This is a genomic window from Stenotrophomonas sp. AGC87 (assembly GCF_057333975.1).
Genome location: NZ_JBHFHW010000021.1, coordinates 7,283 through 55,150 on the forward strand (window position 1 = coordinate 7,283; position 47,868 = coordinate 55,150).

46 protein-coding genes, 1 tRNA gene and 2 pseudogenes are annotated in these 47,868 nt (G+C 66.0%); 11 read left to right on the forward strand and 38 right to left on the reverse strand.

Features of this window, described 5'->3' with window-relative positions; all coding sequences use genetic code 11:
• Window positions 1-27 precede the first annotated feature (27 nt).
• The 6 genes from ACE026_RS07635 to ACE026_RS07660 form a co-directional block, all read right to left on the reverse strand.
• Window positions 28-1,011, reverse strand: a complete 984-nt coding sequence (locus tag ACE026_RS07635) for an aldo/keto reductase (protein ID WP_486038581.1) — start codon at window positions 1,009-1,011, stop codon at window positions 28-30.
• Between the two features lie 136 nt (window positions 1,012-1,147).
• Entirely contained in the window at window positions 1,148-1,879 is a 732-nt protein-coding gene (locus ACE026_RS07640) for a PIN domain-containing protein (RefSeq protein ID WP_486038582.1), read from the reverse strand.
• A gap of 19 nt (window positions 1,880-1,898) precedes the next feature.
• The gene (locus ACE026_RS07645; RefSeq protein ID WP_486038583.1) at window positions 1,899-2,360 is read right to left on the reverse strand and encodes a hypothetical protein; all 462 of its coding nucleotides are present in this window, start codon (window positions 2,358-2,360) and stop codon (window positions 1,899-1,901) included.
• Window positions 2,361-2,599: 239 nt separating this feature from the next.
• Entirely contained in the window at window positions 2,600-3,235 is a 636-nt protein-coding gene (locus ACE026_RS07650; protein WP_486038584.1) for a hypothetical protein, read from the reverse strand.
• 1 nt (window position 3,236) lies between these two features.
• Entirely contained in the window at window positions 3,237-4,373 is a 1,137-nt protein-coding gene (locus ACE026_RS07655) for a PilT/PilU family type 4a pilus ATPase (protein ID WP_486038585.1), read from the reverse strand.
• A 51-nt stretch (window positions 4,374-4,424) separates the two neighbouring features.
• Entirely contained in the window at window positions 4,425-5,462 is a 1,038-nt protein-coding gene (locus tag ACE026_RS07660; protein ID WP_019185385.1) for a type IV pilus twitching motility protein PilT, read from the reverse strand.
• A 108-nt stretch (window positions 5,463-5,570) separates the two neighbouring features.
• On the opposite strand from ACE026_RS07660, the gene ACE026_RS07665 reads away from it, so the two are divergent.
• The 3 genes from ACE026_RS07665 to ACE026_RS07675 all read left to right on the forward strand — a co-directional run bounded on the left by ACE026_RS07665 (window position 5,571) and on the right by ACE026_RS07675 (window position 7,853).
• Window positions 5,571-6,251 (forward strand): YggS family pyridoxal phosphate-dependent enzyme, encoded by a 681-nt coding sequence (locus tag ACE026_RS07665; RefSeq protein WP_486038586.1) that lies wholly within the window; start codon window positions 5,571-5,573, stop codon window positions 6,249-6,251.
• A gap of 28 nt (window positions 6,252-6,279) precedes the next feature.
• The gene (gene proC / locus ACE026_RS07670) at window positions 6,280-7,101 is read left to right on the forward strand and encodes a pyrroline-5-carboxylate reductase (protein ID WP_486038587.1); all 822 of its coding nucleotides are present in this window, start codon (window positions 6,280-6,282) and stop codon (window positions 7,099-7,101) included.
• Between the two features lie 149 nt (window positions 7,102-7,250).
• Entirely contained in the window at window positions 7,251-7,853 is a 603-nt protein-coding gene (locus ACE026_RS07675) for a short chain dehydrogenase (RefSeq protein WP_313212132.1), read from the forward strand.
• A 25-nt stretch (window positions 7,854-7,878) separates the two neighbouring features.
• Here the strand turns inward: ACE026_RS07675 and soxR are convergent, their stop codons facing one another.
• Window positions 7,879-8,313, reverse strand: a complete 435-nt coding sequence (soxR, locus tag ACE026_RS07680; RefSeq protein WP_183073810.1) for a redox-sensitive transcriptional activator SoxR — start codon at window positions 8,311-8,313, stop codon at window positions 7,879-7,881.
• Between the two features lie 91 nt (window positions 8,314-8,404).
• On the opposite strand from soxR, the gene ACE026_RS07685 reads away from it, so the two are divergent.
• Complete coding sequence (locus ACE026_RS07685; protein WP_486038588.1) at window positions 8,405-9,778, forward strand: MFS transporter; 1,374 nt, start codon at window positions 8,405-8,407, stop codon at window positions 9,776-9,778.
• Between the two features lie 25 nt (window positions 9,779-9,803).
• Here ACE026_RS07685 and ACE026_RS07690 read toward each other — a convergent pair whose 3' ends face one another.
• Together ACE026_RS07690 and ACE026_RS07695 are read right to left on the reverse strand one after the other, a co-directional pair.
• A complete protein-coding gene (locus tag ACE026_RS07690) occupies window positions 9,804-11,753 on the reverse strand; it encodes an esterase/lipase family protein (RefSeq protein ID WP_486038589.1) in 1,950 nt (649 codons plus the stop codon).
• Window positions 11,750-12,727 (reverse strand): Lnb N-terminal periplasmic domain-containing protein, encoded by a 978-nt coding sequence (locus ACE026_RS07695; RefSeq protein WP_486038669.1) that lies wholly within the window; start codon window positions 12,725-12,727, stop codon window positions 11,750-11,752. Before ACE026_RS07695 ends, ACE026_RS07690 begins: the two co-directional genes overlap by 4 nt.
• Before the next feature lie 209 nt (window positions 12,728-12,936).
• On the opposite strand from ACE026_RS07695, the gene ACE026_RS07700 reads away from it, so the two are divergent.
• Window positions 12,937-13,347 carry a GFA family protein gene (locus tag ACE026_RS07700; RefSeq protein WP_486038590.1) on the forward strand — a complete coding sequence of 137 codons (411 nt, stop codon included), beginning with the start codon at window positions 12,937-12,939 and terminating at the stop codon, window positions 13,345-13,347.
• Here the strand turns inward: ACE026_RS07700 and ACE026_RS07705 are convergent.
• The 3 genes from ACE026_RS07705 to ACE026_RS07715 form a co-directional block, all read right to left on the reverse strand.
• Window positions 13,344-13,562: a hypothetical protein gene (locus tag ACE026_RS07705; protein ID WP_265309492.1), complete on the reverse strand. Its 219-nt coding sequence runs from the start codon at window positions 13,560-13,562 to the stop codon at window positions 13,344-13,346. The two genes, ACE026_RS07700 and ACE026_RS07705, sit on opposite strands and share 4 nt — an antisense overlap.
• Window positions 13,563-13,674: 112 nt before the next feature.
• The gene (locus ACE026_RS07710; RefSeq protein ID WP_486038591.1) at window positions 13,675-16,788 is read right to left on the reverse strand and encodes an efflux RND transporter permease subunit; all 3,114 of its coding nucleotides are present in this window, start codon (window positions 16,786-16,788) and stop codon (window positions 13,675-13,677) included.
• Between the two features lie 7 nt (window positions 16,789-16,795).
• Window positions 16,796-18,001: an efflux RND transporter periplasmic adaptor subunit gene (locus tag ACE026_RS07715; protein WP_486038592.1), complete on the reverse strand. Its 1,206-nt coding sequence runs from the start codon at window positions 17,999-18,001 to the stop codon at window positions 16,796-16,798.
• A 178-nt stretch (window positions 18,002-18,179) separates the two neighbouring features.
• Between ACE026_RS07715 and ACE026_RS07720 the strand changes: the two genes are divergently transcribed.
• Entirely contained in the window at window positions 18,180-18,863 is a 684-nt protein-coding gene (locus ACE026_RS07720) for a response regulator transcription factor (RefSeq protein WP_486038593.1), read from the forward strand.
• On the forward strand, window positions 18,856-20,226 hold the full coding sequence (locus ACE026_RS07725; protein WP_486038594.1) for a sensor histidine kinase: 1,371 nt from the start codon (window positions 18,856-18,858) through the stop codon (window positions 20,224-20,226). The genes ACE026_RS07720 and ACE026_RS07725 overlap by 8 nt, the downstream gene beginning before the upstream one ends.
• Before the next feature lie 59 nt (window positions 20,227-20,285).
• On the opposite strand, the gene ACE026_RS07730 is transcribed toward ACE026_RS07725, so the two are convergent.
• The 4 genes from ACE026_RS07730 to ACE026_RS07745 form a co-directional block, all read right to left on the reverse strand.
• Window positions 20,286-21,164: an SDR family NAD(P)-dependent oxidoreductase gene (locus tag ACE026_RS07730; protein ID WP_486038595.1), complete on the reverse strand. Its 879-nt coding sequence runs from the start codon at window positions 21,162-21,164 to the stop codon at window positions 20,286-20,288.
• A gap of 86 nt (window positions 21,165-21,250) precedes the next feature.
• A complete protein-coding gene (locus tag ACE026_RS07735) occupies window positions 21,251-21,634 on the reverse strand; it encodes a YbjQ family protein (protein ID WP_088432854.1) in 384 nt (127 codons plus the stop codon).
• Window positions 21,635-21,756: 122 nt separating this feature from the next.
• Window positions 21,757-22,053: a hypothetical protein gene (locus ACE026_RS07740; RefSeq protein ID WP_486038596.1), complete on the reverse strand. Its 297-nt coding sequence runs from the start codon at window positions 22,051-22,053 to the stop codon at window positions 21,757-21,759.
• 98 nt (window positions 22,054-22,151) lie between these two features.
• The gene (locus tag ACE026_RS07745; RefSeq protein ID WP_486038597.1) at window positions 22,152-23,669 is read right to left on the reverse strand and encodes an alpha/beta hydrolase; all 1,518 of its coding nucleotides are present in this window, start codon (window positions 23,667-23,669) and stop codon (window positions 22,152-22,154) included.
• 160 nt (window positions 23,670-23,829) lie between these two features.
• On the opposite strand from ACE026_RS07745, the gene ACE026_RS07750 reads away from it, so the two are divergent.
• Both ACE026_RS07750 and ACE026_RS07755 read left to right on the forward strand, forming a co-directional pair.
• Window positions 23,830-25,539 carry a histidine kinase gene (locus ACE026_RS07750; protein ID WP_486038598.1) on the forward strand — a complete coding sequence of 570 codons (1,710 nt, stop codon included), beginning with the start codon at window positions 23,830-23,832 and terminating at the stop codon, window positions 25,537-25,539.
• Window positions 25,527-26,228 carry a LytR/AlgR family response regulator transcription factor gene (locus ACE026_RS07755; RefSeq protein WP_486038599.1) on the forward strand — a complete coding sequence of 234 codons (702 nt, stop codon included), beginning with the start codon at window positions 25,527-25,529 and terminating at the stop codon, window positions 26,226-26,228. The genes ACE026_RS07750 and ACE026_RS07755 overlap by 13 nt, the downstream gene beginning before the upstream one ends.
• 20 nt (window positions 26,229-26,248) lie before the next feature.
• Here the strand turns inward: ACE026_RS07755 and ACE026_RS07760 are convergent, their stop codons facing one another.
• Both ACE026_RS07760 and ACE026_RS07765 read right to left on the reverse strand, forming a co-directional pair.
• Complete coding sequence (locus tag ACE026_RS07760; RefSeq protein ID WP_486038600.1) at window positions 26,249-27,241, reverse strand: aldo/keto reductase; 993 nt, start codon at window positions 27,239-27,241, stop codon at window positions 26,249-26,251.
• Window positions 27,242-27,251: 10 nt separating this feature from the next.
• Window positions 27,252-27,848: a flavodoxin gene (locus ACE026_RS07765; protein WP_115676984.1), complete on the reverse strand. Its 597-nt coding sequence runs from the start codon at window positions 27,846-27,848 to the stop codon at window positions 27,252-27,254.
• A 74-nt stretch (window positions 27,849-27,922) separates the two neighbouring features.
• On the opposite strand from ACE026_RS07765, the gene ACE026_RS07770 reads away from it, so the two are divergent.
• A complete protein-coding gene (locus tag ACE026_RS07770) occupies window positions 27,923-28,816 on the forward strand; it encodes a LysR family transcriptional regulator (protein ID WP_115676985.1) in 894 nt (297 codons plus the stop codon).
• A gap of 3 nt (window positions 28,817-28,819) precedes the next feature.
• On the opposite strand, the gene ACE026_RS07775 is transcribed toward ACE026_RS07770, so the two are convergent.
• The 6 genes and pseudogenes from ACE026_RS07775 to ACE026_RS07800 form a co-directional block, all read right to left on the reverse strand.
• Window positions 28,820-29,830, reverse strand: a complete 1,011-nt coding sequence (locus ACE026_RS07775; protein WP_455899584.1) for an aldo/keto reductase — start codon at window positions 29,828-29,830, stop codon at window positions 28,820-28,822.
• 155 nt (window positions 29,831-29,985) lie between these two features.
• On the reverse strand, window positions 29,986-30,426 hold the full coding sequence (locus ACE026_RS07780; protein WP_462091109.1) for a carboxymuconolactone decarboxylase family protein: 441 nt from the start codon (window positions 30,424-30,426) through the stop codon (window positions 29,986-29,988).
• Window positions 30,427-30,444: 18 nt separating this feature from the next.
• A pseudogene (locus tag ACE026_RS07785) lies at window positions 30,445-31,140 on the reverse strand ((R)-mandelonitrile lyase); the annotation flags it as partial.
• Window positions 31,137-32,195 (reverse strand): alpha/beta hydrolase, encoded by a 1,059-nt coding sequence (locus ACE026_RS07790; protein WP_486038601.1) that lies wholly within the window; start codon window positions 32,193-32,195, stop codon window positions 31,137-31,139. The pseudogene ACE026_RS07785 and the gene ACE026_RS07790, both read right to left, overlap by 4 nt.
• Before the next feature lie 214 nt (window positions 32,196-32,409).
• Entirely contained in the window at window positions 32,410-33,504 is a 1,095-nt protein-coding gene (locus ACE026_RS07795; protein WP_486038602.1) for an alpha/beta hydrolase, read from the reverse strand.
• A 493-nt stretch (window positions 33,505-33,997) separates the two neighbouring features.
• Entirely contained in the window at window positions 33,998-34,909 is a 912-nt protein-coding gene (locus tag ACE026_RS07800; protein ID WP_486038603.1) for a CPBP family intramembrane glutamic endopeptidase, read from the reverse strand.
• Window positions 34,910-35,092: 183 nt separating this feature from the next.
• Between ACE026_RS07800 and ACE026_RS07805 the strand changes: the two are divergent.
• Window positions 35,093-35,315: pseudogene (locus tag ACE026_RS07805) on the forward strand (hypothetical protein); the annotation flags it as partial.
• 87 nt (window positions 35,316-35,402) lie between these two features.
• On the opposite strand, the gene ACE026_RS07810 reads toward ACE026_RS07805, so the two are convergent.
• From ACE026_RS07810 to ACE026_RS07875, 14 genes are all read right to left on the reverse strand, one after another.
• The gene (locus ACE026_RS07810; RefSeq protein ID WP_486038604.1) at window positions 35,403-35,921 is read right to left on the reverse strand and encodes a hypothetical protein; all 519 of its coding nucleotides are present in this window, start codon (window positions 35,919-35,921) and stop codon (window positions 35,403-35,405) included.
• A gap of 206 nt (window positions 35,922-36,127) precedes the next feature.
• Complete coding sequence (locus ACE026_RS07815) at window positions 36,128-36,550, reverse strand: hypothetical protein (RefSeq protein WP_486038605.1); 423 nt, start codon at window positions 36,548-36,550, stop codon at window positions 36,128-36,130.
• A 1,080-nt stretch (window positions 36,551-37,630) separates the two neighbouring features.
• Window positions 37,631-37,705, reverse strand: a tRNA-Val gene (locus tag ACE026_RS07820).
• A gap of 65 nt (window positions 37,706-37,770) precedes the next feature.
• Entirely contained in the window at window positions 37,771-38,124 is a 354-nt protein-coding gene (locus tag ACE026_RS07825; RefSeq protein WP_088432861.1) for a PilZ domain-containing protein, read from the reverse strand.
• Window positions 38,121-39,080: a DNA polymerase III subunit delta' gene (locus tag ACE026_RS07830; RefSeq protein WP_486038606.1), complete on the reverse strand. Its 960-nt coding sequence runs from the start codon at window positions 39,078-39,080 to the stop codon at window positions 38,121-38,123. Before ACE026_RS07830 ends, ACE026_RS07825 begins: the two co-directional genes overlap by 4 nt.
• Entirely contained in the window at window positions 39,073-39,741 is a 669-nt protein-coding gene (gene tmk, locus ACE026_RS07835) for a dTMP kinase (RefSeq protein WP_486038607.1), read from the reverse strand. Before tmk ends, ACE026_RS07830 begins: the two co-directional genes overlap by 8 nt.
• A complete protein-coding gene (gene mltG / locus ACE026_RS07840; RefSeq protein ID WP_486038608.1) occupies window positions 39,738-40,799 on the reverse strand; it encodes an endolytic transglycosylase MltG in 1,062 nt (353 codons plus the stop codon). Before mltG ends, tmk begins: the two co-directional genes overlap by 4 nt.
• A gap of 66 nt (window positions 40,800-40,865) precedes the next feature.
• Complete coding sequence (locus ACE026_RS07845; RefSeq protein WP_486038609.1) at window positions 40,866-42,221, reverse strand: aminodeoxychorismate synthase component I; 1,356 nt, start codon at window positions 42,219-42,221, stop codon at window positions 40,866-40,868.
• 96 nt (window positions 42,222-42,317) lie between these two features.
• Entirely contained in the window at window positions 42,318-43,580 is a 1,263-nt protein-coding gene (gene fabF, locus ACE026_RS07850; RefSeq protein WP_123728516.1) for a beta-ketoacyl-ACP synthase II, read from the reverse strand.
• A gap of 136 nt (window positions 43,581-43,716) precedes the next feature.
• Window positions 43,717-43,956 (reverse strand): acyl carrier protein, encoded by a 240-nt coding sequence (gene acpP, locus ACE026_RS07855; protein ID WP_017357544.1) that lies wholly within the window; start codon window positions 43,954-43,956, stop codon window positions 43,717-43,719.
• Window positions 43,957-44,109: 153 nt separating this feature from the next.
• Window positions 44,110-44,853 carry a 3-oxoacyl-ACP reductase FabG gene (fabG, locus tag ACE026_RS07860; RefSeq protein ID WP_486038610.1) on the reverse strand — a complete coding sequence of 248 codons (744 nt, stop codon included), beginning with the start codon at window positions 44,851-44,853 and terminating at the stop codon, window positions 44,110-44,112.
• Between the two features lie 74 nt (window positions 44,854-44,927).
• The gene (fabD, locus tag ACE026_RS07865; RefSeq protein ID WP_123729676.1) at window positions 44,928-45,872 is read right to left on the reverse strand and encodes an ACP S-malonyltransferase; all 945 of its coding nucleotides are present in this window, start codon (window positions 45,870-45,872) and stop codon (window positions 44,928-44,930) included.
• Window positions 45,873-45,960: 88 nt separating this feature from the next.
• Window positions 45,961-46,743, reverse strand: coding sequence for a BUD32 family EKC/KEOPS complex subunit (locus ACE026_RS07870; RefSeq protein ID WP_313212229.1), 783 nt, complete (start codon window positions 46,741-46,743; stop codon window positions 45,961-45,963).
• A 75-nt stretch (window positions 46,744-46,818) separates the two neighbouring features.
• A complete protein-coding gene (locus ACE026_RS07875) occupies window positions 46,819-47,796 on the reverse strand; it encodes a beta-ketoacyl-ACP synthase III (protein ID WP_313212230.1) in 978 nt (325 codons plus the stop codon).
• Window positions 47,797-47,868: the final 72 nt, after the last annotated feature.

A 47,868-nucleotide genomic window follows, 5' to 3' on the forward strand; every position in this document is an offset into this window, starting at 1 on the left:
AGCGTCCCCCCCCCCCCCCCGCCTCGCTCAACGCGCGACCAGCTTCTGCCGCTCGGCGTTGTAGCGATCCCCAACGATGGCGACGCTGTTCAGCGCCGCAGCGATCTGCTGCAGGTCCGCATCGCTCAATACCACTGCCACCGCGCCCAGGTTCTCCGTCAGGCGGTGCAGCTTGGTCGTGCCGGGAATCGGCACGATCCACGGCTTGCGCGCCAGCAGCCAGGCCAATGCGACCTGCGCCGGCGTTGCCCCCTTGTCGGCGGCAATCGCGCTGATACGATCCACCAGCGCCTGATTGGCCTGGCGCGCTTCGGCTGCAAACCGCGGCACGCTGTTGCGGAAGTCATCGGCCGCGAACTGCGTATCCACGCTGATCGCACCGGTCAGGAAGCCCTTGCCGAGCGGGCTGAACGGCACGAAGCCGATCCCCAGCTCTTCCAGCACCGGCAGCACCGCCTGTTCCGGCTCTCGCCACCACAGGGAGTACTCGCTCTGCAGCGCCGTCACCGGCTGCACGGCGTGCGCACGGCGAATGGCATCGACACCGGCTTCGGACAAGCCGAAGTGCTTCACCTTGCCCTCGCCGATCAGGTCCTTGACCGTGCCGGCCACGTCCTCGATCGGCACGTTCGGATCCACCCGGTGCTGATAGAACAGATCGATGCGGTCGGTCTTCAGGCGCGACAGGCTGGCCTCGGCCACCGCGCGGATACGCTCGGGGCGACTGTCCAGGCCCGCATCGGCATGGCCATCCTTGAAGCCGAACTTGGTGGCGATCACGAGTTGGTCGCGGAACGGGGCCAGCGCCTCGCCGAGCAGTTCCTCGTTGAGGAACGGCCCATAGGCTTCGGCGGTATCGAAGAAGGTCACGCCCTGCTCGACCGCGGCGCGCAGCAGCGCGATCGCCTCGCTGCGGTCGGTCGCCGGACCATAGCCATAGCTCAACCCCATGCAGCCCAACCCGAGGGCGGAAACCCGCAGGCCGCTGCGGCCCAGTTCACGTGTCTGCATGGGGGTGCTCCTGCCGGTGGGACCGGCGTCATGGGGGACAGCCACGATAGCCCTGCCGGCTATGGAGATTGGATAGTGCGAAGTGCTGTCGGTGATGAGCGTGGCTCATCAATCGAAGAAGACCGCAGGCAGTGCATCAGCCTGGCAGCGCGTAGGTGACCTTTTTGTCCTTGATCGATACCCATTTGCGCTGCTGCAGTTGCTGGATCAAGGCCGTGCGCTCGCCCGCCTTCAGGGTGTTCTGGAACATCGCACTGATGGCGTTTTCCAGTGTCTTCGACGTTCTGGGTCTTGCCGCTCCCTGTTTCCCCAAGAGCACAACAATGCGCTCGATACGCTTGGCAGACTCACCGGAAGCTGGCTTTGGCTTCGGCGTGGGCGTGGTTTGGGAAGCACTCACGGCCGGCGCTTGCTTCGCCAGCATAGGAAGTACTGCTGGATGTGTAGCCGACACCGATGCGGACTGCGCACACGGCATGTCGCCACTGGGGGTATGCACATCGCCCGCCAATGACAGGTCTTCGATGGACGCTGCGCGGGAGACTCTCAGCCCTCGCGCGCGCAGATGCTTGACCAGCGGATCGAAGCCCGTATCTCTGGAGATGATATGAAAACTGCAGTGAGGCGCCGCAGCCGCCAGCTCACCGATATAGAACGCAATGTGGAAATCCAACGCATTGGAGCCACCGCCATTGCAGCGGATGTAGCGTGTACCCGTTCCCAGCGCCTGAAGTGCGGCAGCGACATCGATACTGATCTTCGCCTGTGCCACACCGACGAACACCAGCACATGAAAGTCAGGCCCCTCCAACGCCGCCAGGGTTTTCGGCTGCACGTTCTCGTAGTCGATCAGGACGTAGTTGCGCACTGCCACCATTATCCAGCCCTCAGGAAGCGCCACCGCCGCGCAGCGTACCGATCAACGCGAGCAGCAGGAAGAATCCACCAAAGATCACCACCAGGATGTGCCACACCCCAAAGCGGTCGTACACACGCATGTCCATGCCCTCGTCGTGATGGTAGCGACGCAGCAGGCTGTTGACCGGCAGCAGCGGAACGAAGCTGAACAATGCGAACAGCCACAAGCCGTTGGGAAGGCGGCTGGAGAAATTCAGCAGAAAGTAGGCGACTGCCAGCAGGCCCGGTGCGAACGCCAGCGGACGGCGGTGATTGCTTGTGGCATCGCGAAGATTGGCGAAGCACAGAAACGCCCAGAGCGGCGAGAAAAGGGCGCGCGCCCACGGCCATTGGTCCCCACCGGTTTCATGCTTGATCGCCCGCCAGTTTCGCCAGAACCAGTACACCGGATAGATACCCAGCGTGGTCAGCGACAATGCGGCGATCTTCAACGCGGGTGGCGAGTAGTACGTTGCGAGGTCAGTGGCGGCGAAGGTCGCCTCTGGCAGTACGGGAGAAGCCATTGGCGCGGTCGCCGGCGCCCGATACGGGTCGTGCATGTCCATATGCCCATCACCTGATACGTTGATACCGGCGAGGTGCCGGCGCCCCCTGCGTCCCGGTTGGCCGGTACGGCGCGACTATCGCAGAGCCCCAGCGTCTTTTCCAGATGCGCCACTGAAGCGTGTCCTCAATCCCGTACAGGGGGCGCATCACACCCCGCCAACCTCAACATCGCGCGGCCCGCCTGGCGCAACGAGAGCGCCTTCGGCTGCCAGCGGTACACCCAGTGCTGCCGGCCCTGGCGCAATGATTCGAAGTACCAGCCCTCCCCATCCAGACCGAACCGGGCCGGGACGTCAGGCTGCAGGCCATCAAAGGCATCCACCATCGACGCCCACTCCGTTGCGGTCAGCTCCCGGTCGGCCGCACATGGCCACGCCGCTTTCTTCGTGTACCCCGGCGCTGACAGTTCAGGAATGCTCCGTGAAGTCATCCACATATGTCCGGCTGCATCACGCTGCGCCCGCACCGCAATACCCGGCGAAAACGGCGGCTCCCAGATGAACCGATACGCCTCCGCAGGCGGCGTGCCACAACGGAACGATGGCTCCTTGATGCCTCGCAGCGCGCCGGCGTAAGCCCAGGCAACCGAGTCCACCATCCCCGCCTCGTCCGAAGGGTCAAGCGAGTCGACGTCCCCCAGATACCACTCCGGTGCATCCGGATCGGTACAGCCGGGGAGACCCACCGCCTGAGCGGCGGGAGCCGCACACAGCATGCTCGCTGCCAACAGCATCCCGCCCCAGCGTGCGTTCGATGCCATCTCAGCGGACTTCCGAAATCTCCACCCCATCCAGCCCCTGCGACAGCGTGCGTGCATCGCCACCCTGCGAGAGCTTGATGCGCAGGCGCACTTCGTTCTGCGAATCGGCATAACGCAGCGCGTCTTCGTAACTGATCTCACCGGCCTGGTAGAGCTCGAACAGACTTTGATCGAAGGTCTTCATGCCCAGCTGGACCGAGTCCTTCATCACTTCCTTGAGCTTGTGGATTTCACCATCACGGATGTAATCCTGCACCAGCGGCGTACCCAGCATGATCTCCATCGCAACCTTGCGCGATTTGCCATCCGGCGAGGGAATCAGCTGCTGGGCGACCACGCCCTTGAGGTTCAGCGACAGATCCATCAGCAGCTGGTTGCGGCGGTCTTCCGGGAAGAAGTTGATGATGCGGTCCATCGCCTGGTTGGCGTTGTTGGCGTGCAGCGTGCACAGCACCAGGTGGCCGGTTTCGGCGAAGGCGATGGCGTGGTCCATGCCCTCGCGGGTGCGTACCTCGCCGATCATGATCACGTCCGGCGCCTGGCGCAGGGTGTTCTTCAGCGCCGCTTCCCAGCTATCGGTATCGATGCCCACTTCGCGCTGGGTGATGATGCAGCCCTCGTGCTTGTGGACGAATTCGATCGGGTCTTCGATGGTGATGATGTGCCCGGTCGAGTTGTGGTTGCGGTAGCCGATCATCGCCGCCAGCGAGGTCGATTTACCGGTACCGGTGGCGCCGACGAACAGGATGATGCCGCGCTTGGTCATCGCCAGCGTCTTGATGATCGGCGGCAGGTTGAGCTCTTCCACGGTCGGAATGCGCGTCTCGATCCGGCGCAACACCATGCCGACCTGGTTGCGCTGGTAGAAGCAGCTCACGCGGAAGCGGCCGACACCGGACAGGCCGATGGCGAAGTTGCATTCGTGGGTCTTCTCGAACTCTTCGCGCTGCGCCGGCGTCATCACGTTCAGCACCAGGTCGCGGCTCTGCTGCGGCGTCAACGGGATCTGGGTGATGGGCGAGATCTTGCCGTTGACCTTGATCGCCGGCGGCATGCCTGCGGTGATGAACAGGTCCGACGCCTTCTGGTGCGCCATCAGCTTGAGGAACGAGGTGAAGTCGATGGTGGTGGTGCTCATCGCGGTGTACTCCGAAGGTTTTCAGGAGCCGGCCAGCGGCCGGCACTACCACTATTCGAAAATCCGCTTGTCCTTGGCGTACTCGCGCGCCTGGTTGCGGGTGATCAGGCTGCGCTTGACCAGATCCTGCAGGTGCTGGTCCAGGGTCATCATGCCCATCTGCTGGCCGGTCTGGATCGCCGAGTACATCTGCGCGACCTTGTCTTCGCGGATCAGGTTGCGGATGGCCGGGGTGCCCACCATGATTTCCCAAGCGGCCGTACGCCCACCCCCCACCTTCTTCAGCAGCGCCTGCGAGATCACCGCGCGCAGCGACTCGGACAGCATCGAGCGCACCATCGGCTTTTCGCCGGCGGGGAACACGTCGATGATGCGGTCGATGGTCTTGGCGGCCGAGCTGGTGTGCAGCGTGCCGAACACCAGGTGGCCGGTTTCCGCGGCGGTCAGCGCCAGACGGATCGTTTCCAGATCGCGGAGTTCGCCGACCAGGATGATGTCCGGATCCTCACGCAGGGCCGAACGCAGCGCTTCGTTGAAGCCGTGCGTATCGCGATGCACTTCGCGCTGGTTGATCAGGCACTTCTGCGAGGTGTGCACGAATTCGATCGGATCCTCGACGGTGAGGATGTGGCCGTATTCGTTCTTGTTGATGTGATCGATCATCGCCGCCAGCGTGGTCGACTTGCCCGAACCGGTCGGCCCGGTGACCAGGATCAGGCCCTGCGGCTGATCGATCAGCTCGCGGAAGATCGGCGGGCAGGCCAGGTCTTCCAGCGTGAGCACTTCCGACGGAATGGTACGGAACACCGCACCCGCGCCACGGTTCTGGTTGAAGGCGTTGACTCGGAAGCGCGCCAGCGAGGGAATCTCGAACGAGAAATCGACCTCGAGGAATTCTTCGTAATCGCGACGCTGCTTGTCCGACATGATGTCGTACACCAGCGCGTGGACCTGCTTGTGGTCCAAGGCCGGAATATTGATGCGGCGGACATCGCCGTCAACGCGGATCATCGGCGGCAGGCCGGCCGACAGATGAAGATCCGACGCTTTGTTCTTTACAGAAAACGCCAACAGCTCGGCGATATCCATGCGCTGCTACTCCCCATGACTGCTGCGACTGGAAGGTTCTTTCCCCGGGCGGCAGTATAGAGCGAGATGTGCACAATACGCTCCAGCCCCTGATCCACCGGACCCGCCGTGACCACCCAGCCCCTGCCCGCCATCCTGACGAACCTGCACAACGCGGCGGTGGCCGCCGGGCGGCCAGATCCGGTCCTGCTGGCGGTCTCCAAGACGCAGCCGGCCGAGGCCGTGCAGGCCCTGGCGGCGCAGGGACAGCGCGCCTTCGGGGAGAACTATGTGCAGGAAGCGCTGGCCAAGATCGAGGCCTTGGCGGCGCTGGGCCTGGAATGGCACCTGATCGGTCACCTGCAGTCCAACAAGGCCGAGCTGGCCGCCCGCCATTTCGACTGGGTGCAGAGCGTGGACCGGCCCAAGCTGGTCACCGCGCTGGCTGCGCACCGCCCACCCGACCAGCCGCCGCTGAACGTGCTGATCCAGGTCAACATCGATGACGAGGACAGCAAACACGGCTGCGCGCCGGAAGACATCGATACCCTCGCCGCCGCCATCGCTGCGGCGCCGCAGCTGCGACTGCGCGGGCTGATGGCGATCCCGGCGCCCTGGCCGGAGGCCGAACGGCGCCAGGCCGCCTTCACCCGCATGGCCGCGTTGTTCGCCACACTGGCCGCAGCGCATCCGCAGGTGGATACGCTGTCGATGGGCATGAGCAGCGATTACCCTGACGCCATCGCCCATGGCGCCAGCATGGTCCGCATCGGCACCGCGCTGTTCGGCGCCCGCCCGCGACCGGCCTGAGCGCCCCGCCCGTTCCAAAGGAGAGTTCATGAGCACGTCCCCCATCACCTTCATCGGCGGCGGCAACATGGCCCGCAGCCTGGTCGCCGGCCTGGTCCGCCAGGGCGTGGCCCCGGCCAGCATCCACGTCGCCGAGCCGGTGACCGAACTGCGTGAGCAGCTGACCGCCGAGTTCGGCATCAAGACCTACGCCAGCGCGACCGAAGCCGCCGCGCAGGGCACGGTCTGGGTGCTGGCGGTGAAGCCGCAGGTGCTGCGCGATGTCTGCGCCTCGCTGACCGATATCGCCCAAGGCAAACAGCCGCTGGTGGTCTCCATCGCCGCCGGTATCACCAGCGGCCAGCTGGACCGGTGGCTGGGCGGTGGCATGGCGGTGGTCCGCGCGATGCCCAACACGCCGGCCTTGCTCGGGGCCGGCGTCACCGGCCTGTTCGCCACCGCCGCGGTGAGCGACGCGCAGCGCGCGCAGGCCGACACCGTGCTGGCCAGCGCCGGGCGCACCGTGTGGATCGATGACGAAGCGCGCATGGATGCCGTCACCGCCGTCTCCGGCAGTGGCCCGGCCTATGTGTTCCTGTTGGCCGAAGCGATGGAAGCGGCCGGCATCGCTCAAGGTCTGCCGGCCGAAGCGGCCCGCACGCTGGTGGTACAGACGCTGCTCGGTGCCTCGCGCATGCTCGATGAATCCGGTGAAGCCCCGGCCGAACTGCGTCGCCGCGTGACCTCGCCGAACGGCACCACGCAGGCGGCGATCGAGAGCTTCCAGGCCGACGGCTTTGAAGCCATGGTCGCGCGCGCGATCGACGCGGCGACGACGCGCGGGCAGGCATTGTCGGCGGCGAATGATTGACGACCAGGCGCAGCCACGCATGGCGTGGCGCTACCTTGGCCGCCCCCTGACCGGGTAGCCACCCCCATGGGTGGCTGGCCCGCGATGCGGGAACGAGAAGCAGCCACGCAGGGCGTGGCGCTACCCCTACGTTTACGGGAGACATGCACATGAAGATCCTGCTTGTCGGTGCCAGCGGAACCCTTGGCCAGGCGGTCGCCAGCACGCTTGGCGCCCACCATGAGGTTATCCGCGCCGGCCGTCATGGCGGCGATGCGCAGGTCGATCTCACCGACGATGCGAGCGTGCAGGCGCTGTTCGCGAAGGTAGGCAAGGTCGATGCCGTGATCGCGACCACCGGCCGGGTCCACTTCGGTCCGCTGGCCCAGATGCGGCCGGCCGACTTCAACCTCGGCCTGCAGGACAAGCTGCTCGGCCAGGTGCGGCTGAGCCTGGCTGCCCAGCATCACCTGAACACCGGCGGCTCGATCACCCTGACCAGCGGCATCATCAGCGCCCAGCCGATCCGCGATGGCGCCAACGCCACGGCGGCCAACGCCGCGCTGGAAGGTTTCGTGCGCGCCGCCGCCTGCGAGTTGCTGCCGCGGGGGCTGCGCATCAATGCCGTGAGCCCGAACGTGCTGGCCGAATCGATGGATGACTACGGCGCGTACTTCCCGGGCTTTGAACCGGTGACCGCGCAGCGCGCGTCGCTGGCCTACCAGCGCAGCGTGGAAGGGATCCAGAGCGGACAGGTATTCACTGTCTGGTGAGGCCGACGCCGGCCAGTGGCCGGCACTACTCCCAGCGGCGCGGGCCGTCGCCCTGATCGCCGAGCGCATCACCGGGGTTGGTCAGGCGGCAGCGCTTCAACGACAGGCACCCGCAGCCGATGCAGTCGGTGAGCTGGTCACGCAGCAGCAGCAACTGCTCGATGCGCTGGTCCAGTTCGCTGCGCCACAGTGCCGACATCTTCGCCCACTCGGCCTTGGTCGGCGTCTTGTTCTCCGGCAGCGCCGCAAATGCGGTCGCGACCGCCTCCAGCGGCATCCCGACCCGTTGGGCGACGCGGATCACCGCCAGCCGGCGCAGCACGTCGCGGGCGAAGCGGCGCTGGTTGCCGGCGGTGCGCAGGCTGCGGATCAGACCCTTGCGCTCATAGAAATGCAACGCCGATACGGCCACCCCGCTCCGTTTGGCGACCTCGCCTACACTCAGTTCCTGCGCGATCACTGCTTGACCTCAACCATGGTTCAGGTGGCATCCTGCGCGCCGCTGGGGGTGCACTGCAAGCCCGGCCCTCTTCCCGATGTCTGGAACCCGCATGTCCGCTGACGTTTCCTCTCCGCCCGCCACCGCTCCGGTGGAGAACACGCCGATCCCCTCGATCCTGTCGCCGGCCTACCGGGCGACCACGATCGGCATGGTTGCGCTGGTCTCGCTGCATGGCTTCGAGGCGTTGGCCGTGGCCGCAGCGATGCCCACCGTGGCCCATGACCTGGACGGGCTGCGCCTGTACGCGCTCGCGTTCGGCGGCACCTTGGCCACCAGCGTGATCGGGATGACGCTGTCCGGGCGCTGGAGCGACCAGCAGGGCCCGGCGCGGCCGCTGTGGATGGGCCTGGCGTGCTTCATCGCCGGCCTGCTGGTGGCCGGCTTCGCCCAGCAAATGCCGGTGCTGGTGCTTGGGCGCCTGATGCAGGGGCTGGGGGCCGGCGCGATTTCCGTGGCGCTGTACGTGCTGGTCGGGCGCTCGTTCCCCGAGCCGATGCGGCCGCGCGTGTTCGCCGCATTCTCCGCCGGTTGGGTGGTGCCTTCGCTGATCGGCCCCAGCATCAGCGGCCTGATCGTGCAGCACCTGGGCTGGCGCTGGGTGTTTCTGATCGTGCCGCTGCTGGCGATCCCGGCGGCGTTGCTGCTGCGCCCCGCCCTGCGCCAGGTCGGCGTGGTGGCCGCGGGCAGCACCGGCCGCAACGTCGTGCCCTGGGCCGTGGGTGCCTCCCTCGGCGCGCTCACGCTGTATATCGGCGGCCAGCAGAAGGGATGGCTCGCGCCAGCGCTGCTGGTACCGGCCCTGGCCGTGCTGGCACTGTGCAGTTGGAAGCTCCTGCCTACCGGCACGTTGACCCTGCGCCGCGGCCTGCCCAGCGTGATCGCGCTGCGTGGGATCGCCGCTTCCGCGTTCTTCGGTTGCGAAGCCTTCCTGCCCTTGCTGCTGCAGCGCGAACGCGGCTTGACCCCGCTGTTGGCAGGCGTGGCACTGAGCCTGGGTGCGTTGGGTTGGTTTGCCGGCTCATGGCTGCAGGGCCACCAGCAGCGCGGCTGGTCACGCCGGCAGTTGCTGCAGTCCGGTGCGCTGTTGATGTGCGTGGGCATCGTGGCCACGTCGCTGGCGATCCAGCCGGGCATGCCGCTGTGGTCGGCGATGGTGGGCTGGGTGCTGACGGGGCTGGGCATGGGGCTGATCTATCCCAGCCTTTCGGTGCTCACGTTGTCGCTGTCAGCGCCGGCACACCAAGGCGCGAACACCTCCGCCCTGCAGCTCAGCGAGGCCCTGGGCGTGGCGACCACGCTGGCCGTGTCCGGCTCGTTGTTCGCGCTGTTCCTGGAGGGCCGGGAAGCCCTGGGCTACCTGCTGACCTTTGCGATCATGCTGGTGCTGGCGATGCTCAGCGTGGCGGTGGCGCGGCGGATCTGAGCGCGGTGGCGTGGCGCGCGCATCCTCACGGATGCGTGTCGCCGACCTCTTTCAGATCCTCACGCAGGATGCGGCGGATCTCCAGCACGGCCTGCGGGGTCTCCTGCACGCTGTGCCCGGAGATGATCACCTTCTCCGATACCGCCCCCTCCAGATGCGCGCTCCAGTACGGCACCAGGCCATCATCGGACTGCAGCAACGGCACCTCCGGTTTGCGCTGGGCGATGATCGAGTGGTACTTCAGCCCCGGTGTGATCGGCAGCGCACCAGCGGCCTTCACGAACGGATCGCTGGCCTTGAGGTTGTCGATGCTGTTGGGAATCTGCAGCTTGGTGGTGCTGTTGGCCGATTCGGATTCCTGCAGGGTCAGGAACACATCCTCGAACTTGCCCAGGATGGTGATCGGCAACCGCACCAGCCGGCCGATCAGGCGCCCCAGCCGGTTGCCCGCGATGTCCGTGCCTTTGTGCGGCGCGGCGATGAAAATCACCCGCTCCACGTTCGGCTCGGCGGTGAAGTGCAGCAGCGGGCCGAGCTTGGCTTCGACGCGCTTCAGGCGCTCGCCCTTGAGATCGTAGTTGGCCAGCAGATCGTTCCACAGCACATCGCCGGAGGAGGTCACCAGCAGGCGTGCAAGCACGCCGCCCATGCTGTGCCCGATGAATACCATGTCCTTGGCCGCCGGCGTGCTGCCGGTCGGGTCGAAGTGCTTGAGCGTATTGTTGAAGGCCTGGTTGATCTCGTAGCGGTTCAGCGCGATCGGGGCGTTGGTCGGGTAGTACACCTGCCAGACCTGGAAATGCCGGCGCAGCTCGGGATCGCCCATGATCTCGTTGGCCACGTTGACCCAGGCTTCCGGGCTGCTGCCCAGGCCGTGCAGCATGAAGATGATGCGGCGGTTGGGGTCCCACGGCTGCATCAGGTACATGTGCGGCGCGCCGATGCCTTCGCTCAGGCCGAACAGCGTGCGCAGCGACTGCGTGGCAAAGCCCGACTGGGCCAGCCACAAGCCGTAGGCCGCGGTGAAATTGCCGGCCAGCGGTACCTTCTCACCGTGCAGGTCCACGCTCTCGGTGGACTCGGGCGAGTACACATCGAACAGCACCTGGGTGGTATCGAGCACCTGCTGCAGATTGTCGCCCTTGAAGCGCAGCAGGGCGGTAGCGTTGATCGCCGACATCTCGCTGTACTGCGGAATCTCCGCCTTCCCGCCGTCGGCCGGTGCGACCAGCTTGGGTGGGTCCATGATCACCACCAGCTCGGCACCGAAGCCATCGCGGCGATAGGTGCTGCGCAGCCCGGCAAAACTCACCGCCGAGGCGGACACCATCCGGGTCGGGATGCTCTGCATGCGCAGCTCATCGAAATCGGCGGTCAGCGTCCAGCGCTCCCCGGCCACGGCAGCGTTGTAATCCTCGCCTTCCAGCGCGCTCTCGCGGCTGCGCTTGAACACCACCGAGGCGGTCTGCTCGGCGGCGTAGTTGTAGTAATCGCGCACCTGCGTCTGGCGATCTTCGAAGGCGCGGTCCGAAGGCGTGCGCCCGCTGAAGAACAGGTAGGCATACGCATACCGCGCCGCTTCCAGCCACGCATCCAAGGCCGCGTCGGACATCGGCGTCTTTTCGCGGTCCTTGGGCTTGGGGGTCAGCGCCAACGCGGTCTTCACCCACAGCTCGGCCTGCGCTGAAAGGCGCTGTTCCTCGGGCAGGACATCGGTCTCTTCCAGCGTCTTCTGGCAGCTGGCCACGTCCTTTTCGCACTGCGCCACGTCTATGCCGATCACGCTCAGCGTTTCCTGCGAGGCGGCGCTGAGCTTGCCCGAGGTCAGCACGTCGCCGCGCTTGTTGGCGAGGTAGTCGGTCGGGGCCACCTGCTTCATGGTGACCATCGCACAGCCACTGGACAGCAGCAGAGAAAGCACCACGGCCAGCATCGGCAACGCGCGGTGCGGCAACAGCTTCAATGCGGAACTCATGGAACGCTTCCCTGCTCTGCCCCCGGGACGTCCCGGCGGATCACCTGTGAAAAATCATCGGTCTCGCTGCTTGCCCGCGCACGGTCGGTAATCCGCCCGCGTGCCTTCAGCGTCTCGAACGGTACCCCCGGCGTGAGCACCCCCAGATCGCGCGCGTATTCGGCGAAGTAGCCCGAGGCCAGCAGCCGGTAGTCCATCGGCAGGCCAGGCGCGATCTGCTTGGCCAGTTCGTACACGATGGTGGTGCAGTTGCTGGTCAACGTGTTGTAGAACGCCGGGGCGGCATCGAGCTTGCGGGCCTCGCCGAGGTAGGACACGAACAGCGCTTTGAGCTGCTCCTGGGTCATGCCGTGCAGGCGGTACAGATAGACATCTTCGCCCCGCGCATTGGTGCGGGTGCGCACGATGTCGGTTTCCTCCGAGGCGACCAGGGTCATCTCGAACTTGCGGAAGAACCCGCCCAGCGCGGAGAACGACTCGCCGCGCTCCTTGCGGATCTCCAGCGAGAACACCAGGTAGCGACCGTCGTCGAAACCGAAGGAAATCAGCGTGTGCGCGATCGCCGGGCCCATCCAGTAGGACATGATCAGATCGGCCGAGCGCAGCTGATCCAGGTTGTACTCGCGGCGTACCCAGCGCGCGTCGTAGTCGGTCTCGCTGCGCCAGGTGAAATCACGCACGTTGTCGAGCACCACACGCGGGCCATCGACCTCGACCACCTTCAGGCGCTGGGCGACATCATCGGCCCAGACGCGATCCTGACGTGGGGTGAGCAGCAGCCACCAGACGCCCGAGAGCACCAGTGCCACGCCGTACAGCACGCCTGGCCAGCGCCCGGCGCGCGCACGCGCCACCCCGATCGCCCCGGTGACGGCAAATACCGCCCACAGGCCGACCAGCACATACCGCACCCAGCCCGGACCCGGCAGCTGGTAGGCCAGCAAACCGGTGATCCACAGCGCCGCCAGCAGCATCAGCAGCGTCAGCCCCCATCGTCCTGCCTTCTTCACGCATCGATCCGTCGTCTATCCGGGGCGCTAGTTAGCCATAACCCCTGTGTGCGCTGCATGTCGAGCCTGTTCAGCTTCGAGCCGGCGTTCACCCCGGACCCGGCACCACATGGCGTCGCCTGCCCACCCGATCGCATACTTGGGCACCAATGGCTACCCGGGAAGCGCCCCTCATGCAGGGATTGACCACCATCGGCGGCGTGCCGATCCAGCGCCACCATCTGCTGCGCTGCCATTGCGGCGCCGTCGTCCTGCGTCTGCACCTGCCCGACGGCGTGGTCTCGCCGCGGCGTTGCGACTGCTCCATGTGCCGCCGCCGCGGCGCGATCGTGGCCTCGGTGAAGCTGGCGGATCTGGAGATCGTGCAGGGCCATGACGAACTGCGGCTGTATCAGTTCAACACGCACGTCGCCCGCCACCACTTCTGCAGCGTGTGCGGCATCTACACGCACCATCAGCGACGTTCTTCACCGGATGAATATGGCTACAACGTCGGCTGCCTGGACGGGGTCAATCCCTTCGATATCGGCGAGGTGCCGGTGAATGACGGGGTCAACCACCCCGCCGATGCCAACCGCGCTTAGCGCCGGCCCGGGCCGACCTTCTGCCACGGGGCCATGCCCTTGCGCCCATGCAGCAGCGGGCGTTTGAGCGGCATCCGGCGCGGCATCGGGATGCCCACCCCGGGCGCGGCGGTATCGTCCTGGCGCAGTGACTCGGCGCGCTGGCCGACCAGCAGGGCCGCCACTTCTTCCAACCCGTTTCGCATGGTCCGAGCGACCGTCTGCAGGGGATTCATGGCGTGTCTCCAAGCGGTGTGGGGACGCTCTACGCTAATGGCCCAGCGGCATCGAAACCGTGAACGGAATGGGTCAACAAGATGAAATCGGGGGTCCGGGGGACGCCGCCGTTCAGTGTTTTGCCACCGGATCGGGCCGGGCCTTGCCCAGCCGCCGCACCAGCACGAAGAACAGCGGCACCAGCAGGATGGCCAGCAGCGTGCCGGAGAGCATGCCGCCGATCACGCTGACCCCGATCTCGCGCCGGCTCACCGCGCCAGCGCCGGTCGCCAGTGCCAGCGGGATCACGCCAGCCACGAAGGCCAGCGAGGTCATCACGATCGGCCGCAGGCGCAGGCGCGCGCCCTTCAGTGCCGCCTCCACCGCCGAGCTGCCCGCGCGGTACTCCGCCTCGGCGAACTCCACGATCAGGATCGCGTTCTTGGCCGATAGACCAATCGTGGTCAGCAGCCCCACCTGGAAGTAGATGTCGTTGACGAAGCCCGCCGCGGTGGTGGCGATCACCGTGCCGATCACGCCCAGCGGAATGACCAGCATCACCGCCACCGGCACCGTCCAGCTCTCATAGAGCGCGGCCAGGCACAGGAAGATGAAGGCGATGGACGCCGCGTACAGCCACAGCGTCTGGTTGCTGGACAGCTGCTCCTGGTAGGACAGTCCACTCCACTGCAGCGCAAAGCCGGGCTGCTCGGCCACCAGCGTCTGCATGGTCTGCATCGCTTCGCCCGAGCTGCGCCCTTCGGCGGCACTGCCCTGCACCTGCATCGCCGGCAGGCCGTTGAAGCGCTGCTGCAGCTGCGGCCCGCGTGACCAGTGGCTGCTGGCGAAACTGGCGAACGAGGCCATCTGCCCGTTGCTGCCGCGCACATACCACTGGCCGATGTCGTCGGGCACGCTGCGGTAGGGCTGGTCACCCTGCACGTACACACGCTTGACCCGGCCGCGGTCCAGGAAGTCGTTGACGTAGGTGCCACCCCACGCCGAGGACAGCGTTGAATTGATGTCGGCCTGTGCCAGGCCCAGCGCGCTGGCCTGCGCCTGATCGATGACCAGGTGCAGCTCGGCCTTGTCGCCAAGACCGTTCAACCGCACCGAGGTGAGCCGGTCGTCATCGCTGGCGGCCTGCACCACCTTCTCCTGCGCGGCCTGCAGCGCCGGGCGGCCGGCAGCGCTGTTGTCCTGCAACCACAGCTCGAACCCGCTGGACTGCCCCAACCCACGCACCGCCGGCGGCGCCAGCACGTTGACCTTCGCATCGGGCAGGTTGCGGAAGTAGGCGTTGGCGCGGGCGATGATCGCCCCGGCGCTGTGCCTGGCATCGCGTTCGGACCACGGCTTGAGCGCCATGAACCCCTGCCCCGCGTTCTGCCCGGTGCCGGCGTTGTTGCGGCCGACCACCACGAACACCACGTCCAGGCTGTCCTTCTCGTGCTCCATGAAATAGCGGCTGATCTGCTCACCCAGTGCCTCGGTGCGCGCCATCGGCGTGCCTTCCGGGGTGGAGAACTGGAACGTCACCTGGCCCTGATCCTCCACCGGCAGGAAGCCGGTCGGCATGCGCGCGTACAACACCACCATGCCCACCACCAGCAGCACGTAGAAGGCCATCCAGCGCCGCGGGTGCGCCACGATGCCGCCCAGCTTGCCGCGGTAGCCGTTCTGGCTGCGCTCCACGCCGCGGTTGAACCAGGCGAAAAAACGGCCCGGTGGCTTCTGCGCGCTCGATGGCTTGAGCAGGGTCGCGCACAGCGCCGGGGTCAACGTCAGCGCGACCAGTGCCGACAGCGCCATCGCCGAGGCGATCGTGATCGAGAACTGCCGGTAGATGATGCCGGTGGAGCCGCCGAACAAGGCCATCGGCAGGAACACCGCACCGAGCACCACGGTGATGCCGACCAGCGCCCCGGTGATCTCGCCCATCGACTTCTCGGTCGCCTCGCGCGGCGGCAGGTGTTCCTCATGGATGATGCGTTCGACGTTCTCCACCACCACGATCGCATCATCCACCAACAAGCCGATCGCCAGCACCATCGCGAACAGGGTGAGCGTGTTGATGGTGAACCCGGCCACCGCCAGCACGCCGAACGTGCCCAGCAGGACCACCGGCACGGTGATCGCCGGGATCAAGGTGGCGCGCAGGTTCTGCAGGAACAGGAACATCACCACCACGACCAGCACGATCGCCTCGATCAGGGTGTGGATGACGCCCTCGATGGAGACACGCACGAACGGCGTGCTGTCGCGCGGGTAGGCCACTTCCAGCCCGGGCGGGAAGCTCGGGCGCAACCGCTCGATCTCGGCGCGCACCGCATCGGCGGTCTCCAGCGCGTTGGCGCCGGAGGCCAGCGTCACCGAGAAGCCGGCGGCGGGATAGCCGTTGAGGAAGCTGCTGGTCTGGTAGTTCTCCGCACCGATCTCCACCCGTGCCACGTCGCTCAGGTGCACGGCCGCGCCGCTGGGCAGGGTGCGCAGGATGATCGCGCGGAACTGCTCGGCGGTCTGCAGTCGCGACTGGGCAGTAACGGTGGCGTTGAGCGCCTGTTCCGGCCCGGTCGGCAGGGCCCCCAGTTCACCGGCAGTGACCTGGGTGTTCTGCGCCTGGATCGCGGTACGCACATCCGAGGGCATCAGATCGAACGCGCGCAGCTTGTGCGGGTCCAGCCAGATGCGCATCGCATACGGCGAACCGAACACGTTGATTTCGCCCACGCCGGGAATGCGGCTGATCGGGTCCTGCACATTGCTGACCAGGAAATCGGAGACGTCCACCCGCTCCATGCGCCGGTGGGTGTCATACAGCGACACCACCATCAGCGAATCGCCCTGCGATTTGGCCACGGTCACGCCCTGCTGCTGCACTTCCTGCGGCAGCCGGTTGATCGCCTGGTTGACGCTGTTCTGCACCTGCACCTGGGCGATGTCCGGGTTGGCGCGCTGGTCGAAAGTGACCGTGATCCGCGCCTGGCCCGAAGACGAACTGGTGGAGGAGAAATACAGCAGGTGGTCGATGCCCTTGATCTGCTGCTCGATCACCTGGGTGACGCTGTCTTCCACTGTCTGCGCCGAGGCGCCCGTGTAGTTGGCGGTGATGTTGACCTGCGGTGGCGCGATATCCGGGTACTGCTCCACCGGCAGCTGGGTCACCGCGATGGTGCCCAGCGCCATGATGCAGATCGCCAGGACCCAGGCGAACACCGGGCGGTGGATGAAGAAGCGCGGCAGCATCGGCGGCTCAGCCTTCGCCGGCCGGCGCGGCGGTGGGCGCCGTGGCCGGTGCGGCGGCGCCCGCTGGCTTGATCCGTACCGTGGCGCCCTCGCTCAGGCCCTGGCGGCCACTGAGCACGACCTGCTCACCGGCACGCAGGCCGTCGAGTACCAGCCACTGGTCGCCCACCGCACGCGCCGTGGTGAAGGTCCGTTGATGCACGCGGCCGTCCGCGCCCACCACCCATGCCAGCGCCTCGCCTTTCGGGCTGCGGTCCACCGCTGCCTGCGGCACCAGCAGGGCCTGCTGGCGTGTGCCCTGCCCGACCCGGGCGCGCACGTACATGCCCGGCAACAGTTGGCCCTGAGGATTCGGGAACTGCGCGCGCAGGGTGATGCTGCCGGTTTCCTGGTCCACATCGATGTCGGCAAATTCCAGCGTGCCGGTCACGGCGTAATCGGTGCCGTCGGACAGTTTGAGCTGCACCGGCGCGGTGGTCGCCTCCACGCCGCCCTCAGCGATCGCACGGCGCAGCGCCAGGTACTCGTTGCTGGACTGGGTGATATCCACGTTCATCGGATCCACCTGCTGGATGCGCGCCAGCGGTTCGGCCTGGCCGTTGGTCACCAGCGCGCCCGGGGTGAACAGCGCGCGGCCGATCCGCCCGCTGATCGGGGCGGTCACCCGCGCAAATCCCAGATTGGTTCTCGCCGTATCGCGCACCGCCTGCGCCGCCTGCACCGCCGCTTCGGCCTGCTGGTGGGTGGCCACTGCATCATCCACGTCCTGCTGCGCCGCCAGCTGACCGGCACCGAGCTGCTGCATGCGCTGCGCACGCAGCCGCGCCGCCACCGCAGTGGCCTCGGCCGTGCGCAGGTTGGCCTGCGCTTCGTTCACCGAGGCCTGGTACAGCGCCGGTTCGATCTGGAACAACGGCTGTCCGGCCTTCACCATCTCGCCCTGCTCGAACAACCGCGCCTGAAGCACCCCGGAGACCTGCGGGCGCACATCCGATTCCTGCGAGGCCACCGTGCGCCCGGGCAACTCCTGGGCCAGCGCCAGCGATTGGGTCTGCAGGGTCAGTACCGTCACCTCCGGCGCCGTACCGTGCGCCTTGGGCGCCTCTTTGCTGCAGCCGGCCATCACCAACGCCACGGCCAGCCCCAGCAGCGGCAGGCGCCAAGGGGGGGACAACAGGCCGGGGGCCGGGGAGGACGGGAGCGGATCGGTCATGGGGGACGGTATTCCAGGCGTGAACGGGGCACGCGGCACCGGTCGGCAGGGCCACTGCTCGGGGCGAATATAGGAGAAGCGGGGGGAGGATCCGGCGAAAACCGCATGAAACATTTTTCATTTGCAGTCCCTCCGGGGGGTTGCGACGATGCACCGGTCCCAATCGTCAAAGTGGCCCATGCCGCGCGTACTCACCATCGAGGACGACCTCGTCACCGCCGAGGAAATCGCCACGGAACTGCGCAGCCACGGCTTCGAGGTGGACCGGGTGGGCAATGGCGAGGACGGCCTGGCCATGGCCTGCCGCGGCGACTATGCCGTGATCACCCTGGACCGCATGCTGCCGGGCATGGATGGCCTGGCCCTGGTCACGGCCCTGCGGCGCCAGGGCATCACCACCCCGGTGCTGATGATCAGCGCCCTGTCCGATGTGGATGAGCGGGTCCGGGGCCTGCGCGCCGGCGGCGACGACTACCTGACCAAACCCTTCGCCTCGGATGAAATGGCCGCCCGCGTGGAGGTGTTGATCCGTCGCCATGGGCAGCCTGCCGTGGCGGAGAACCAGTTGCGCGCCGGAGACCTGGAGCTGGACCTGATGACCCGCACCGCCCGCCGCGCCGGCGAAGAGATCACCCTGCTGCCGACCGAGTTCAAACTGCTGGAATTTCTCGTGCGCAACGTCGGCCAGGTGGTCACCCGCACCATGTTGTTCCAGGAGGTATGGGGCTACCACTTCGATCCCGGCACCAACCTGATCGACGTCCACATCGGCCGCCTGCGCAAGCGCATCGACCAGCCCGGGCGGTCCCAGCCGATCCGCACCGTGCGTGGCACCGGCTATGTCCTGGACGACCATGTCTGATCACTGGCGTTCCTCCAACAGCCGGCTGCTTGGGCTGTACTGCGTGCTGTTCGTGGCCTGGTCCAGCGTGCTGCTGGGGGTGATGTACTGGCGCGTCTCGGACTACCTCAACGACCTCGCCGAATCCGGCCTGCAGCAGCGCGCGCACCTGTTCGAGAAGTTCGAGGGGCAGGCGCTGGACGATGCGCTGCGCGACAGCCTGCGCTACGACCTGCACGGGGCGTATGCCTACGGCATCTTCAGCCGCAACGGGCAGCCGCTGTCCGGCCCCCTGCTGGCGATTCCCGATGGCCTGCGCATCGATGGGCACGCGCAGGCAGTGGAAGGCTGGTCCCTGCGCAATGGGCCGATCAAGGCGCCCGGGCGCGCGCTCGGCGTGGAAACCCAGGATGGCCGCCTGCTGGTGTTCGTGCGCCAGAGCGGCAAGCTGACCGCGGTCAACAGCATCATCCTCGATGCGCTGCTGTGGGGCGTCTCGTTGACCGTCCTTCCCGGCCTGGCCGGCTGGCACATCCTGCGCCGGCGGCCGCTCAAGCGGATCCAGGAGATCGAGGCGGCCACCAACCGCATCATCGCCGGCGATCTCGGCCAGCGCCTGCCCGTGTCCGGCCGCCCGGATGAGATCGACCGTCTGTCGAGCATCGTCAATGCCATGCTCGAACGCATCGAGCAGCTGATGACCGAGGTCAAGGGCGTGTGCGACAGCATCGCGCATGATCTGCGCACCCCGCTCACACGCCTGCGCGCGCATCTGTACCGCACCCGCGTCGGGCTGGAGGAAGATGACCCGCGTGCCGCGCAGCTGGACAAGGCGCTGACCGAAACCGACCGGCTGATGGCGCGCTTCGGTGCGCTGCTGCGCATCTCCGAACTGGAAAGCCACCAGCGCCGCTCCGCCTTCGTCGAACTCGATGCCGCCGAACTGCTGCAGGAACTGCACGAGTTCTACCTGCCTCTGGCCGAGGAGAAGGATCAGCAGCTGCTACTGGAGATCGATCCGCAGGTGGGCACGCTGTGGGGCGACCGCGAACTGCTGTTCGAAGCGCTGGCCAACCTGCTTTCCAACGCGCTGCACTTCACCCCGGCGGGGGGCCGGATCGTGCTGCGCGCGGTGGACGACCACGGCGCACCGCGCATCGATGTGATCGACAACGGCCCCGGCATCCCGCCGCAGGATCGCAGCCTGATCTACCAGCGCTTCTTCCGCGGCGGCAGCGGCGGCGAGACGACCGAGGGGTTCGGGCTGGGGCTGTCGATCGTGGCCGCCATCGCCGGCCTGCACGGGTTCCGGGTCCGCGCCGGGGACGCGCCGGGCGGCGGCGCATGGCTGAGCATCCGCTGTGCGGCGGAGGGGCTTCGCTGACACCAGGCCGCCTGCACATCGCGCAGCGCCAGGAAAGTAGACGGAGACGTGCGCGGGCATCAGCGTGGCTCTACAGCCGCCTTCGCGATGGCTGGCCACTGCGCGGCGACCTCTTCCACACTACCTGCCGGCACCGCCCGCAGATCGCGCGGATAGTGCACACCCTCGGCCTCGCTCAGCCGCGTGGCATGGAACTGGCCGTTGCTCGCACGCAGGATCCAGCCGCCCTCGGTACAGGCGCGCGAGGCCAAGAACACGACGCCCGGAGCCACGGCCTCCGGATGCAGTTCGTCCGGCTCGCCTTCCACACCCCACATGCGGGTTTTGGCCACCGGTGATACCGCATTGACCACGATGCCATGCGCCGCGCCCTCGGCGGCCAGCACGTTGACGATCCCAACCGCGGCCGACTTCGCCGCCGCGTACGCCGCCAGCCCGTGCTGCACGTACTGCGGATACAGCGCGCGGTCGGAGGTGGTCAGCACGATGCGGCCATGGCCCTGCGCCTGCATGGGCGGCCATGCGGCCTGCGCCAGCCACAGCGGCGCCTTGGCCGCGACCGCCATCATGTGGTCGAAACGATCCTCATCCACCGCATCGATCTGCTGATACTCGACCCAGCCGGCGTTGTGCAGGATCACGTCCAAGCCGCCATGTCGCTGCAGAATGTCAGCGACCCGTGCGGCAGCCGCAGTGCGGGTAACAATGTCATGGCGGCTGGCCTCGACAGAAAGCCCCTCTGCACGCAGACGCGCAACCGCGTGATCGATCCGCTGCGGATCGCGGCCGGTACCGTCCAGCGTGGCGCCCACGTCCTGCATCACCACGTGTGCGCCGCGCTGCGCCAGCAACCGGCTGTAAGCGAAGCCGAGGCCACCCGCGGCGCCGGTGACCAGGGCCACCTGCCCGGCGAAAGAAAGTGTGTCGTTGATCGTCATGCGGACAGCATCCGCCCTGGGCAGCGCGGATGCCAATACCGATGACAGCTTGCTGCGATACTCAGGGCGTATCGCGCGCGCGATGCTTAGAGGTGCGTGGGCTCGACGATCACCGCCGTGCCGTAGCACAGTACTTCGGTCAGGCCGGTCATCACGTCGGTGGCGTCATAGCGCATCGCGATGATCGCGTTGGCGCCCAGCAGCCGCGCATGGTTGGACATGTCCCGGTAGGTCTCTTCGCGCGCCTGCTCGCACAGCTGCGTGTAGATGGTGATGTTGCCGCCGAAGATGGTCTGCAGCCCGCCCAGGAAGTTGCCCACGATGGAACGCGAACGCACGGTGATGCCACGCACCACCCCCAGGCTTCGCACCACGCGGAAGCCCGGCAGCTCCATCGCCGTGGTCACCATCGAATCGTCGAGCCGGGTTGCCGGGCCTGCGCGGCCACCGCTGTTGTAAGGATCTGCCATTGCTGCCTTGTCCAGGTTGAGAGTATCGATCCGGCCAGCGCGCACGGTGCGGCTGGCGCTGGCGGAAGGATAGCGCCAAGGCAAGCATGGAGGCGACGACCCGTGACGCCCCAGCGGCGCCCCTATACCCCGCCGAGCCTGACCACTTGGTACACCGCGACATTCCGCTCGGCCAGCGCCCGCACCACCTCGGGAATCAGCTGCATCGGCAGGTCCACTTCATAGCCGTGCGGACGGGAATGCAGCAGTGAGGCATCAAAGTCGAAGGCAGCATTGTCGCTGGCACGCTCGACAAGGAGTGCGGTGATGGCATCGCGGGCGATCCCTTCCCACTCGCCCACTTCGAAGTAGACCCGGTACAGCGTGTCGCCGTAATCGTCGGGCGTGCCGTGCACGGATGCCGCCGTTGAATCGGTCATCGTGTCCTCCTGTGTTGGCGCAAGCGCCGTGGCCAGCCGAAACCATACACCCCGGTCGGTCCACAGCGCCTGCACACAGGCGCAGTTACGGACCGCTCTCAGCGCCCGCGCGGATCCACCAGATCGCTCTTGCTACGCGCAAACACCGGCGCCCCCACGTCCAGCTCCGCATCACCCACCGGCCGCCCCCCCAGGAAGTCCGTGATGCCTGCGGCGATGGCAGGGTTCCCGAGCCACAGCTCATTGTCGTGGCTGGCCCCGCGCACCAGCAGGGTGCGGCTGTCGCTGAAGCCCGGCCTCAGCGCCTCGGCATTGGCGGGCGGCGTGCGCCCATCCAGCGTGCCACTGATGAACAGCACCGGCACATCGCTGCGTAGCGGCCCGCGGAAGGCATCGCCAAGATCGACCAGCCCCAGCCCATCCCCGAGCGCCGGGAACGGGAAGTTCAGCGCATCGCCAAACAGGCTCTCGCGTGACTGCACCTCGGCCAGTGCGCGGCGCTGCGCAGTCTGGCCCGAGGCCACATCCATCGCCAGCGACATCGCGCCGTAGCTGCCGTACTCACTGCGCAGCAGCAGGACCATCGCCGCCAGCAGATCGTAGTCGCCGTTCTCGGCATCGCGCAGGATCAGCGGCAGCCATTGCTGAGTCATGCGGCGCCCGAGACACGCACTGATCGCCAACTGCGCGTCGTACGCGCCGATCATCACCGGCTTGCCACCGTGCATGACACTGCGGCCCTGGCGCGGCTGCTCGCGCAGGGCGGCCAGCACGCGCGTGGCCGAGCCGGTCAGATCATCGAAGCCCGCTCCTTTGGCCAGCACGCTCAACTCCGCCAGCAGCGCATCGGCCGACAGCGGCAGCTTCAATGTGTCATCGGGGCCTTCCGTCCCCATCAGCACCACGCGGTCCAGACCGGCGCCGTGCAGGCGCACCGTGGCCAGCGCCAGATGCGTGCCGTAGCTCATGCCCCACAGGCTGATCTTCGGCACCTTCAACGCGCGCCGCAGATCCTCCAGATCGCCGGCACTCTCGGCGGTGGTGTAGGCAGCCAGATCCACGCCCGCCTCCCGCCAGTACGCCACGCAGCGGGCGGCAACGTCACGCAGCGCGGCGAGCGCCGCATCGTGCTGCAGCGGCTGTGCATCGTCGAACGTGTGCTCATGCGGGCACGACGGCGGCGGCTCGGACTCGCCCGCCCCGCGCTGATCAAGCAGCAGCACATCGGTCTCGCGCCGGACCTGATCGAACACCGGCCAGCGCGGACCGCGCCCGGTGCCGATGCCCGAGCCACCCGGGCCGCCGGCCAGGTACACCACGGGCGCTGCATTGCCATCGCCACCCGTTGCCGGAAGGCGCACCACCCGCAGGCGCATGCGCGGTCCGTTGGGGTCGGCATGCCGCCGCGGGACCTCCAGATAGCCTGCCTCGGCGTCGATGGTGCCGTGCTTCTGCGTCTCGAACGCGTACGGGGTAAACACCAGCGGCGCTGACGCGTCACGTGCCAGTACAGGCGAGACGCCGACAAGTGCCAGCCACAGTGCCGCCAGTGGCGTGACCCGCAGGCGTCGACCGGACGAAGAGGAAGGGAACAGGCAGGGCGAGACAGTGGACATGACGGACTCCAGGTAGGAGGAAGGACGAACAGGGCGCCGAGGAGCGGCGCATGCACTACGCCGCCAGCATCACCTCGCCCGAGGCAGCCGAGGACCGCGCGTCCGCCGAACAGCTCCAGGCGGGGGTCCAGTGACTCCGTGCAACCGATACGATGGGCCCATGCAGATCCCACGCACCCTGACCGCCCTCGCCGTCCTGCTCATCGCGGTCGCCGCGTGGCTGCTGCTGGCCGCGCCCCCACCGGGCGTGCACTACTACGAGCCCCAGGAGATGGCACCCGCCACCTTGGATGCTGATGGCGCACTACCCACCGCACCACCGACGACACTGCAGTGGCAACCGGCCAACCAACGCGAACTGGTGCAGTGGCGTGGCCCTTACTGGCTGCGTTGGCGCCTGCCTGCGCAGCCAGCACACGACGCGGGCGACCGTGCCCTGCGCATCTCGGTACGCGCGGCCAGCCAGCCCTTCTGGGACGGCAAGCCGTTGGCCGCCAATGGCACCGTCGGCCGCAACGCAGACGAAGAGCAACCGGGACAGGTGGACATCATCCGCATGCTGCCGCCCTCCTCTCCCAGCGACACCGACGAGCTGGTTGTACTCGCCTCCAGCCATCACCAGTGGATCAAGCTGCGGGGTGCGGATGCCTTCGTTGCCATCGGGCCGGCCGCCTCGATCTACGGCCACGGCATCGGACCGTGGTTGATCGCCGCGCTTGCCACCGGTGCACTCGGCGCGGCGTGCTTGTACTTCCTCGCCGCACAGCGCGGGCGGCCACGGGTGCCGGGTGCGCGCCTGCTGCTGGCGTTAGGCGTGGTCGGCCTTGCACTGCCCATGGTGGAAGCATGGCGACCGCTGGTGGGCTATACCTACCCTTGGCACGGGCCACGACTGCTCGTGTTGCTGCTACTGCACTTGGCCGCAGCGATCTTGCTGCCGGCCTATCTGGTGCGTCGCTTCGGCGTCGCGGTGCCGAAGACTGCCCGTATGGCCTATCTCGCCACAGTGCTGGCGCTGGCCGCCTTCGTCCCCAGCTTCGACGGCCGCGGTGCCGCACTCCTGCTGCTCAGCCTGCTGACCTCCGCCTACGTGCTGCTGCGCGCCCGCGGTGAGCCTGACGAGCGCTGGCCGATCCTGACGTTGGTGGTGGCAGGCGCGCTGGCCGTGCCCTTCGCCGGTGGCATCTTCCTCGACGGCCCCTACTTCCTGTTCCTGGCCGTGCTGATGGGCTTTCTGCTGATCCGCCACGCCGCTCAGCTGCGTACGTTGGACCACCACAACGCGCAGCTGCGCGAAGAGCGCGCCCGCCTCTCGCTGCAGTTGCTGCAACGGGGCATCCAGCCGCATTGGCTGATGAATACCCTTACTGGTCTGCAGGAACTGATCGAACAGGCACCGATGCGCGCTAGCCGCCTGGTCGAATCGCTGGCCGAACAGTTTGATCGCCTGCGCGAAAGCAGCACCCGCCCCAGCGTGCCGATCGAAGAAGAGCTAGCGCTGTGCCGCAACCACCTGGACATCGTCGGCCTCGCGCTGGATCGCCACATCGGTCTCGAGGTCGAGGGCGAGCACACCGGCCTGTGGCTGCCGCCTGGCGTGCTGCATGCGCAGGTCGAGAATGCGCTCACGCATGCTGGAGCGGTCGCGTGTGCCGAGCATCCGTTCGGCCTACGTATTCAGCGCGAGGGCGACCGATGGATATTGGAGCTTCGCAGCGCACGCGGCACTGCTCCGCATCGCGGGCAAGGCACGGGCACGCGCTACATCGAGGCCAGCCTGGCCGCCACCTGCCCCGAGAGCTGGCGCTTTGAACAAGGCGCCGATGGCAATGACTGGTACGGCCGCATGGAGCTGACATGCGCATCCTGATCGTCGAGGACGAGCTGTTGGTTCGACAGCGGCTGCTGCGGATGTGTACCGAACTGGCTGGCAGCCGCGCGCGATTCGATGCCGTGGCCGACCTGGACGCCGCCGGTGACCGGCTGCAGCGCAGCGTGTATGACGGCCTGCTGCTGGATCTAAATCTCGGTGGTGAGGATGGATTCGATCTTCTGAAGCGCGTGGTCGCTGGGCGCTATCACTGCGTGGTTGTCTCCGCACATCGGGAGCGGGCGCTGCAGGCATTTGAGCATGGGGTGTTGGATTTTGTACCCAAGCCTTTCTCACGCGAGCGGCTGGGGCAAGCGCTGGAGCGGCTGCTGGATGTTGGCCGGTATCGGTCTGGCGCGGCGCGTTACCTGGGCATCTGGCATGCGCAGGGGACCGCGATGGTAGAGCTGGCCGATGTGCTGTGGATTCGTGCTGATGGGGATTACAGCGAGGTGCGCATGCGCGATGGGCGTAGCGAGCTGCATGACAAATCGCTGGCGAGTCTTACTGCCGTGCTACCGCCGGACTTTGTGCGTTGCCATCGGTCGTATCTGGTCAATCTGACGCATGTGCGGACGTTGCATGCGGCTTCGGGGAGCCGGTACTGGCTGGTGTTGAATGATGGGGCTGAGGTGCCGGTGGGGCGGGCGTTTGTTGAGGAAGTGCGCGGGGAGCTTGGGTCGATATAAGCGCTTTCCACCGAGCCTTCTCACTTGCCGGTCATCTTCAAGGCAGCGTCCGGCAAGCGCGCACCGCTGATACTGATCCGGGCCACGTCCTCATCGATACGCGCCAGGTCGGCCGCATCCAGTGCCAGTTCCACCGCACCCAGATTCTCATCCAATCGATGAAGCTTGGTCGTGCCGGGGATCGGTGAGATCCACGATCGCTGGGCCAGCAGCCAGGCCAAGGCCACCTGGGCAGGCGTGGCACCCTTCTCTGCCGCCATCGCCTTGACCACGTCAACCAACGCCATGTTGGCCCGGCGTGCTTCAGCGGAGAAGCGCGGCACCGCATTGCGAAAATCCGCTGCATCGAACTGCGTGTTCTCGTCGATCTTCCCGGTCAGAAACCCTGCACCCAGCGGGCTGAAGGGTACGAAGCCAATGCTCAGCTCTTCAAGCAAAGGAAGAAGCACCTTCTCTGGTTCACGCCAGAACAGCGAGTACTCGCTCTGCACCGCCGTCAGAGGCTGCACCGCATGCGCCTTGCGGATTGTCTGCACACCCGCTTCGGACAAACCGAAATGCGCAACCTTGCCCTCTGCAATGAGCGCCTTCACCGTGTCGGCAACATCCTCGATCGGCACCGCCGGGTCAACGCGATGCTGGTAAAGAAGGTCGATGCGCTCGGTGCGAAGCCGCTTCAGACTGGCCTCTACGGCAGCGCGGATGTGTGCGGGCTGGCTGTTGGTACCTGTGCCGCGAGCACCCGTCACCGGGTCGATGTCAAAGCCGAACTTGGTGGCGATCACCACCTGGTCACGAACGGGCGCCAGTGCCTCGCCCACCAGTTCTTCGTTGGCAAAGGGGCCGTAGGCTTCGGCGGTGTCGAAGTGGGTGATGCCACGCTCCACCGCAGTGCGGATCAGCGCAATCATTTCCAGCTTGCCTGCGACCGGGCCATACGCCGCGCTCATGCCCATGCAGCCCAGGCCGAGGGCGGAAACTTCAAGGCCTTGTCCAAGGGTACGGGTCTTCATGGTCGACTCCTCAGCGTGCAGTGTGCGGAGTGGTCAACCAGGCGTTGACGCTCTCCATGGTTTTACGTTCCTGGTCGGCCTGCATCACGAATGCATTCAGGATGCGGGCGTTGGGTGCGTGGCTGGCGACCACGCGCAGGCTGCTGCCCACGCCGAAGCCGCCGTGGGTGATGAACGGCACGATCGTCTTGCCCCTCATGTCGTGCTGCGACAACAACGATCGAATGATCGGCGGCGCGGTCTCGCCCCAGATGGGGAAGCCCAGGTAGACGGTGTCATAGCGATCCATGCTGGCAATGCGGGTGCGCAGTGCCGGCTCTACCCCATCGTCGCGCTCCTGCCGCGCCTGGGCCACCGTTTCCAGGTAGTCGGCCGGGTAGTCGACGGCAGGCTGTATCTCGAACAGGTCGCTGGGCATGCTGCGATGAATGAGGCCGGCAACGACCCGGGTGTTGCCCGAGCGTGAGAAGCAGGCAACCAGTGTCCGTGCGTCTGATCGACCCGCAGCGCCGCCCTCCGGCCGCTCCGCACCGGAGCATCCCAGCGGCAGCGACGCCAGCGCCGCAACGACTGCCCGGCGACCATGATTGGGGGTTGGAATCGTCATGGCGCCAATCTACGCCCCCCAAACACATTCTTGCAGAGGCATAATCGGATATCGCTTATATCCGATGCGCATCAATGAGCGTAGACAATTACGACCAGTTGGCCATGTTCGTCCTGGTGGCGCGGGAGCGCAGCTTTACCCGTGCTGCCGCCCAGCTGGGCATGTCCCAGCCGGCCCTGAGCCGATCGATGCGTCAGTTGGAAGAGCGCCTGGGTGTGCGCCTGCTTGCCCGGACCACGCGCAGTGTTTCGCCCACCGAAGCCGGAGAGCAGCTGCTGCGGGTGATTTCACCGCGCTTCGAGGAAATCGACACGGAGCTCGCCCAGCTCAACGCTTACCGCGACAAGCCCGCCGGTCGCCTCCGCATCACGGCGGGTGAGCATGCCGCGCTCACCGTGATGCAGCCGGTACTGGGCAAACTGCTGCCGGCCAATCCCGACCTGAACATCGAGGTGATCGTCGACTACGGACTGACCGACATCGTGGCCGAGGGCTTCGATGCCGGTATCCGCATGGGTGAGCAGGTGGCCAAGGATATGATCGCCGTGCGCGTGGGGCCGGACCTGCGCATGGCAGTGGTCGGATCGCCTGCCTATTTCCAGCACCATCCGAAGCCGAAATCACCGCACGACCTCACCCAGCACAATTGCATCACCATCCGCCTGCCGACCCACGGTGGCATTTTCGCGTGGGAGTTCGAAAAGAAGGGCCAGGAGCTGAAAGTACGGGTGGAAGGCCAACTGGTGTTCAACAACATCGCCCTGCGCCTGGGCGCCGCACTGGAGGGACTGGGGCTTGCCTACATGCCCGAGGATCTGGTGCGCGCCCATGTGCACGCAGGCACCCTGGTTCACGTGCTGCAGGACTGGTGCCCCTCCTTCCCCGGCTACCACCTGTACTACCCCAGTCGCAGGCAGTCATCGCCGGCGTTCACCGTGCTGCGTGATGCGTTGCGCTATCGGGAATGAGCGCTAACGCAGTGGCGCCTCCACGCCACTGTAGGCCTGTACCGCTGGCGGAAGACGCTCGCCCTGCACTGCCACCGCAGCAACTGCAGCATTGAGCTCCCGCAGCTCACCTGCGCTGAAGACCACCTCGCCTGCGCCCAGGTTGTCGAGCAGATGTGCCATCTGCGTGGTGCCGGGAATCGGCACGATCCAAGGTTGCTGCGCCATCAGCCAGGCCAACGCGATCCGTGCAGGCGTGGCCTGCTTTCGCTCGGCCCAGTCCCTGAGCAAGCGCACCAATGCCAGGTTATGTTCGATGTTCGGCGGGGTGAAGCGCGTTTCGATGCCGCGAATGTCGCCCTCGGCAAACCGTGTTCTGGCGTCGATCGCACCGGTCAGGAAGCCTACGCCCAGTGGGCTCCATGGCACGAATCCGATGCCCAGCTCGGCGCACGTGGCAAGCACCTCCTGTTCCGGCCCACGCCAGAGCATCGAGTACTCGCTCTGCACAGCCGTCACCGGCAGCGCAGCGTGCGCGCGGCGAAGCGTCTTCAGGCCCATCTCGCACAGGCCCCAATGCAGCACCTTGCCCTCGGTCATCAGGTCCTGGATCGCACCGGCCACGTCTTCGATCGGCACCTGCGGGTCCACGCGATGCTGGTACAGCAGGTCGATGCGGTCGGTACGTAGCCGCGTGAGCATGCCCTCCACCGCCCGCTTGATATGTGCGGGCCTGCTGATCAGGCCCGGGCCACGCGCACCGGTTTCCAGGTCGATGTTCCAGCCGAACTTGGTGGCGATCACCACGTCGTTGCGGAATGAGGCAACGCCTTCTCCCAGGATTCGTTCCACTTCATGCGGGCCATAGGCCTCGGCCGCATCGTAGAACGTCATCCCCCGATCGAACGCGGCACGGATGATGCGGTGCATCTCGGTGCGCGAGGGGATGGTGGTCTGGTAGGTGCGGCTCATGTTCTGCACGCCCAGCCCGATGCTGGAAACCTGCAGCGTTCCGAGCGTGCGGCGGCCGTCCATTTTCTGCGCGGCAGCTGCGGGGGAGGCGTTTGCCGTGGACGTGGCCAGCGCGCCGGCCAGCGGCAGCGCCGCCAGCGTAGCGGCGCCCTTCAGAAGGGAGCGGCGTTGGGCATTGGTGGGTAGGGTGTTCATTGGGGTCTCCATGTGGGGCGCTGTCAGGGCCCGGGTGCCGGGGTCTGTTCCAGTGCCTGCACTGCGCGAGCGGATGCGGCTGCGTAGCCGCTGTGGGCCAGCAGCTGGGCCAGGTGCTGCAACTGTGCGCGGCTGAGGCCCACGCGCTGGCTGGCCGCCATGTGCGAGCGCAACTGCGCCTCCACGCCGGGCATCACTGCCAGCGCGCCAACCGTGGCCAGTTCACGGCTCTGCCAGTCCAGGTTGTCGCGCTCGAAGATGTCGCCGAACAGGTGCGTCTGCAGGTACTGGTTGATGATCGGGGCGAAGTCCATGAGCGGCCCGGTCACCGGGGCGCCGGAGATCCGGGTCTGGTTGGCGGTGCCCACCGCGCGCAGCGCGTCGCCCACGGGAACGTTCCTGGTGGGCGGCTGCCCGGGTGCAGTGGCGACGCCCTGCGCTTGACGTACGCGCACCACCTCCATCAGCTCGCCCAAGGCATTGAGGCTCTTCGGGAAACCCGCATAGGCATACAGCTGCACGAGCACTTCCTTGGTCTCACTCAGCGTCAGCCCTGCATCCAGTCCCCGGCGCAACGCGGCGGTGAGCTGCGGCATATCGCTGCTGGCGGCGGCGGCCGCAATCAGCGGGATCGCCTGCTGCCTGGGCGAAAGCGGCCCAGCAACGGGAGCGACGATGCCTGCTGATGCCTCGCGATACTGGTCATCACTGACCTTCTCCAGCCACGCCACCGACTTGCCGTCTGCTACCCCGGTCACGGCAAGGTGGGTCATTGCGCTGTGGGGCGCGGCGCCGTGCCAATGCTTGACCCCGGCAGGACACACCACCACATCCCCGGCGTGTATCTGCTGCACCGGCTTACCCCATTCCTGGGTCAGCCCAACGCCGGAGGTAACCACTAGTCGCTGACCGGAGGGGTGCGTGTGCCAGGCCGAGCGCGCACCCGGTTCGAAGCTGACGTATGCGGAAGAGACGTGCACCTGCTCGTCCGCCGGGAACAGCGGATCTACCCGCACCTTGCCGACGAAGGTCGCTGCCGGACCGGCAACGGACGACTGCGTTCCCGCTCGGGTGATCTGCTGCGTCGGTGTTTCGACGGCGCCAGCGAATGGTGCCGCCACGCTCAATGCCGCGCCAAGCAGCGCCGTCTGCGCGGTTGATTTACGAGGCGCGCTCATGGCGCAAGCGTCCGGCCGTAGAACGTGGTCAGCGAGGCGACGGCGGCGTCCACGTATTTCGGCACCCAGTAGGTTTCGATATGCGTAGCGCCGTCCAGCAGCACCAGTTGTTTGTCGGCGGTACCGGTCGCCTTGGCGAAAGCGTCCTGGGTCATGTACAGGCTGTCAGCCTTGCTACCGGCAATCATCAGCAGCGGCTGGTTGATGAGCTCGATCTGGTCGGTGGCGTCCCAACGCATCAGGTCCAGCAGGCTGCTGGTCGCATAGCGGAAGGTGGAGTTGGGATGGGCGTGCGTCTTCCAGTAGTACGCATAACCTTGCCGATACAGATCGAAGGGAAGCGTGGCGATCTGCGCGTCGGTGAGGTTGGCGTCGCCGGAGTACAGCACTTCGCCGCCGGCGGCTTCCTGTGCTCGCGCATTGGAAGCCTGCTGCAGGCGCTGCTGGATCGTGTCCAGCTGCGAGTCGGCATAGCCGTTGCGGCGCACCCGGCCGGAGTTGAACATGCTGATCGTGGCTACGGCCATGAACCGCTTGTCGGTCTGCGCGGCCGCCAACGAATAGCCGCCGCCGCCACAGATGCCCAGCAGACCCAGGCGCATAGTGTCGACCCAGGGGAATCGACTGATGAAGTCCGCCATGCCGTGGATGTCTTCGATGCGGTGTGAAGGCATGTCCACGCTGCGCGGCTGGCCGCCACTCGCGCCCTGATAGGCCGCATCGGCGGTAATGGCGATGTAGCCCTGCTCGGCCAAACGCTGCGCGTACAGGCCGGCCACCTGCTCCTTGACCCCACCATTGGGGTGGGCAACCACGATGGTCGGGTATTTCCGTGCGGCATCGAAGTTGGCCGGCGTGTAGAAGTTTGCCGCGATCTCGATTCCATTCAGCGGATAGGACACCGAGTGGACGTTGACCTCGCTGGGCACATTCCGTGTGATCGCACCTTCGTAGGCCAATTTGAAGGGGTTGAGCTTGTAGTCGGCGGCGGACGTGTTGCCTGCCGCCAAGCCAAGGGACATCGCCAACAGCGTGGCGTGCACGATGTGCTTCATTCAACTGCTCCCAGTGTGGACGTTACCCCGGCCGGTGCATGTGGCGCGCCCACGTTGGCGGGGATCAGGCGTAAAACTAACCGCCGTGCACTCATAGAAAAAGAGCATCAGCCGGATATCACTCATGCATGAACGATATGAATCTGGCGGGCGACGCAGCCGCCATGGCGCCACACGCCTTTCATGGCGCGATCAATGCACGAGGCAATCCGGCTCAATGATCCAGATTCTTCTTCGCCAGAAACCCGCTCACCAGATCGGCGATCTGGACGTTGTTGAGGTCCGAGAACAAGAAGTGGCTGTTGCCACGGATTCCCATGTCCGGCAAATGGATCAGGGTCACGTCCCCACCCTGCCGATTGACGGCGTCGCGCCAGGCGCGCGCCATTTCCAAGCGTGCCCGCCAGCTGTCCTGCGCGGGCAGGTCAACAGGCTTGTCAGGGATGTTGTCGCCATACAGCACCAGAATGGGAATCCGCGTCAGCGCCTTGAACGCTTCGGGAGAAACCACCGCCGGTGCGACCGTATCGAATGCACTGGGAATCGGCGCCGGCGCGTCGTTTTTGGCAAATACGAAACTGCTGCCAGGCTCGAAGGCGACGATGGCACGCACATTCGGGCTTTTTATCGCCGTCATCCAGCCAGGGCCACCCGCCTGCGAATGGGTAAACAGGATGGCAGGCCCGGTCTTCTGCAGCACGGCAGCTACTCCGTCGGAGACCAACCCGAGGTCGAACGGCCCCGTGTTCGGCGTGACCGAACGGAAAAACTGGTCAAGCGTCGCCTCCCCTGTCGGAAATTGACTGCCACCGAAGTACGTCGGCCAGAGGCCAATTCGGAACTGGTTGAACCACATCTGATCGTCTGCCACGGGCTTCAGCGTGGACTCGACCATGCTTCGGCCGGCTTTGCCTCGCCGTGGCTGATCGATCAGGTAGGTAGTGAAGCGATGACGCAGGAACAGATTCTGGAAGCCCTCGCGCCCATCGGCCGTCGTTTCCCAACTTTTGGACGACTGGCCCGCACCGTGCCACATCACAATCGGCAGCGAACGCGCATTCACCGGCTTCTGGTAGAAGGCATAGACGTGATCACCGTGGTAGCTCTGGCCTTCCGGATTGGACGGCTTCAACGGATCGAACGTGCCAGGTTCCGTCTTTTCCATGCCACCCGCGAGGAAACTCCCCTGCGCCTCGATCTGCAGTGGCTCGTTGGCCATGGCGGCCGTGGAACAGAGGGAAACCGCCATCCAGATCAGCGTGGAGGGAAAGCCAGGCACCAGAGTGCGAAGGCGGGTGCGTGTCTGCATGGGTCACTCCGTGACAGATTGTCAGGGAAATCTACCGTCGGGGCCATGCTGGAAGAAGCGCGCACGCGCATATCACTCATGCATGGGGGGTATATATGCCATATCTACAGCATGACAGTGGCCAGCAGGTGCACATCGTGGAGCGATATCTTCAACAAGGCGACCTCGTAAGCGGGGCAGCGAGCTGGGCGCGCCGGGCATTCGCGATTGGTCAGCGCGGCGAAGGAGGCGCATGTCGGCTTCCGGCCAGGAGCAGTCGTCGCGAAACGTAAGCCGAAGGTGCCCTAGTCGAGCTTTATCGAGGAAGCCAGATCACCCTTTGGTGACACTTCAGCAAAGGCAGTCTCGGTTCCAGCCGGTAGTGGCTCGCATCCCGAACCTGAGCTGTCTCGGGTTCGCTAAATATCTGGAGCGGACGTCGTCGCCGGTACGGCGCGAACCAGCATCCGATCGGCAAGGGCCCGGACGGGGCGATGCCGCCCGGGCAGCGGCGTCACCTGCTGGTCGGCGAGAAGTTCTGAGCTCCGCGCGTCTTTCGCCACTGGATCCACGCGATCGCGGCGACGAAGAAGACGCTGCACAGGTAACTGCCTTCCGGCCCTTGCGCGCCACCGGTCAGGGTGTCGAGGCCTTGCGGGCGCAGCGCCACCAGCAGCGCCGGCAAGTGCGCATCCATGCCGGTGACGGGCAGTTCGAAGCCGGTTGCGAGCAACCAGTTCCACCCCGCGTGCCAGCCCATCACGCCCCAGATATTGCCGGTCCGCAGTGCCCAGGCGCAGGCGAACAGCGAGAACAGGAACGTGCTGAGCATGACCAGGGGCGGCTGGTGCGGACTGAAATGCAGGAAGCAGAAAACGAGCGACACCAGCAGCACTGCCACCGTGACATTGGTCTTGCGCGCCACCACCGACAGCATCCAGCCGCGGAAGATGACTTCCTCCACGCTCGCCTGGAACATGAAACTCACTAGCAGCAGACCGATGTGCAGCAGACTGACGGGCGACCGCCAGGCCTGCCCCAAGCCCGCCGCCTGCATGCCGCCAGCCATCCAGATCGCGACTACGACCAGCGCGATCATGCCGAATCCAACGGCCAGTCCGCACAGGAAGGTTTTCAGCGGCGCCGGACCGGTCAGCCCGATACTCGCCAGCGAGCGCCCTTCGACGAAGCGTACCCAGGCGAGCACGGCCGCCAGCGTCGGCGCAAAGCCGATCCACAGCAGCGCATGCAAGCCAGCGAGGCCGATAGGATCGCCGCCCGGCGTCGACCAATGCTGCGACTGCATCCATCCGTCCAGCGCGATCACCGGTACCGCGTTGAACAGGATCATCAGGATCGGCGTCAGCCAGGCCCAGGGCAGCCAGCCGCGGGCCGGATCGGGCGAATACAGGACAACGGGGGTCATGCGGGGCTCCAGGTCGACGTGATCGCCGCTGCAAGTTGCCATCCGCGCGGGGGGCGTGGCTACCCGTTTGCGACCAAGCCACAGAAGCCGCCGATGAATCAGCCGGATCGCCGACGAAATAGCGCTGAGTCGCCGCCCGTGGTGTCCGCTTTGGGTGGCGGTTCCGACAGTCACAAGGCCCTGATGTGGGACCGCTGGCGGCAGGGCGAGTCGTTGCACCAGATGGCGAGGCTGTTCGATCGGCATCACTCGTCCGTGCGAAGGGGTTCTCGCCGAGACTGGCGGGATGCAGCAGTGGTCGCCCGAACAGATCGCTGGCTGGCTCAAGCGGACTTACCCGGACGATCCGAGCTGCCAGGTCTCACACGAGACGATCTATCGCACGCTCTTCATCCAGTCGCGCGGGACTTCCAGACACCGATCGAGCGATATCAACAAGCTGTTGCATTGACCAGTTGAAACCGCCGCCAGAAGCGGACCCTTGCAATCTCAGCTAGTGCTGCTGCCCGTACCAAGGGCCGGCGGCTTCTGGTAGATACGGCCAGTCTGAAGGACGTGGAAGCGTGACTCGCGACGCCTCGGCTTGCTCCGGGGTGAGAAACAAACCACCCAGATCGTTGCCTGCATCGACCGCGAAGAAGCGAACGTCTGTATTGGCGAGTTGGTCGTTGACCACTTTGAAGAATACGTAAGTAGCGCGCCCCCAGCTCGCATCTTCACTCCCTTCACTGTCAGCAGAGTAGATGACGTACTCCGTACCGTCGACCCGGATAGCGTACCGCGGCAGGTCGGAGTCAATCAGCTCATCGACGCGCGCGGGTTGGGAGACATACTTCTGCAGTTCTGGCAGCAGTTGCAAATAGGCTTCGCCAATACCGGTCTCTGCCAGATTCTCGGCATCAAGCTGGATCAATCGATCGTAATCGAGGTCCGCATTTGTGGTTGTCTGTGCCTTGCAGGCCGTGGCGACGGCGGCCATCAAGAACGTGGATGCGAGCCTGATCCAACGCATGACGCAATCTCCTGATTCCGTTCGGGTTAGTCGGGCGTAGCCCGAGGAGCAACGGAAGCGTCGCTGATACTGAGCAGCTGACCAAATTGCACTTTCAGTCGGAAGCGGACGCTACCACAGGGGTAACCGTCCCGTCTCGACGGCGCGTCTGCTGTCGGCCAGAGGCTGACAAGCTCTCGGGGCACCGCCTCTGACCCGCTGCACTTTTACTCATCGTACCAACCGATCTCGAAAGGCACGTCCCCCATAGGCACCCAACAAACTCCGCCTGGCTGCCTGCGAGTGCGTACGAACTCCGCAAGAACAGAAGCTGCAATGCTGGGCGTAACCGTACAGGCCAAAGGAACACGAAACGGGTCGCCCCCCATCTCTGTCACCAAAAATTCCTCGCAACTTCCTCCATCGTAGGGCACCAATCGATCCTCAAAGAAGAGTTCCAAGAAGAATCGACCAACCTCTGGCTGCATGATCGTTAGGCCGGGACGATCGGCGACAGAAAGCAGAGCTTGGCCATTCCCTCCTTGCTGCCAGTAAGAGGCTGGAGACGAGAGAACGATGTCTGTGATTTGCTGCTCCGTCGGCTCTACTAGTCGAAGCAGGCCATCTGGAGACTCGTAGATCAGTTCCATTGGCTTCACTTCTCGATCCGGCAGGGCATCAGACTACAAGTGTGTTGGAACATATGAGTTGAAGGCTAGACGTCTCGGGTGATGCAGCCCGATCTTAGGCGGTCGGGTCGAGCTAACAAGCGGTATGGCAGCGCCTGGCATGCGAATGTCGTTTCCGGCCACAAGCGGAGGCTGGCCAACGCCTGAATTAAGCCGACTAGAGAGGCGTGGCGGCCTAGTGAATTGTTAGGCATCAACGACCGGATCTAGAAATGAAATCTGAAGCGAACCAGGAGAGATAAGACTTGGTGCCCGATGATTGGCGCTGCAGGAACTACTCATACGGACACTGAAGCCGTGTTGTGCAAGGATGCCGAGCTCCCGGACTGACTCAACACGAACATAATCTTGCTCGAAGCGGGTCATGCTAGCTACGTACTTTCCGTCCTCGTGCAGATGCGGAGTGAGAACTGCGCCGGGCTCGTTGCCGCGCGATACCGTGTAAGACATGGAGGCTGCTTCTGCCACTTTCGCGATCACCTATGATTGAGGTCTAACGCCAAAACCGTTCGACCCGCGAAGCAAGATCGACTTGGGTAAACTTAATAGAGGTCAGCAACCGAAACTGCTGAAGATCTCTTGATAAAACGTATGAATCGCCGGCTCGAAATCATCACCAAATGATGGATGCGCATATTTTCAATATTCTTAAAGGTCGTGACCCGACGCCATGCTGCGGAATAAACAGAAGGAGATGTCACAAAGCTGACTGTAGAAGCGAGCAATCTACATTTCACTTTGACCGGGCTTCTCGCCGCCCTTCGCCATGTCGTTCAGGACACCTGGACGAGACGCTTGAGGCCTACCCTCCGATACAGATTGATCTTAGGGTGGCTGGGTTCGGCTAACAAGCTAGCGCATGACGGAGCCAGCGGCAGGCTCGATGGCCAATCCAAGCTTCGGCGGATAGATGTGCGGATGCCCGCTTCCTGCCTTGGATTCTCTTGGACGGTGCAAACCGGCGCGAGGTGGGGAACCATTACGACCAAATCCAACCCAACAAAAAAGCCCCCGTTTCCGGAGGCTTTTTCGACTGAATCATGGTGGGCGGTACAAGGTTCGAACTTGTGACCCTTGCCGTGTGAAGGCAATGCTCTACCGCTGAGCTAACCGCCCGATGCTGCTGAGCAGCTCATTATAGGGCGGCAAATTTTGACGTCAACGGTTTCGCCGAAATTTCTTCACATCGTGTGCGTGGGCTTGTCCGCGGTCAGGATGCCGGCCAGCAGCGTCTCGATCCGGTGGCGGACGGTCTCCCCTTCCGCACCGTCGGCCAGCTGTACGCCGATGCCCGCCGCGCGGTTGCCCTGGGCCCCGGCCGGGGTCACCCAGATCACCTTGCCGGCCACCGGCAGGCGCTCGCTGGAGTCCGGCAGGGTGAGCAGCAGGAACACCTCATCGCCCAGGAAGTAGCGCTTGGGCGTGGGCACGAAGATGCCGCCGTTCTTCACGAACGGCATGTAGGCGCTGTACAGCGCGGCCTTGTCCTTGACGGCAAGGGACAGGATGCCCTGTCGGGCGTTGGTGGCGCTCATGCTCTATTCCCCTTGGCGTGCCGTTCGTTGACCTTTCCCCAGGCCAGCAGCAGCTCCACTACCGCAAGATCGGCGCGCACCGTGGTGCGCAGCAGGTCGCGGGTGCGGTTGGCCGCATCGAACCAGGCGGCCAGCTTGTGCAATCGATCGGGATCGGTCAAGCCACCACCGGTGGCCTGGGCCAGGGCGAGATCGGCGGCGTGGCGCAGGCGCAGGGCGGCGTTGTCGTCGGCGGTCCAGCGCTGGGCCAGTTCCACCGCGCCGGAGCGGCCGGCGACGAGCGCTTCCAGATCCGTGGCGACCTGGCGGCGCAGGGCCAGGCCATCCTCGCGCAGCCACTGGTCGGCCAGGCCGGGGTGGCCGCAGGCGGCGTCCAGCGCTTCGCGGGCGCTGGCTTCGCTGTGGCCCAGGGTCTGCAACCAGGCGAGGGCTTCCTCGCGCGGCGGCAGCTTGAACTCCAGACGCTGGCAGCGGCTGCGGATGGTGGCCGGCAGGCGCGCGGGGTCGGCGCTGATCAGCCACAGGTAGCGGCCGGGCTGCGGCTCTTCCAGGGTCTTGAGCAGGGCGTTGCAGGCCGCGCGGTTGATGGCGTCGGCGGGATCGACGATCACCACTTGGGCCACGCCGTACTGCGGGGTCAGCGAAAGCTTCTGCGAGACCTCGCGGATCTGCTCGATCACGATCTCGGTGCGCAGCTTGTCGCCGGATTTGTTGGGGATGAACGAGATCCGCTGCAGGTCCGGGTGGGTGCCGGCGGCCAGCAGCTGGGCGCTGCGTTTGGCGGCGGCGGGCTCACCCTGCCCCAGCACGTGCTCGGCCAGGCGCAGCGCGACGCCGAGCTTGCCCAGGCCGGCCGGGCCGCAGAACAGCAGGCCATGGCCGAGGCGACCGGCATCGAGCGCGGCCACGGTCTGGTCATAGGCGCGCTGCTGCCACGGGGAAAAGGGCTCAGTCACGATCCGGCTCCTGTGCCAACCATGCCTCCACGGCCGCCACCACCGCGCCGGCGACGCCGGCCTGGTCCTGGCTGGCGTCGATCAGGCGGTAACGTGCGGGGTCTTCGCTGGCACGCTGGCGGAACACCGCGCGCACCCGCTGGAAGAAATCATCGTGCTCGCTTTCGATCCGGTCCGGCCACATGTCGCGGCCGTTGGCGCGCGCACGGCCGACGGCCACGTCCACATCCAGCAGCAGGGTCAGGCCGGGCAGCAGGCCGACGGCGCGGCGCTCCAGATCGGCGATCCACGCCGGGTCCAGGCCGCGGCCACCGCCCTGGTAGGCGTAGCTGGAATCGGTGAAGCGGTCGCACAGCACATAGGCACCGCGCTGCAGCGCCGGGGCGATCACATGGCGCACGTGCTGGGCACGGGCGGCGAACACCAGCAGCAGCTCGGCCTCGGCCGAGAGCGGCTCGGCGGCGATCTCCGCATCCGGCTTGAGCACCAGCGCGCGGATGCGCTCGGCCAGGGCGGTGCCGCCGGGTTCACGGGTCAGCACCACCTCATGGCCGCGCGCCTGCAGGGCCTCGCGGATCGCGTTGATGGCGGTGGTCTTGCCGGCGCCCTCGCCCCCTTCCAGGCTGACGAAATGCGGGTGCCGGTGCAGCGCGGGACTCATTGGGGTGCGGCCTCTTGGGTACGTTTGCTGCGCAGCTGCTGCAGGTAGCGGGCAACGGCGGCGTTGTGGTCGGTGTAGTTGGCCGAGAAGATGTGCGCACCGCTACCGTCGCCCACGGCCACGAAGTACAGCGCGTCGCCCTTGGCTGGCTGCGCTGCGGCATGCAGCGCATCGCGCCCGGGCATGGCGATCGGGGTCGGGGTCAGGCCGGCGCGCGTGTACGTGTTGTACGGCGTATCGGTGGTGAGGTCGCGCTTGCGGATGTTGCCGTCGTAGCTGCTGCCGATGCCGTAGATCACGGTGGGGTCGGTCTGCAGGCGCATGCCGATCTTCAGGCGGCGCATGAACACCCCGGCGATCTGCGGGCGCTCGCTGGGCAGCGCGGTTTCTTTCTCGATGATCGAGGCGAGGATCAGCAGCTCATACGGCGAGTTCAGCGGCAGATCCTCCACGCGGCTGTCCCACGCGGCGGTGAGTTCTTTTTCCATCGCGGCATGCGCGCGCTTGAGCACGTCGATGTCGCTGTCGCCACGCTGGTAGACGTAGGTCTCCGGCAGGAAGCGGCCTTCTGGGTGCTCGCCCGGGAAGCCGACCGCCTTCATCAGGGCGGCATCGTCCAGTTCGTCGGTGGTATGCACCAGCGGATCGGCACGCTTGAGCGCAGCGCGCAGCTGGCGGATGTTCCAGCCTTCCACGATGGTGACGCGGTGCTGCAGGACGCGGCCCTGGCGCATGCGGGTCAGCAGCTCGCGCGGGGTCAGCGCGGGATCGAGCGCGTATTCACCCACCTTGAGCTTGCCGGCGGCATCGAGCTGACGCGCCAGCAGCTGCCACTGGGTGTCGCTGCCCTCATCCACGCCGGCCTGGCGCAGCTTGCCGAGCACCGTGCTGAAGCCATCACCGGAGGCGATCACCACGCTCTCCGCGCTGGGGGTGACCGGTGCATCGGCAAAGGCGCCCTGGCGATGCCAGAACCAAGCGCCTGCGGCCGCAACCAGCAGGGCCAGCACCAGCAACACGGCCAGTACGGCCAGACATCCCCGTTTCGCACCCGCCATGCTCACCTCGAATCCATTTCTTCGCCGCGTAGCATACCGCGCGGGTGCTGCACACCGCCAAACGGCTCAGGCATCGCTGCCCAGCGCACGCAGCAGGCCACGGGCCTTGGCACGGGTTTCGTCCAGTTCCTTGTCGGCCACCGAATCGACCACGATCCCGGCCCCGGTGCGGAAGCTGGCGGTGTCGGCGGCCACTTCGGCGGTGCGGATCAGGATGTTCAGGTCCAGATCGCCATCGCGGTTCAGCCAGCCGAACGCGCCGGTGTAGGCGCCACGCGCGGTCTGCTCCAGCTCGGCGATGATCTGCATGCAGCGCACCTTGGGGCAGCCGGTGATGGTGCCGCCGGGGAAGGTCGCGGCGATCACCTGGCCGGGGCTGACGTCCTCGCGCAGGCGGCCACGCACGTTGCTGACGATGTGGTGCACGTGGGCGTAGCTCTCCACGGTCATCAGCTCATCCACCTCCACGCTGCCTGGCGCGCAGATGCGGCCGAGGTCGTTGCGCTCCAGATCGATCAGCATCACGTGCTCGGCGCGTTCCTTGGGATGGCCGACCAGCTCCTGGATGCGCGCGGCGTCGTCATCGCCGGCGAAGCGCGGGCGGGTGCCGGCGATCGGGCGGGTCTGCACGTCATCGCCGTGCACCGAGACCAATCGCTCGGGGGAAGAGCTGACCACCGCCCTGCCCTGCGCCATGAACAGCCCGGCGAACGGTGCGGGATTGGCCACACGCAGCTGCGCATACAGCGCCTGCGGCGAGAGCGTCTGCGCAAACTGCGCGTTCCAGCGGCGCGACAGGTTCACCTGGAACACGTCGCCCGCGCGCAGGTAATCGATCACCTTGCCGACGCCGTCGGTGAAGCGCTGTGGCACGTCCTCGCCGATCGCGACCGGTGGCTGCCACGCTGGAAGCGGGGCCAACGTCGAGGCTGCCGCGAGGTCATCCTGCAGCGTCTGCAGCAGCGTGGCCTGGCCGGTCTCGCAGACGGCATGGAACTGGCCCAGCACACGGTCGTGCAGCACCGCCGCCGGGCAGCGCAGCGCCAGCGCGGACGGCAGTCCATCGGCGCGCGCCGGCAAGGACAGCACATCCTCGATCTGGCCAGCCAACTCGTAATCCAGCATCAGTGCCCAGCCACCGCGGAACGGCAACGTGGTTTCTTCGCGCGGCAGCCGCAGCGCGGCCCAATGCGCATCCAGCACGTCAAGGAAGCGGCCGTCATGCGCGACGCCATCCGCATCGCGCACCACGCCGTCGGCCTGCAGTGCAAGGGATTCGCCGTTGCCCATCAGCAGCAGATCCCAGCGCCCCTGCGCGGTGCCCGAGGCAGTGGATTCCATCAGCAGCGGGTAGCGTTGCGGGGCCAGGCGCTGCAGGGCCAGCAGGTCGGTGGTGGCGGGCAGCGGAAGCGTCTGGAACATGACAGGACACCGGATGGGGCGCGCAGCGTGCGCGGGGGCCAGATACACCAAGGCCGCCATGATGGCGGCCCGGGTGGGAGTACACGGAACGTGCGGTCAGACGCGCTTGAACACCAGCGTGCCGTTGGTGCCGCCGAAGCCGAAGCCGTTGGACATCACCACATCGACCTTGGCCTCGCGTGCAGTGTTGGGCACGTAATCCAGGTCGCAGCCCTCGCCCGCTTCATGCAGGTTGATGGTCGGCGGGATGATGTTGTCGCGCAGCGCCAGCACCGAGAAGATAGCTTCCACGCCGCCGGCCGCGCCGAGCAGGTGGCCGGTCATCGACTTGGTGGAGCTGACCATCATCTTGTAGGCGTGGTCGCCGAAGGCGGTCTTCATGGCCATCGTTTCACCCAGGTCGCCCAGCGGCGTGGAGGTGCCGTGCGCGTTGAGGTAACCGACCTGGTCCGGGGTCACGCCAGCGTCCTTCAACGCCATGGTCATGCAGCGTGCCGCACCTTCGCCGTTCTCGCTCGGGGCGGTCATGTGGTACGCATCCGAGCTGGCGCCGAAACCGGCAAGCTCGGCATAGATGCGTGCGCCGCGCGCCTTGGCGTGCTCGTACTCTTCCAGGATCAGGATGCCGGCACCGTCGCCGAGCACGAAGCCGTCGCGTTCCTTGTCCCACGGGCGCGAGGCTTCGGCCGGCGCATCGTTGCGGGTGCTCATCGCCTTCATCGCGCAGAAGCCGCCCAGGGCGGTCGGCGAAGAACCGCGCTCGGCACCACCGACCACCATCACGTCCGCATCGCCGTACTGGATCATGCGCATCGCGGTGCCGATCGAGTGGTTCGAGGTGGCGCAGGCGGAGACCGCCGAGAACGACGGACCCTTCAGGCCGGTGATGATGCTCAGCTGGCCCGGGAGCATGTTGATGATGGTCTTGGGCACGTAGAAGGGCGAGATCTTCTTGCCCTCGTGGAAGTCGATGGTCTGCTCTTCGATGCCCAGCAGGCCGCCGATGCCCGCGCCCACGATGGCGCCGATGCGCTCGGCATTGCCGTCGGTGATTTCCAGGCCCGAATCGTTCAAGGCCATGAAGGCGGCACCGAGGCCGTAATGAATGAACGGGTCCATCTTCTTGGCATCCTTGCCAGTGACCCGGAATGTGCCGAACTGTTCGTTGTCGGCGGTGATGTCGAAGTCCCTGACCTCACCTGCGATCTTGGTGGTGAAACGGTCCAGGTAGGACTGCGAAACGTTGGTCAGCGGACCGATGCCGGAACGGCCTTCGGTGATGCCCTTCCAACTGCTGGCCATATCATTGCCCAATGGCGAGACCATGCCCATGCCGGTAACGACGACGCGACGCTTCATTGCAGATTCTCCTGACCCGGGTGTTGCGGGTATCACGCGGTATAACGCTCAAAAGCACAGGGCCGCAAGCGCGGCCCCATGGGTTTGCCGCACGCGGTCGCAGCGATCGCCACGGCCGCGCGCGAGCCGCCTGACATCAAGCCTTGACGTGGGCGTTGATGTAGTCGATCGCAGCCTGCACGGTGCTGATCTTTTCGGCTTCTTCGTCCGGGATTTCGCACTCGAACTCTTCTTCCAGCGCCATCACCAGTTCAACGGTGTCCAGCGAGTCAGCGCCCAGGTCATCGACGAACGATGCGCTGTTGGTGACTTCCTCTTCCTTGACGCCAAGCTGTTCGACGACGATTTTCTTGACGCGTTCTTCGATGGTGCTCATTGGATATCGCTCCAGATGGAGTAGTGGTTCAAAAATGACGCCATCCGGTGAGGGATGACCGTGGGATAGTGTAGTGGAAACCAGCGACACCTTGCATTGCAGCAAAACATCAAACGGATCAACCACTTGCGGCGCAATCCTTGCGCCACATGCTTACGGCATGTACATGCCGCCGTTCACATGGAGGGTTTCGCCGGTGATGTAGCTGGCCGAAGGACCGGCCAGGAACGCCACCGCGTTGGCGATATCGGACGGCTCGCCGAGCCGCTCAAGGGCGATCGACTTGACCAGGCCGGTGCGCTGCTCTTCCGGCAGGGCCTTGGTCATGTCGGTATCGATGAAGCCCGGCGCGACCACGTTGACGGTGATCCCGCGCGAGCCGATTTCCTTGGCCAGCGACTTGGAGAAGGCAATGATGCCCGCCTTGGCCGCGGCGTAGTTGGCCTGGCCGGCATTGCCGGTCACGCCGATCACCGAGGCGATATTGATGATGCGGCCCTTGCGCGCCTTCATCATGCCGCGCAGGACGGCCTTGGAGGCGCGGAAGACGCTGGTCAGGTTGGTATCCAGGATCGCCTGCCAGTCTTCTTCCTTCATCCGCAGCAACAGGTTGTCGCGGGTGATGCCGGCGTTGTTGACCAGGATGCTGATGGCGCCGAATTCCTTGGCGATACCGTCCAGCACGGCCTCCAGCGACGCAGCGTCGGTGACGTTCAGCGCGCGGCCGTGGCCACCCACGGCGGCCAGGCGCTCACCGATGGCGGCGGCACCGGCGTCGGTGGTGGCGGTACCGATGACGGTCGCGCCCTGCGCGGCCAGTGCATCGGCGATCGCGGCACCGATACCCCGGCTGGCGCCGGTGACCAGTGCGATTTCACCCTGAAGGGGCTTGCTCATCTCATTTCCTCAAACGGGACCGGTCCGGCCGGTCTGGCGCGAAGCCATTCCAGCACGGGCGCGATCGGAAGACATCAGGCGGCCCAGGTCTCGCGGGCCGTCTCGAAATCGGCGGGCGTGGACAGTGTGCGCGCGTCCAGCGATTTGTCGATGCGCTTGATCAATCCGCTCAGCACCTTGCCCGGGCCGCATTCGGCCACGCGGGTGACGCCACGGGCGGCCAGCGCCTGCACGCAGCCGGTCCACTGGACGGGCAGGTACAGCTGCTGCACCAGCGCCTGGCGGATGGCGTCCACGCCGTCATGCACGCGGGCATCCACGTTCTGCACCACCGGCAGGGCCGGGGCGCGCCAGTCCAGGCCGGCCATGGTTTCGGCCAGGCGGTTGGCGGCTTCGCGCATCAGCGGGGTGTGCGAGGGCACGCTGACAGCCAGCTTGACGGCCTTGCGGACGCCCTTCTCGGCCAGCAGCGCCAGCGCACGATCCACGGCGGCAGCATCGCCACCGATGACGATCTGGCCGGGCGAGTTGTAATTGGCGGGCACGACGACCTGGCTGCCGGCGGCCTGCTCGCAGACCTCCACGACCAGCGCGTCTTCGGCGCCGAGCACGGCGGCCATGGCGCCGACGCCGGTCGGGGCGGCTTCCTGCATCAACTGGCCGCGCAGGCGCACCAGGTGCGCGCCGTCGCGCAGGGTCAGCGCGCCGGCGGCCACCAGGGCGGTGTATTCGCCGAGGCTGTGACCGGCCAGGACGGCCGGCTGGGCGCCGCCAACGGCGTTCCAGGCGCGCCACACGCCGATGCTGGCCGCCAGCAGGGCCGGCTGGGTGTATTCGGTGCGGTTGAGCATTTCCTCGGGACCGCCCTGCGACAGCGCCCACAGGTCGACACCGGCGCCGTCGGAGGCTTCGGTGAAGGCCTCGCGGATCTGCGGGTGCAGCTCGGCTAGTTCGGCCAGCATGCCCAGCGACTGCGAGCCCTGGCCCGGGAACACGAATGCGAGATTGGTATCGGTCACGCGATCATCCGCCTGCAAAAATCGAACGGCGAATGATAAAGGGGAACGTCGCCCTTCGTCTGTACTGCCGCGTATGTGGGGGCTTTCTTCAGGTGAACAGCTGGAGGATGTCGAGGTCGCCGTCGCTGAAGAAATCGATGCAGATCACGGCCAGCATCAGCACGCCCAGGGTGGTAGCACCGTGCACGATGAGGATGGAATGCGCCAATGCGCGGGCGGAGCGGCCCATCTTCATGCTGGCGCGGGCCAGCCCCTGCAGGCGGCCGGTGACATCGTGGGCATGGGCGAGGACGGGGGCTTCGGCGCCGTCCATGGCCTGTGCCATGAGGGTCTGCAGCTGTTGCGGACGGTCTTCGTAGTACTTGGCCACGCCGTAACCGAACATCAGCCAGTCGCGGGCCTGGGCCTGGGCGAGGTCCATGACCTCAAGGGGATCTTCCTCGAAATCGATGAAGCCGATCTCCTTGCCATCCCAGGTGAGGTTGCGCGGCAGCGGCTGGCCGAAGTACGCGCCCTTGCGGTGCGCCTGGGCAATGGCATTCATCGCCGCGGACACGAGGCGGTCACGCCCGGCATCGTCGGCTTCGCGCAGGCAGGTATTGAACGAGGAGCCGTTGTCGCCCAGCACGAGGGCGGCATGACCGCTGCCGATCACACTGGGGACGTTGACACCTTGGGCCTGCAGTTCGGCCAGGCGGCGGGCTTCGGTTTCGCGGGCGGCGTCGCCACCGCGGTGCGGCGGTGGGCGCAGGGCATCGAGCTGGAAGCGGCGGGCGATGAAGTTCAGCAGGCCCAACGCGACCACGCGGCTTCCTTCGCCGTACTGCTTCAGCCAGGCGCGCTGCCCTTCAATGACGATGGGCTCAACCATGACAGTTCTCCTGAAATGCATACGGCCCCGTAATGGGGCCGTAACGACAGCGTCACGTTGTCGTAACTGACACTATCAATAGCGCAGCAGAGCAGAACCCCACGTGAAGCCGCCGCCGAAAGCTTCCAGCAGCAGCAGCTGGCCGCGCTCGACGCGGCCGGAGCGGACGGCGTGGTCCAGCGCCATCGGCACGGAGGCCGAGGAGGTGTTGCCGTGCTTGTCGACCGTCACCACCACCTGGTCCATGGACATCTCCAGGCGCTTGGCGGTGGCTTCGATGATGCGCAGGTTGGCCTGGTGCGGGATCAACCAGTCCAGGTCGTCCTTGGTCAGCGCATTGGCTTCCAAGGTTTCATCGACGACCGAGTCCAGCGCCTTGACGGCGTACTTGAACACGTCGTTGCCCTTCATCAGGATGGCGCCGCGGGCATTCTCGCCCTCGCCGAAGCCAGCCGAGACGCCCACCGGGTTCCACAGCAGCTCTTTCTTGCTGCCATCCGAATGCAGGTGGGTGCTGAGGATGCCGGTCTCTTCGTCGGCCTTGAGCACGACGGCACCCGCGCCATCGCCGAACAGCACGCAGGTGGTGCGCTCGGTCCAGTCGACGATACGGGTCAGGGTTTCCGCACCGATGACCAGCACATGGCGTGCATCACCGGAACGAATGAATTTGTCGGCCACGCTCAACGCGAACACGAAGCCCGAACAGGCGGCGTTGACATCGAAGGCGGGGCAACCGCTCGCACCGAGCTTGGCCTGGATCAGGCACGCGGTGGACGGGAAAATCAGGTCAGGCGTAGTGGTACCCACCACGATCATGTCGAGCTGCGAAGCGTCGATACCGGCCGCTTCAAGCGCACGTACCGCGGCGTGGTAGCCGAGGTCGCTGGTGGTCTCGCCTTCGGCCGCAATGTGCCGTTCGCGGATACCCGTGCGCGATTGAATCCACTCATCGCTGGTGTCGACCATTTTCTCCAGATCCTGGTTGGTCAACACTTTTTCCGGCAAATAACTACCGGTGCCCGCGATCCTCGAGTAGATCCGCTTGCTCATTGCATGTCCTGTAGCTCGATCGCCAAACGTGACGATCGGGAAGAATGGGGTAAAGGCCGCTGCCCGACCCGG

Bases quoted from the DNA above. Each gene is read 5' to 3' on its own strand.
- fabF (WP_123728516.1), bottom strand. From the start codon at position 43,580: ATGAAGCGTCGCGTCGTCGTTACCGGCATGGGCATGGTCTCGCCATTG.
- ACE026_RS07735 (WP_088432854.1), bottom strand. From the start codon at position 21,634: ATGGCAGATCCTTACAACAGCGGTGGCCGCGCAGGCCCGGCAACCCGG.
- ACE026_RS07870 (WP_313212229.1), bottom strand. From the start codon at position 46,743: ATGGTTGAGCCCATCGTCATTGAAGGGCAGCGCGCCTGGCTGAAGCAG.
- ACE026_RS07760 (WP_486038600.1), bottom strand. From the start codon at position 27,241: ATGAAGACCCGTACCCTTGGACAAGGCCTTGAAGTTTCCGCCCTCGGC.
- ACE026_RS07635 (WP_486038581.1), bottom strand. From the start codon at position 1,011: ATGCAGACACGTGAACTGGGCCGCAGCGGCCTGCGGGTTTCCGCCCTC.
- ACE026_RS07775 (WP_455899584.1), bottom strand. From the start codon at position 29,830: ATGGACGGCCGCCGCACGCTCGGAACGCTGCAGGTTTCCAGCATCGGG.
- ACE026_RS07710 (WP_486038591.1), bottom strand. From the start codon at position 16,788: ATGCTGCCGCGCTTCTTCATCCACCGCCCGGTGTTCGCCTGGGTCCTG.
- proC (WP_486038587.1), top strand. From the start codon at position 6,280: ATGAGCACGTCCCCCATCACCTTCATCGGCGGCGGCAACATGGCCCGC.
- ACE026_RS07705 (WP_265309492.1), bottom strand. From the start codon at position 13,562: ATGAATCCCCTGCAGACGGTCGCTCGGACCATGCGAAACGGGTTGGAA.
- ACE026_RS07790 (WP_486038601.1), bottom strand. From the start codon at position 32,195: ATGAAGCACATCGTGCACGCCACGCTGTTGGCGATGTCCCTTGGCTTG.
- ACE026_RS07810 (WP_486038604.1), bottom strand. From the start codon at position 35,921: ATGCGTTGGATCAGGCTCGCATCCACGTTCTTGATGGCCGCCGTCGCC.
- ACE026_RS07715 (WP_486038592.1), bottom strand. From the start codon at position 18,001: ATGACCGATCCGCTCCCGTCCTCCCCGGCCCCCGGCCTGTTGTCCCCC.
- ACE026_RS07695 (WP_486038669.1), bottom strand. From the start codon at position 12,727: ATGCTGCTGGCGGCGCTGTGGATCACCGGTTTGCTGGCCTACCAGCTG.
- ACE026_RS07740 (WP_486038596.1), bottom strand. From the start codon at position 22,053: ATGACCGATTCAACGGCGGCATCCGTGCACGGCACGCCCGACGATTAC.
- mltG (WP_486038608.1), bottom strand. From the start codon at position 40,799: ATGGCGGGTGCGAAACGGGGATGTCTGGCCGTACTGGCCGTGTTGCTG.
- ACE026_RS07690 (WP_486038589.1), bottom strand. From the start codon at position 11,753: ATGAGTTCCGCATTGAAGCTGTTGCCGCACCGCGCGTTGCCGATGCTG.
- ACE026_RS07745 (WP_486038597.1), bottom strand. From the start codon at position 23,669: ATGTCCACTGTCTCGCCCTGCCTGTTCCCTTCCTCTTCGTCCGGTCGA.
- ACE026_RS07660 (WP_019185385.1), bottom strand. From the start codon at position 5,462: ATGGATATCGCCGAGCTGTTGGCGTTTTCTGTAAAGAACAAAGCGTCG.
- ACE026_RS07770 (WP_115676985.1), top strand. From the start codon at position 27,923: ATGAGCGTAGACAATTACGACCAGTTGGCCATGTTCGTCCTGGTGGCG.
- ACE026_RS07700 (WP_486038590.1), top strand. From the start codon at position 12,937: ATGCAGGGATTGACCACCATCGGCGGCGTGCCGATCCAGCGCCACCAT.
- ACE026_RS07730 (WP_486038595.1), bottom strand. From the start codon at position 21,164: ATGACGATCAACGACACACTTTCTTTCGCCGGGCAGGTGGCCCTGGTC.
- ACE026_RS07845 (WP_486038609.1), bottom strand. From the start codon at position 42,221: ATGTTCCAGACGCTTCCGCTGCCCGCCACCACCGACCTGCTGGCCCTG.
- ACE026_RS07765 (WP_115676984.1), bottom strand. From the start codon at position 27,848: ATGACGATTCCAACCCCCAATCATGGTCGCCGGGCAGTCGTTGCGGCG.
- ACE026_RS07685 (WP_486038588.1), top strand. From the start codon at position 8,405: ATGTCCGCTGACGTTTCCTCTCCGCCCGCCACCGCTCCGGTGGAGAAC.
- acpP (WP_017357544.1), bottom strand. From the start codon at position 43,956: ATGAGCACCATCGAAGAACGCGTCAAGAAAATCGTCGTCGAACAGCTT.
- ACE026_RS07655 (WP_486038585.1), bottom strand. From the start codon at position 4,373: ATGAGCACCACCACCATCGACTTCACCTCGTTCCTCAAGCTGATGGCG.
- ACE026_RS07750 (WP_486038598.1), top strand. From the start codon at position 23,830: ATGCAGATCCCACGCACCCTGACCGCCCTCGCCGTCCTGCTCATCGCG.
- ACE026_RS07815 (WP_486038605.1), bottom strand. From the start codon at position 36,550: ATGGAACTGATCTACGAGTCTCCAGATGGCCTGCTTCGACTAGTAGAG.
- ACE026_RS07780 (WP_462091109.1), bottom strand. From the start codon at position 30,426: ATGGAGGTGGTGCGCGTACGTCAAGCGCAGGGCGTCGCCACTGCACCC.
- ACE026_RS07800 (WP_486038603.1), bottom strand. From the start codon at position 34,909: ATGACCCCCGTTGTCCTGTATTCGCCCGATCCGGCCCGCGGCTGGCTG.
- tmk (WP_486038607.1), bottom strand. From the start codon at position 39,741: ATGAGTCCCGCGCTGCACCGGCACCCGCATTTCGTCAGCCTGGAAGGG.
- ACE026_RS07875 (WP_313212230.1), bottom strand. From the start codon at position 47,796: ATGAGCAAGCGGATCTACTCGAGGATCGCGGGCACCGGTAGTTATTTG.
- ACE026_RS07720 (WP_486038593.1), top strand. From the start codon at position 18,180: ATGCCGCGCGTACTCACCATCGAGGACGACCTCGTCACCGCCGAGGAA.
- ACE026_RS07795 (WP_486038602.1), bottom strand. From the start codon at position 33,504: ATGCAGACACGCACCCGCCTTCGCACTCTGGTGCCTGGCTTTCCCTCC.
- ACE026_RS07650 (WP_486038584.1), bottom strand. From the start codon at position 3,235: ATGGCATCGAACGCACGCTGGGGCGGGATGCTGTTGGCAGCGAGCATG.
- ACE026_RS07755 (WP_486038599.1), top strand. From the start codon at position 25,527: ATGCGCATCCTGATCGTCGAGGACGAGCTGTTGGTTCGACAGCGGCTG.
- ACE026_RS07825 (WP_088432861.1), bottom strand. From the start codon at position 38,124: ATGAGCGCCACCAACGCCCGACAGGGCATCCTGTCCCTTGCCGTCAAG.
- ACE026_RS07725 (WP_486038594.1), top strand. From the start codon at position 18,856: ATGTCTGATCACTGGCGTTCCTCCAACAGCCGGCTGCTTGGGCTGTAC.
- fabG (WP_486038610.1), bottom strand. From the start codon at position 44,853: ATGAGCAAGCCCCTTCAGGGTGAAATCGCACTGGTCACCGGCGCCAGC.
- ACE026_RS07675 (WP_313212132.1), top strand. From the start codon at position 7,251: ATGAAGATCCTGCTTGTCGGTGCCAGCGGAACCCTTGGCCAGGCGGTC.